Annotated in this window: 68 protein-coding genes, 2 tRNA genes and 1 pseudogene (1 of these 71 running past the window's edge); 63 read left to right on the top strand and 8 right to left on the bottom strand. The window is 35.8% G+C overall.

The genetic code is table 11. The features are described 5' to 3' along the window. From F5ESL0261_RS07645 to lysS, 3 genes are all read left to right on the top strand, one after another. Positions 1-113, top strand: partial view of a histidine phosphatase family protein gene (locus tag F5ESL0261_RS07645; RefSeq protein WP_122052772.1) — the final stretch only. 514 nt of this gene lie to the left of the window's left edge; only the last 113 of its 627 coding nucleotides appear in the window; the start codon falls outside the window, past its left edge; the stop codon is at positions 111-113. Positions 114-225: 112 nt separating this feature from the next. Beyond that, positions 226-1,245 carry a tRNA dihydrouridine synthase DusB gene (gene dusB, locus F5ESL0261_RS07640; protein ID WP_122052771.1) on the top strand — a complete coding sequence of 340 codons (1,020 nt, stop codon included), beginning with the start codon at positions 226-228 and terminating at the stop codon, positions 1,243-1,245. Between the two features lie 17 nt (positions 1,246-1,262). Then, positions 1,263-2,810, top strand: a complete 1,548-nt coding sequence (gene lysS / locus F5ESL0261_RS07635) for a lysine--tRNA ligase (protein WP_122052770.1) — start codon at positions 1,263-1,265, stop codon at positions 2,808-2,810. Between the two features lie 229 nt (positions 2,811-3,039). Here lysS and F5ESL0261_RS07630 read toward each other — a convergent pair whose 3' ends face one another. Next, positions 3,040-3,483 carry an Rrf2 family transcriptional regulator gene (locus tag F5ESL0261_RS07630; RefSeq protein WP_122052769.1) on the bottom strand — a complete coding sequence of 148 codons (444 nt, stop codon included), beginning with the start codon at positions 3,481-3,483 and terminating at the stop codon, positions 3,040-3,042. 143 nt (positions 3,484-3,626) lie between these two features. Between F5ESL0261_RS07630 and F5ESL0261_RS07625 the strand changes: the two genes are divergently transcribed. Genes F5ESL0261_RS07625 through F5ESL0261_RS07605 form a run of 5 tightly spaced genes read left to right on the top strand, consistent with a single transcriptional unit; the run spans position 3,627 to position 7,574 of the window. Then, positions 3,627-4,538: a glycine betaine ABC transporter substrate-binding protein gene (locus tag F5ESL0261_RS07625; protein ID WP_122052768.1), complete on the top strand. Its 912-nt coding sequence runs from the start codon at positions 3,627-3,629 to the stop codon at positions 4,536-4,538. A 46-nt stretch (positions 4,539-4,584) separates the two neighbouring features. After that, a complete protein-coding gene (locus tag F5ESL0261_RS07620; protein WP_122052767.1) occupies positions 4,585-5,229 on the top strand; it encodes an ABC transporter permease in 645 nt (214 codons plus the stop codon). Beyond that, positions 5,210-5,977 carry an ABC transporter ATP-binding protein gene (locus F5ESL0261_RS07615; RefSeq protein WP_122052766.1) on the top strand — a complete coding sequence of 256 codons (768 nt, stop codon included), beginning with the start codon at positions 5,210-5,212 and terminating at the stop codon, positions 5,975-5,977. Before F5ESL0261_RS07620 ends, F5ESL0261_RS07615 begins: the two co-directional genes overlap by 20 nt. Beyond that, the gene (locus tag F5ESL0261_RS07610; RefSeq protein WP_122052765.1) at positions 5,974-6,618 is read left to right on the top strand and encodes an ABC transporter permease; all 645 of its coding nucleotides are present in this window, start codon (positions 5,974-5,976) and stop codon (positions 6,616-6,618) included. Before F5ESL0261_RS07615 ends, F5ESL0261_RS07610 begins: the two co-directional genes overlap by 4 nt. Before the next feature lie 2 nt (positions 6,619-6,620). Next, positions 6,621-7,574: a zinc-binding alcohol dehydrogenase family protein gene (locus F5ESL0261_RS07605; protein WP_122052764.1), complete on the top strand. Its 954-nt coding sequence runs from the start codon at positions 6,621-6,623 to the stop codon at positions 7,572-7,574. A gap of 58 nt (positions 7,575-7,632) precedes the next feature. Here F5ESL0261_RS07605 and F5ESL0261_RS07600 read toward each other — a convergent pair whose 3' ends face one another. Next, positions 7,633-8,583, bottom strand: a complete 951-nt coding sequence (locus F5ESL0261_RS07600; protein ID WP_147446236.1) for a hypothetical protein — start codon at positions 8,581-8,583, stop codon at positions 7,633-7,635. 206 nt (positions 8,584-8,789) lie between these two features. On the opposite strand from F5ESL0261_RS07600, the gene F5ESL0261_RS07595 reads away from it, so the two are divergent. Together F5ESL0261_RS07595 and F5ESL0261_RS07590 are read left to right on the top strand one after the other, a co-directional pair. Beyond that, positions 8,790-9,131, top strand: coding sequence for a hypothetical protein (locus F5ESL0261_RS07595; RefSeq protein WP_122052762.1), 342 nt, complete (start codon positions 8,790-8,792; stop codon positions 9,129-9,131). Beyond that, positions 9,124-9,588 (top strand): tyrosine-type recombinase/integrase, encoded by a 465-nt coding sequence (locus tag F5ESL0261_RS07590; protein WP_233560912.1) that lies wholly within the window; start codon positions 9,124-9,126, stop codon positions 9,586-9,588. The genes F5ESL0261_RS07595 and F5ESL0261_RS07590 overlap by 8 nt, the downstream gene beginning before the upstream one ends. 199 nt (positions 9,589-9,787) lie before the next feature. On the opposite strand, the gene F5ESL0261_RS07585 is transcribed toward F5ESL0261_RS07590, so the two are convergent. After that, complete coding sequence (locus F5ESL0261_RS07585; RefSeq protein ID WP_122052761.1) at positions 9,788-10,609, bottom strand: DUF2785 domain-containing protein; 822 nt, start codon at positions 10,607-10,609, stop codon at positions 9,788-9,790. A 193-nt stretch (positions 10,610-10,802) separates the two neighbouring features. Between F5ESL0261_RS07585 and F5ESL0261_RS07580 the strand changes: the two genes are divergently transcribed. From F5ESL0261_RS07580 to rpoC, 5 genes are all read left to right on the top strand, one after another. Next, positions 10,803-10,874 (top strand) — tRNA-Gly (locus F5ESL0261_RS07580). Positions 10,875-10,918: 44 nt separating this feature from the next. Beyond that, positions 10,919-10,992 (top strand) — tRNA-Pro (locus F5ESL0261_RS07575). A 309-nt stretch (positions 10,993-11,301) separates the two neighbouring features. Further along, positions 11,302-13,794, top strand: coding sequence for an ATP-dependent Clp protease ATP-binding subunit (locus F5ESL0261_RS07570; protein ID WP_122052760.1), 2,493 nt, complete (start codon positions 11,302-11,304; stop codon positions 13,792-13,794). A 210-nt stretch (positions 13,795-14,004) separates the two neighbouring features. Next, positions 14,005-17,643: a DNA-directed RNA polymerase subunit beta gene (gene rpoB, locus F5ESL0261_RS07565; RefSeq protein ID WP_122052759.1), complete on the top strand. Its 3,639-nt coding sequence runs from the start codon at positions 14,005-14,007 to the stop codon at positions 17,641-17,643. A gap of 16 nt (positions 17,644-17,659) precedes the next feature. Next, positions 17,660-21,319, top strand: a complete 3,660-nt coding sequence (gene rpoC, locus F5ESL0261_RS07560) for a DNA-directed RNA polymerase subunit beta' (protein ID WP_109586597.1) — start codon at positions 17,660-17,662, stop codon at positions 21,317-21,319. A 467-nt stretch (positions 21,320-21,786) separates the two neighbouring features. Here rpoC and F5ESL0261_RS07555 read toward each other — a convergent pair whose 3' ends face one another. Then, complete coding sequence (locus F5ESL0261_RS07555) at positions 21,787-23,685, bottom strand: PTS sugar transporter subunit IIA (RefSeq protein WP_122052758.1); 1,899 nt, start codon at positions 23,683-23,685, stop codon at positions 21,787-21,789. Positions 23,686-23,863: 178 nt separating this feature from the next. On the opposite strand from F5ESL0261_RS07555, the gene F5ESL0261_RS07550 reads away from it, so the two are divergent. The 6 genes from F5ESL0261_RS07550 to F5ESL0261_RS07525 all read left to right on the top strand — a co-directional run bounded on the left by F5ESL0261_RS07550 (position 23,864) and on the right by F5ESL0261_RS07525 (position 29,707). After that, positions 23,864-25,522: a PTS transporter subunit EIIC gene (locus F5ESL0261_RS07550; protein ID WP_122052757.1), complete on the top strand. Its 1,659-nt coding sequence runs from the start codon at positions 23,864-23,866 to the stop codon at positions 25,520-25,522. Positions 25,523-25,541: 19 nt separating this feature from the next. Further along, positions 25,542-25,880 carry a PTS lactose/cellobiose transporter subunit IIA gene (locus F5ESL0261_RS07545; RefSeq protein WP_122052756.1) on the top strand — a complete coding sequence of 113 codons (339 nt, stop codon included), beginning with the start codon at positions 25,542-25,544 and terminating at the stop codon, positions 25,878-25,880. Further along, positions 25,873-27,312 carry a glycoside hydrolase family 1 protein gene (locus F5ESL0261_RS07540; RefSeq protein WP_122052755.1) on the top strand — a complete coding sequence of 480 codons (1,440 nt, stop codon included), beginning with the start codon at positions 25,873-25,875 and terminating at the stop codon, positions 27,310-27,312. The genes F5ESL0261_RS07545 and F5ESL0261_RS07540 overlap by 8 nt, the downstream gene beginning before the upstream one ends. Beyond that, positions 27,309-28,505 (top strand): pyridoxal phosphate-dependent aminotransferase, encoded by a 1,197-nt coding sequence (locus F5ESL0261_RS07535; RefSeq protein WP_122052754.1) that lies wholly within the window; start codon positions 27,309-27,311, stop codon positions 28,503-28,505. Before F5ESL0261_RS07540 ends, F5ESL0261_RS07535 begins: the two co-directional genes overlap by 4 nt. Before the next feature lie 3 nt (positions 28,506-28,508). After that, positions 28,509-28,898: a Rid family detoxifying hydrolase gene (locus F5ESL0261_RS07530; RefSeq protein WP_122052753.1), complete on the top strand. Its 390-nt coding sequence runs from the start codon at positions 28,509-28,511 to the stop codon at positions 28,896-28,898. 293 nt (positions 28,899-29,191) lie between these two features. Next, positions 29,192-29,707, top strand: coding sequence for an ECF transporter S component (locus F5ESL0261_RS07525; protein WP_122052752.1), 516 nt, complete (start codon positions 29,192-29,194; stop codon positions 29,705-29,707). A 71-nt stretch (positions 29,708-29,778) separates the two neighbouring features. Here F5ESL0261_RS07525 and F5ESL0261_RS07520 read toward each other — a convergent pair whose 3' ends face one another. Further along, positions 29,779-30,468, bottom strand: coding sequence for an A24 family peptidase (locus tag F5ESL0261_RS07520; RefSeq protein WP_109586595.1), 690 nt, complete (start codon positions 30,466-30,468; stop codon positions 29,779-29,781). A 187-nt stretch (positions 30,469-30,655) separates the two neighbouring features. Here F5ESL0261_RS07520 and rpsL point away from each other — a divergent pair, with 187 nt between their 5' ends. From rpsL to F5ESL0261_RS10135, 42 genes and pseudogenes are all read left to right on the top strand, one after another. After that, positions 30,656-31,063, top strand: a complete 408-nt coding sequence (gene rpsL, locus F5ESL0261_RS07515) for a 30S ribosomal protein S12 (RefSeq protein WP_034980479.1) — start codon at positions 30,656-30,658, stop codon at positions 31,061-31,063. A gap of 14 nt (positions 31,064-31,077) precedes the next feature. Next, entirely contained in the window at positions 31,078-31,548 is a 471-nt protein-coding gene (gene rpsG / locus F5ESL0261_RS07510; RefSeq protein WP_034980476.1) for a 30S ribosomal protein S7, read from the top strand. 24 nt (positions 31,549-31,572) lie between these two features. Next, positions 31,573-33,666, top strand: a complete 2,094-nt coding sequence (gene fusA / locus F5ESL0261_RS07505; protein ID WP_034980473.1) for an elongation factor G — start codon at positions 31,573-31,575, stop codon at positions 33,664-33,666. Between the two features lie 416 nt (positions 33,667-34,082). Continuing rightward, complete coding sequence (gene rpsJ, locus F5ESL0261_RS07500) at positions 34,083-34,391, top strand: 30S ribosomal protein S10 (protein WP_045928455.1); 309 nt, start codon at positions 34,083-34,085, stop codon at positions 34,389-34,391. Between the two features lie 24 nt (positions 34,392-34,415). Then, entirely contained in the window at positions 34,416-35,045 is a 630-nt protein-coding gene (gene rplC / locus F5ESL0261_RS07495; protein ID WP_034980468.1) for a 50S ribosomal protein L3, read from the top strand. Between the two features lie 14 nt (positions 35,046-35,059). Then, positions 35,060-35,692 (top strand): 50S ribosomal protein L4, encoded by a 633-nt coding sequence (gene rplD, locus F5ESL0261_RS07490; protein ID WP_034980465.1) that lies wholly within the window; start codon positions 35,060-35,062, stop codon positions 35,690-35,692. Next, the gene (gene rplW, locus F5ESL0261_RS07485) at positions 35,689-36,000 is read left to right on the top strand and encodes a 50S ribosomal protein L23 (RefSeq protein ID WP_034980462.1); all 312 of its coding nucleotides are present in this window, start codon (positions 35,689-35,691) and stop codon (positions 35,998-36,000) included. Before rplD ends, rplW begins: the two co-directional genes overlap by 4 nt. A 15-nt stretch (positions 36,001-36,015) precedes the next feature. Then, positions 36,016-36,852: a 50S ribosomal protein L2 gene (gene rplB, locus F5ESL0261_RS07480; protein ID WP_045928454.1), complete on the top strand. Its 837-nt coding sequence runs from the start codon at positions 36,016-36,018 to the stop codon at positions 36,850-36,852. A gap of 18 nt (positions 36,853-36,870) precedes the next feature. After that, a complete protein-coding gene (gene rpsS / locus F5ESL0261_RS07475) occupies positions 36,871-37,152 on the top strand; it encodes a 30S ribosomal protein S19 (RefSeq protein ID WP_034980456.1) in 282 nt (93 codons plus the stop codon). A gap of 19 nt (positions 37,153-37,171) precedes the next feature. Next, on the top strand, positions 37,172-37,525 hold the full coding sequence (gene rplV / locus F5ESL0261_RS07470; RefSeq protein WP_122052751.1) for a 50S ribosomal protein L22: 354 nt from the start codon (positions 37,172-37,174) through the stop codon (positions 37,523-37,525). 13 nt (positions 37,526-37,538) lie between these two features. Beyond that, positions 37,539-38,210: a 30S ribosomal protein S3 gene (rpsC, locus tag F5ESL0261_RS07465; protein ID WP_034980450.1), complete on the top strand. Its 672-nt coding sequence runs from the start codon at positions 37,539-37,541 to the stop codon at positions 38,208-38,210. Beyond that, the gene (rplP, locus tag F5ESL0261_RS07460; RefSeq protein WP_045928453.1) at positions 38,210-38,650 is read left to right on the top strand and encodes a 50S ribosomal protein L16; all 441 of its coding nucleotides are present in this window, start codon (positions 38,210-38,212) and stop codon (positions 38,648-38,650) included. Before rpsC ends, rplP begins: the two co-directional genes overlap by 1 nt. Further along, complete coding sequence (gene rpmC, locus F5ESL0261_RS07455) at positions 38,640-38,837, top strand: 50S ribosomal protein L29 (protein ID WP_034980443.1); 198 nt, start codon at positions 38,640-38,642, stop codon at positions 38,835-38,837. Before rplP ends, rpmC begins: the two co-directional genes overlap by 11 nt. A gap of 18 nt (positions 38,838-38,855) precedes the next feature. Further along, positions 38,856-39,122: a 30S ribosomal protein S17 gene (gene rpsQ, locus F5ESL0261_RS07450; protein ID WP_034980439.1), complete on the top strand. Its 267-nt coding sequence runs from the start codon at positions 38,856-38,858 to the stop codon at positions 39,120-39,122. A 32-nt stretch (positions 39,123-39,154) separates the two neighbouring features. Then, positions 39,155-39,523, top strand: coding sequence for a 50S ribosomal protein L14 (gene rplN / locus F5ESL0261_RS07445; protein ID WP_045928452.1), 369 nt, complete (start codon positions 39,155-39,157; stop codon positions 39,521-39,523). Positions 39,524-39,539: 16 nt separating this feature from the next. Beyond that, on the top strand, positions 39,540-39,803 hold the full coding sequence (rplX, locus tag F5ESL0261_RS07440) for a 50S ribosomal protein L24 (protein ID WP_045928451.1): 264 nt from the start codon (positions 39,540-39,542) through the stop codon (positions 39,801-39,803). Positions 39,804-39,817: 14 nt separating this feature from the next. Continuing rightward, on the top strand, positions 39,818-40,360 hold the full coding sequence (rplE, locus tag F5ESL0261_RS07435; RefSeq protein WP_034980431.1) for a 50S ribosomal protein L5: 543 nt from the start codon (positions 39,818-39,820) through the stop codon (positions 40,358-40,360). A 12-nt stretch (positions 40,361-40,372) separates the two neighbouring features. Beyond that, positions 40,373-40,558 (top strand): type Z 30S ribosomal protein S14, encoded by a 186-nt coding sequence (locus F5ESL0261_RS07430; protein ID WP_034980430.1) that lies wholly within the window; start codon positions 40,373-40,375, stop codon positions 40,556-40,558. A gap of 22 nt (positions 40,559-40,580) precedes the next feature. Then, complete coding sequence (gene rpsH, locus F5ESL0261_RS07425) at positions 40,581-40,979, top strand: 30S ribosomal protein S8 (protein ID WP_038523731.1); 399 nt, start codon at positions 40,581-40,583, stop codon at positions 40,977-40,979. Positions 40,980-41,003: 24 nt separating this feature from the next. Continuing rightward, on the top strand, positions 41,004-41,534 hold the full coding sequence (rplF, locus tag F5ESL0261_RS07420) for a 50S ribosomal protein L6 (protein WP_046332452.1): 531 nt from the start codon (positions 41,004-41,006) through the stop codon (positions 41,532-41,534). Between the two features lie 21 nt (positions 41,535-41,555). After that, entirely contained in the window at positions 41,556-41,915 is a 360-nt protein-coding gene (gene rplR / locus F5ESL0261_RS07415; protein ID WP_034980422.1) for a 50S ribosomal protein L18, read from the top strand. A gap of 16 nt (positions 41,916-41,931) precedes the next feature. Then, positions 41,932-42,438, top strand: a complete 507-nt coding sequence (rpsE, locus tag F5ESL0261_RS07410; RefSeq protein ID WP_034980420.1) for a 30S ribosomal protein S5 — start codon at positions 41,932-41,934, stop codon at positions 42,436-42,438. Positions 42,439-42,451: 13 nt separating this feature from the next. Further along, complete coding sequence (gene rpmD / locus F5ESL0261_RS07405) at positions 42,452-42,637, top strand: 50S ribosomal protein L30 (RefSeq protein ID WP_034980417.1); 186 nt, start codon at positions 42,452-42,454, stop codon at positions 42,635-42,637. Positions 42,638-42,660: 23 nt separating this feature from the next. Continuing rightward, complete coding sequence (gene rplO / locus F5ESL0261_RS07400; protein ID WP_034980414.1) at positions 42,661-43,101, top strand: 50S ribosomal protein L15; 441 nt, start codon at positions 42,661-42,663, stop codon at positions 43,099-43,101. Then, positions 43,101-44,396, top strand: coding sequence for a preprotein translocase subunit SecY (gene secY, locus F5ESL0261_RS07395; protein WP_034980412.1), 1,296 nt, complete (start codon positions 43,101-43,103; stop codon positions 44,394-44,396). The genes rplO and secY overlap by 1 nt, the downstream gene beginning before the upstream one ends. Before the next feature lie 10 nt (positions 44,397-44,406). Continuing rightward, positions 44,407-45,063, top strand: a complete 657-nt coding sequence (locus F5ESL0261_RS07390; RefSeq protein ID WP_034980410.1) for an adenylate kinase — start codon at positions 44,407-44,409, stop codon at positions 45,061-45,063. A 65-nt stretch (positions 45,064-45,128) separates the two neighbouring features. Further along, entirely contained in the window at positions 45,129-45,350 is a 222-nt protein-coding gene (gene infA / locus F5ESL0261_RS07385; protein ID WP_034980408.1) for a translation initiation factor IF-1, read from the top strand. A gap of 14 nt (positions 45,351-45,364) precedes the next feature. Beyond that, positions 45,365-45,481: a 50S ribosomal protein L36 gene (gene rpmJ / locus F5ESL0261_RS07380; RefSeq protein ID WP_006729432.1), complete on the top strand. Its 117-nt coding sequence runs from the start codon at positions 45,365-45,367 to the stop codon at positions 45,479-45,481. A 20-nt stretch (positions 45,482-45,501) separates the two neighbouring features. Beyond that, a complete protein-coding gene (gene rpsM / locus F5ESL0261_RS07375) occupies positions 45,502-45,852 on the top strand; it encodes a 30S ribosomal protein S13 (protein WP_122052750.1) in 351 nt (116 codons plus the stop codon). A gap of 22 nt (positions 45,853-45,874) precedes the next feature. Further along, entirely contained in the window at positions 45,875-46,258 is a 384-nt protein-coding gene (gene rpsK / locus F5ESL0261_RS07370) for a 30S ribosomal protein S11 (protein ID WP_034980403.1), read from the top strand. Between the two features lie 45 nt (positions 46,259-46,303). Beyond that, entirely contained in the window at positions 46,304-47,242 is a 939-nt protein-coding gene (locus F5ESL0261_RS07365) for a DNA-directed RNA polymerase subunit alpha (RefSeq protein WP_034980402.1), read from the top strand. 25 nt (positions 47,243-47,267) lie between these two features. After that, positions 47,268-47,651 (top strand): 50S ribosomal protein L17, encoded by a 384-nt coding sequence (gene rplQ, locus F5ESL0261_RS07360; RefSeq protein WP_034980401.1) that lies wholly within the window; start codon positions 47,268-47,270, stop codon positions 47,649-47,651. A gap of 306 nt (positions 47,652-47,957) precedes the next feature. After that, positions 47,958-48,809, top strand: coding sequence for an energy-coupling factor ABC transporter ATP-binding protein (locus tag F5ESL0261_RS07355; protein ID WP_122052749.1), 852 nt, complete (start codon positions 47,958-47,960; stop codon positions 48,807-48,809). Beyond that, complete coding sequence (locus F5ESL0261_RS07350) at positions 48,785-49,630, top strand: energy-coupling factor transporter ATPase (protein WP_122052748.1); 846 nt, start codon at positions 48,785-48,787, stop codon at positions 49,628-49,630. Before F5ESL0261_RS07355 ends, F5ESL0261_RS07350 begins: the two co-directional genes overlap by 25 nt. Positions 49,631-49,634: 4 nt before the next feature. Beyond that, positions 49,635-50,432: an energy-coupling factor transporter transmembrane protein EcfT gene (locus F5ESL0261_RS07345; RefSeq protein ID WP_034980397.1), complete on the top strand. Its 798-nt coding sequence runs from the start codon at positions 49,635-49,637 to the stop codon at positions 50,430-50,432. Then, positions 50,432-51,217 (top strand): tRNA pseudouridine(38-40) synthase TruA, encoded by a 786-nt coding sequence (gene truA, locus F5ESL0261_RS07340; protein WP_122052747.1) that lies wholly within the window; start codon positions 50,432-50,434, stop codon positions 51,215-51,217. Before F5ESL0261_RS07345 ends, truA begins: the two co-directional genes overlap by 1 nt. Positions 51,218-51,323: 106 nt before the next feature. Then, entirely contained in the window at positions 51,324-51,767 is a 444-nt protein-coding gene (gene rplM, locus F5ESL0261_RS07335; protein WP_045928442.1) for a 50S ribosomal protein L13, read from the top strand. Positions 51,768-51,778: 11 nt separating this feature from the next. Next, on the top strand, positions 51,779-52,174 hold the full coding sequence (gene rpsI / locus F5ESL0261_RS07330; protein WP_034980394.1) for a 30S ribosomal protein S9: 396 nt from the start codon (positions 51,779-51,781) through the stop codon (positions 52,172-52,174). Positions 52,175-52,362: 188 nt separating this feature from the next. After that, a complete protein-coding gene (locus F5ESL0261_RS10275; protein WP_255409681.1) occupies positions 52,363-52,530 on the top strand; it encodes an ATP-binding cassette domain-containing protein in 168 nt (55 codons plus the stop codon). Positions 52,531-52,555: 25 nt separating this feature from the next. Beyond that, positions 52,556-53,215 carry an ATP-binding cassette domain-containing protein gene (locus tag F5ESL0261_RS07325; RefSeq protein WP_255409680.1) on the top strand — a complete coding sequence of 220 codons (660 nt, stop codon included), beginning with the start codon at positions 52,556-52,558 and terminating at the stop codon, positions 53,213-53,215. Then, positions 53,196-53,845: pseudogene (locus F5ESL0261_RS10305) on the top strand (ABC-2 transporter permease). The gene F5ESL0261_RS07325 and the pseudogene F5ESL0261_RS10305 overlap by 20 nt, the downstream one beginning before the upstream one ends. 18 nt (positions 53,846-53,863) lie before the next feature. Next, positions 53,864-54,028 (top strand): hypothetical protein, encoded by a 165-nt coding sequence (locus tag F5ESL0261_RS10135; RefSeq protein ID WP_158595208.1) that lies wholly within the window; start codon positions 53,864-53,866, stop codon positions 54,026-54,028. A gap of 509 nt (positions 54,029-54,537) precedes the next feature. On the opposite strand, the gene F5ESL0261_RS07315 is transcribed toward F5ESL0261_RS10135, so the two are convergent. The 3 genes from F5ESL0261_RS07315 to F5ESL0261_RS07305 all read right to left on the bottom strand — a co-directional run. Then, on the bottom strand, positions 54,538-55,413 hold the full coding sequence (locus tag F5ESL0261_RS07315; protein WP_233560913.1) for an IS3 family transposase: 876 nt from the start codon (positions 55,411-55,413) through the stop codon (positions 54,538-54,540). Further along, positions 55,401-55,934 (bottom strand): helix-turn-helix domain-containing protein, encoded by a 534-nt coding sequence (locus tag F5ESL0261_RS07310; protein WP_122052745.1) that lies wholly within the window; start codon positions 55,932-55,934, stop codon positions 55,401-55,403. The genes F5ESL0261_RS07315 and F5ESL0261_RS07310 overlap by 13 nt, the downstream gene beginning before the upstream one ends. Positions 55,935-55,999: 65 nt before the next feature. Then, on the bottom strand, positions 56,000-56,093 hold a 94-nt coding region (locus F5ESL0261_RS07305; RefSeq protein ID WP_147444110.1), incomplete at its 5' end, for an IS3 family transposase.

The raw sequence follows: 56,093 nt of genomic DNA, 5'->3' as shown, positions 1-56,093 counted from the left end.
GTGAAATACAAAATGCTGGTGTAATTAACATTTCAGTTGATGAAGCTAGCCAAAAACCGTTTTTGCGTTATTATAATAGAGTTGCACCTGGAAAATTTTTTATCGAAAAGTAATTAAAGATTGATATAGATATCAAGGTTAACTTTTTGTTACGAAAAGTACCATGAATTTTGCTTATAGAATCCTTTTTGTTAAGATATTATGGTGTTTTGAAAGGGTGATTTAGTGGATAACAGTTGGAAAATTCGTGATATAACTATTCCCAATCGTGTTGTGGTGGCGCCAATGGCTGGAGTGTCAAATTCTGCCTTTAGAATGATTTGTAAGGAATTTGGGGCTGGTTTAGTTGTTTGTGAAATGATTTCAGATCATGGCATTATTTATCGTAATAAGAAAACTATGTCAATGATGAAGGTTAACCCGCAAGAACATCCTATGAGTATTCAAATATTTGGTGGTACTGAAGATACTTTACTTGAAGCAGCACAATATATTGACCAACATACTGCTGCTGATATTATTGATATTAATATGGGATGTCCGGTTCCTAAAGTAACGAAAACAGATGCGGGATCTAAATGGTTGCTTGATTCTAATAAAATTTACCAAATGGTACATAAAGTTGTCCAAAATGTGCAAAAACCAGTTTCTGTCAAAATGCGCATTGGCTGGGATCGCAAGCATATTTTTGCAGTAGAAAATGCTTTAGCTGCTCAGGAAGCCGGTGCCAGCATGATCGCAATGCATGGCAGAACCCGTAAGCAAATGTACATGGGAGAAGCTGATTGGGAAACGTTACACGATGTAGCTCGAGTGCTTGACATTCCTTTTGTGGCTAACGGTGATATAACGACGCCGGAATTAGCTAAAAAAGCTTTGGATGAGATTGGATCAACTGCAGTTATGATAGGTCGGGCAGCCTTGGGCAATCCCTGGATAGTTAAAAATATGGTGCACTATTTAGAAACCGGTGAGAAACTCAAACCGCAGACTGTCCGTGAAAAGGTTGCTACAGCTAAACACCAATTAAAAGGTTTAGTTGAATTAAAAGGGGAAAAGATTGCAGTTCCTGAATTTCGCCAGCAAGCAGCCTACTATTTAAAGGGAGTTCCCCGTTCTGCACGTACTCGTGCTAAAATAAATGAGGTTTGGACGGCACAAGAAGTTTATGATTTGCTTGACAATTTCGTTGATGATTATGAAAAAAGGCAAAAACAAAGGGCTGTCAGAAGTGAAGTTAATTAATAATGGAGGAAATGTAATTGGCTAAAAATGAAATGAATGACCAATTAATCGTTCGACGCCAAAAATTAGACGAATTAAGAGAAAATGGCATCGAACCTTTTGGAATGAGAAAGTTTGATCGGCAAGACTTAGCGCGGTCTTTGAATGAAAAATATTCTCAAGATGATAAAGATGAGCTAAATAAAGAATTGCCTAAGACCAAAATTGCTGGCAGAATGCTGGCTAAAAGGGGTAAAGGTAAAGTCGGTTTTGCCGATCTCTATGATCGGACAGGCAAAATACAGATTTATGTTCGTAAGGACATTGTCGGTGAAGACAATTATAAGATCTTTAAGAAGTCCGATATTGGTGATTTCTTAGGCATTGACGGTGAAGTTATGAAAACTGATACCGGTGAGTTAACGATTCGCGCAACTCATGTTACCTTTTTGTCCAAAGCTTTACGGCCATTGCCTGAAAAATATCATGGTTTAAAAGACGTTGAACAAATATATCGTCAACGTTATCTTGATTTAATTACTAACCGTGAAAGTTACGAGCGTTTTGTAAATCGGACTAAAATTATCCAAGCTATCCGTGATTATTTGAACAGTATGGACTTTTTGGAAGTTGAAACTCCCGTTCTGCACAATATTCCAGGTGGTGCCGAAGCACGGCCATTTATTACTCATCACAACGCTTTAGATATTGACTTGTACATGAGAATTGCTTTGGAATTACCTTTAAAGCGTCTGATTGTCGGTGATATGGAAAGAGTTTACGAAATTGGTCGGGTATTCAGAAATGAAGGCCTTGATACTCACCATAACCCTGAATTTACTGAACTTGAGACTTACTGTGCTTACTGGGATTTCCATGATGTTATGGATGAAGCAGAAGGAATCATTCGTGCAGCTGCCAAAGTTGTATCAGAAGATGGTAAAGTTACTTATCAGGGTACAAACATTGATTTAGGCAAACCTTTCCGTCGCGTTCATATGGTAGATATGATTAAAGAGAAGACTGGCGTTGATTTTTGGCAAAAGATGAGCGTTGAAGAAGCTACTAAGATTGCTGAAGACCACGATATTAAGGTTGAAAGCTTCTGGAAAGTGGGTCATATCATCAATGCTTTCTTTGAGAAGTATTGTGAAGAAACAATTGTTGACCCAACATTTGTTTATGGTCATCCAGTTGAAATTTCACCATTGGCTAAGAAAAATGCCCATGATCCACGCTTCACTGATCGTTTTGAAATCTACATCATGGGCGAAGAATATGGTAATGCCTTTTCTGAATTAAATGATCCAGATGACCAGCGTGAACGTTTTGAAGCGCAAATGGCAGAACGTGAAGCCGGAAACGATGAAGCTGATATGATTGATGAAGATTATCTGCGTGCTATGGAATATGGCATGCCGCCAACAGGTGGTTTGGGCATCGGAATCGATAGATTGGTAATGCTTTTGACAGATGCACCTGCTATTAGGGATGTGTTACTTTTCCCAACAATGCGTCCAGAGAGAATTGAAGATATTGAGCGCGAAGTCGAAGAAGATTTAAAAAAGAAGAATAAAGAAGATTAATATAGGCCTTCTCGAGTATTTTTAAATTAGCTTATTTTGTCTTCAACGTAATGTCGTGTACACCAAAAGTACACCAATTAAAAATAGTTTGGTAAAAAGCTGACAAAAAATACTGCTTATGAGCTGTATTTAAAAAAGACTGATTTCATAGTTTTAACTGAAATCGGTCTTTTTATTTTTAAGTTGTAGATAATAAAAGAGCATGCGAAAACATGCTCTTTTATTAATTTTAAAGTGTAAACTGTTTTTCTTTATTTCTTACCAAAATTGTATTAATTATGTCTTGAAGACTAGTACTTTCTAGTTTAGCCTTTGCAGCAATTTCAGCCTCATTGTAGTATTTCTCTAGGGTAAATTGAATATTACCACCAACTATACACTCAGGATTTGTTTCGTAATCAATTGTAAACAAATGATGACTTTTTTCTATTGCTAAAAATATGTCTAAAAGTGAAATATCTTTAGGCGGTCTTGCCAGCTCAGGATTTGGCGAACCATGTATAGTTTCTATTAAATTTCCCTTACGTAACTGGCTCATTAAATTTCGGACCATTACTGGAGAGATTTCTACACTTCTAGCAATATTATCACTAGAAAGTTGGATTTTCCCCTTATAAATATATATGAAAGATAGAATATGTATTGCGTCACTAAATTTCGTTGATATCTTCATTTTATCCCTTCTTTTGTAATTTTAAAATTTACATCTAGCAAAAAAACTTAAACATGATTTCCTTGACTGTAATAATTGCTACATTTAGTATTATAAATATATCAAAATAAATGTAAATACAATAATTACATATAGGAGGAAATATGAATAATAAAAGAAAATGGTCTTTAGTTGCAATTATTTTTGTTTTTATTGCAGTAATTGCTGGTTTGGTTTGGCCGAAAGGAAATAAAAGTGATAGTGTCGAGAGTAAAGAGGCAATAACAATAGGATCCAAAAATTTTACTGAAAGTAAAATTGTAATGCAGATTTGGGCAGATGCTTTGAAAAAAGAAGGCTATAATGTCCAAACTAAGCCAAATATTTCAAGCTCGGTTGTTTATAAAGCTATAAAGTCCGGTCAAGTTGACCTCTATCCAGAATATACTGGGACAATTGCTTTAGCATACTTAAAAGCACATATTGTTGGGAAAACTCAAAAACAGATTGCTAAAATTGCAAAAGATGGAGTAGCTAAAGAAAATTTAACTACGTTGAATTTTGCTCCTGGCTCTGATGCTCAAGGCATCGCAATTAAAGCATCTGTGGCAAAAAAATATGGTATTAAAACGATTTCTGATTTACAGAAGAAAGCAAAGGATATTCGTTTTGCTTCTCAAGGAGAATTTGACAAGCGTGAGGATGGAATCCCTGGCCTCGAAAAAGTTTATGGCAAATTCAATTTTAAGAGCGAAAAGATCTATGATCCTAGTTTAAAATACAAAGTTCTAGAACGTGGTGATAGTGACATAACACCGGCTTCAACTACTGAGGGTCAACTTGCTACTAAAGACTTTTTTGCATTGAAAGATGATAAGAATTTCTGGCCTGCATATAACTTAGTCCCATTAGTTAGAGATCAATCTCTTAAAACTAGCCCAGGTATTAAGAAGGTCTTAAATAAGATTGATGCAAAGCTCACCACTAAAGAGTTGACTCTATTAAATAAAAAAGTGGATGTTGATGGCAAGAGTTATCAAGCAGTTGCTGAAGAATGGATAAAAAACAACTATTAGTAAAAAGCTCAGCTTTATAGCTGGGCTTTTTAAAAAAGAGGTTTCTATGCTTAATCAAATTATTCAATATTTTCAAACAAGTCCAGCAGAGTACTTTAATGATGTAGGCCAGCACTTGTTTTTAAGCCTTACATCATTGACTATTGCGTTGATTGTTGCGTTACCTTTGGGATATTTAGGATCAAAAAGCAAAATAATTGCTGATTTTTGTCAGACTTTTGCTCAACTTTTAAGAATTATTCCTAGTTTAGCAATGCTGTTTATATTAATTCCTCTTATTGGAACAGGAGTTAAACCAGCTATAATCGCATTAGTTGTTTTGGCCTTTCCATCTTTAATCGTGAATACGATTTTAGGTTTTAATGAAGTTCCTCATGATTTGGTAGAAATTGGTTTATCTTTAGGAATGACAAACATAGAATTACTAAAACAAATTTCGTTACCATTAGCTTTTCCGTATATTTTGAATGGAATAAAACTTGCATTGATTGAAGTGATTTCCAGTGCTACCTTGGCTACTTATATCGGTGCAGGTGGTCTGGGACAATTAATTATGACTGGATTGGGCTTGTATAAAATGCAATATGTTGTAATTGGTGGAGTGAGTGTGGCAGTACTATCCTTGCTAGCAATGGTTATTTTAGATTATGTCATTAGAAAGGTGAAAGTAAATGACCAAGGAAATTATTAAGTTTGAGCATGTAAGTAAAAAGTTTGGTAAAAGTTTGGTTATTTCGGATCTTTCTTTTGTAATTAATCGAGGAGAATTTATTACAGTTTTAGGATCTTCTGGATCAGGGAAGACGACAACTTTAAAGATGATAAATGGACTGGAAAAGGCGACTAGCGGAAATATTACTGTTGGAGATAAGAACTTAGAAAAAAGTAATCTGGTGGATGTTCGTCGTCATATTGGTTATGTAGTACAATCAATTGGACTTTTTCCACATATGACAATTGCACACAATATTGCCGTAACACCTAATTTACTTGGTTGGGATCAAGAAAAAATAAAAGAAACGGTTTCTCGATTATTGAATATTGTAGATCTGAATATAGAAGATTACGGAAATCGGTATCCAGCTCAGTTATCAGGTGGACAACAACAACGTGTAGGAGTCGCAAGAGCACTATCTGCTAATCCCCCTGTACTTCTTTTTGATGAACCGTTCTCAGCATTAGATGCAATCACTAGACAAAAGCTACAAGAAGAAGTGAAAAAATTACATAAAAACCTTGGAAATAAAACTTTTTTCTTTGTTACTCATGATATTAACGAGGCTTTCTATTTAGGCGATAGGATAATGATCATGAATCGTGGCAAAATTGAACAATTTGATACACCAATGACAGTAATTAAATACCCAAAAACAAAATATGTGAGTGATTTAATCAATACTGTTCGTGAAAAGCAGGCTTTATGGGAGAAACTAAAATGATCCAATATTGGCAAACAAATTCAGGTCAAATGATTAATTTGATATTTCAGCATGCGAAAATGGTTTTATGTGCAATTCTAATTGCATTGACAGTGGCAATTGGTTTGATTGTATTATTTTTAAGCAAAAACAATTGGTTAAGTATTTTAACTTATACTTTTTCCTTAATTTACTCTGTACCAAGTTATGCATTCTTTGCATTACTAATCCCAATTACTGGCTTAGGCATGAAAAGTGCAGTGATCGTATTAGCGTTCTACAGTGAATATATTTTGCTTAGGACATTTATTACGGGTATTCGCGAGATTGATTCAGCTTATTTAGAAATAGCTAAGGGATTGGGAATGACTGATCAACAAATATTTATAAAGGTGCAGTTGCCATTAGCTTTACCAGCTATTTTTTCAGGCTTACAAATAGCGTTAGCTTCAACCATGGCAATTGCTACAATTGCATCTACAATCAGTGCTGGTGGTTTAGGAGATCTGCTGTTTGAGGGCTTACAAACTGGAAGAGTTGTCCCAATTTTATGGGGAACAATATTGACGATTGCTTTAACTCTGTTATGCATTATTTTCTTGAAATTTATTAAAAATATTATGGTTGATAATTGGTATGATGTGAAAAGAGGTGTCAATTAATAATGAAAGCAGTAGTTATCCACCATGCAGGTGGTCCAGAGCAACTTAAACTTGAAGTGGTGCCGACGCCAAAAGTAAAGAAAAATTGGTCACTAGTAAAGATTAAAGGATTTGGAATCAATCATTCTGAGATTTTTACTAGAAATGGTTTATCTCCATCTGTTAAATTTCCCAGAATTTTAGGAATTGAATGTGTGGGCATTATTAGTCAAACGACCGATCCTAAAAGATTACCCGTTGGACAAAAAGTTGTATCAATAATGGGAGAAATGGGACGTAACTTTGATGGCTCATATGCAGAATATGTATTAATACCTAATGACCAAATTTATCCAATAAAAACAAATCTTGCTTGGTCAACATTGGCTGCGATTCCTGAAACTTATTATACAGCTTATGGTTCATTACTTAATTTACATATTAAGAGTGGACAAATGCTGTTAGTACGTGGTGGCTCAAGTGGAGTAGGAGTTGCTTTCACAAAACTTGCGAAAGCACTTTTCACGGAAATCACTGTTGTTGGCTCAACTAGACAACTAAAAAAAACTGATCAATTAATAGACATCGGATATGATGATGTTATTCAAGATCAAGCTGGGACACTTATGACTGGTGATAGTTATGACCGTGTCCTAGAACTGATAGGACCTACCACTATAAAAGATACATTTAAACATGTTAATGAAACTGGAATTGTTTGCAGTACGGGAGAGCTGGGCGGTCAATGGTATTTATCTAATTTTGACCCAATAATGGATATTGCAGCTAATGGATATTTAACTAGTTTTTACTCTGGCAATGTTGATGTACAAAAACTAAATAATTTATTACAACTTATTGAAAAAAGAAATATTGATGTTAAGCCATCTAAAATTTTTTCTTTAGACAAGTTGCCTCAAGCTCATGAATTTCTAGAGAGTACAGAGAGTGTGGGCAAAGTTGTTGTTTTAAATTAAAATATTGATTATTACACAGCCTTTTGCAATTTTAAAAAAGGTCGATAGAGACGTGATTTTAAAACCGAAATACCTTCATATACGTAGTCGAACTTAAAGATTCCCCTAGAATATCAAATAAGTCTTCAAGCATATTAAAAGATGCATTAAGAACAGCTCTTTTTTCATTTTTTGTGTAGCTCAAGTTATTAATACGATGAGCAGCATCTGAATATAAGTTTGCTGGTATAAATTGCACAGGATATTGCCCATATAGCATGGGATTTCCTAGTGAACTGTTTGATATTTTAGCATATTTAAATGTTATAAAAAAATCACTTTTGTAATCTATAATATCATAAATAAGGTGATCTAATATTTTTTCATTGTTTGCTAATAAGAGACTAACAAATTTAGTATCTGCTTCAATTTGCTGGTTTAAAAATAGTTCGTTCAAGGTTAGTATCAAATCAGACTTTGATAACTCTTCCCATAGTAAATAGCCATATATTGCATTAAATGGGCTAAATGTTGCTTCAAACCCTTTTAGAAGATTAACAAAATGCCAAATAAATCCAGCTACGGCTCGCCAATCTATACTAGAAGATTCGATAAGCATTTCTTTAATCATATCTCGCGTATAGATATTTTTTTCTTGTCTAAATAAATCACTCTTTTGTTGAATTTCTTTTAAATTGTCTATTACAACATCGTAACACTTTTCTAGATGTTCAATTACTTCATTACCATCTGAAAATATTGTTTTTATGTATGGAATGTCAAGTAACTGTATTATTGCGTTCCGTTGAAATACATTTTTAGGGCGAGTACTATGCCGTTTGGCGATAAAGCTGTTGAAAGATGAAGATGGGATGTCTTTTCCATAATCATCCACTTTTAGCTGTATCCGATCTTGTGGATTGCTTATTAAATCATTAATTTGCTTAATCATCTCGACGTTAGTGAGATGATTTTTTTCTTTATATTCATTTAATAGCATTGGTAGCTTATTTGGAATATCAATTTTCATTTTAAAAGTCCTTTCATGTTCATAGTTCTTTTTCAAATCCATTTTTTCCTGAAAAATTCGGATTATATTTATTTACAGAAAAGATGGATTATGAATCATGAAGATAAATGATACGTATCAATCTTCAACCAAAGAATACTGTAAAGAAGACGACAGCCCAATAGTTAAACTTGGGATGGCAGATCTTATGAATTAAAGGAAAAATTATGAATTTAAAAGTTAATTTAAAATCAGATAGTGTTTTAAGTGGTAAATCCGTTATTGTGACAAATATTCAACAACGTAAGATCAGCTCACAATATGATAATAAGCAGGATGTAAAAGATTATCCGTATGCTTTAGGTCTAGCTGTTACAGCAGATACTGAACATGTAAATGAGGGTAGAACATTTACTATTAAGCTGAAAAAGGTAGATGGATTGAAGCAAGGTATGATGTTTACTTTTGACAAAGCACAAGCAAAGCTAGTAAATGGTAAAACTAGTCTTTGGTCTTCTCAAGTTGGCTTTGTTCAAGTTTCTATCAAAGGAGATTATATCGATGCATAACGATTTACATGTTCAGTATCTGCTGGAACAAAACCAATGGTTAGAAGATATAGGACTAAAGTCTGTTGATACCATTGATGGATTTCAAGATTTTATATTTGTTAATCGTTTTGGTCATGTTCAACACCAAGGCACTTTAAACAAGGCAATCAAGCGTATTGTTAGAGATGCTAATTTTGATGCTTTAGAAAAAAATCCTTCTATTAACGAAGATGAATTATTGCCTAATTTTAGTTGTCACGTTTTAAGACACACTTTTACAACTAGATTGATCGAATCGGGCATGAATGTAAAAGTTATCCAAGCAGCACTAGGTCACTCTGATATTCAAACAACACTCAACATTTATGCTGATGTGACTAAAGATTTAAAACAAAAACAGTTTAGTAAATTTGAAGATTTTATTATAAGTAGTACACCAAATACACCAAAAGTACACCATTTTGTAGATAATTGATGTAGATTTATGACTAAATATGAAGTGTGTGATTTTTAAGTATAGCTTAATGATGGGATTGGAAAGCTTATGCACAATCTAAAGATAATTCCCAACAATGCGTCCAGAGAGAATTGAAGATATTGAGCGCGAAGTCGAAGAAGATTTAAAGAAAAAGAGTAATTAAAAATAAGACCATTAATTTGGTCTTATTTTTTGTTTAAATTGAAAATCCCATGTATTTGTTATAGTCAACGATTTTTTCAAGTAACTTATCTTGAATAGGCTTATTACCAGAAAAATAAAAATACCAGTTTTGTAGTAACTTAAACCAAGAACTTAGTCGAAACCAACTAACACGCTCGTCTTGATCAAGTTGATCATAGATTCGCTTGTTAAAGCAACTCACAAAAGCATTAAAATCACTAGCTGGTATTTTGCCAAAATAAACACCTTGGAAAAGGGCAAAAGCTATTCGTTGCTCTTCATCATCAATAAAGGGTCCTTGCATATTTTGAAAGACCGTTTCAATTATAGCAAAAATATCAGCACTATTATTTGCCATAAAATCTGGATGACTTAAAGTGGAGCCTAGAAAGTCGCTGCCATGAGCAACGCTATGAGCCCAACTTTTGTTTTTAACATAACCGCGAAAGTCTTTTTCTTTTTTTAAATAGCAAATACTCCAAATAAAAATAGTATTTCGTTCAGTTGTATCTAAAATAGAATGCTTTTTATCGTCCTCTAAAATTAGGGAACCCAGTAATGCACTTAATGTTCTGATAAAAACTAAATCGTTGTCTGGCTGTTCGATGCCCTTAAACAGACTTTTTGAATTAATAAAATTTGTAACTATCTTTGCTTTCTGTTCTGAAGTAAATGAATTTTCAAAAAAACCACGAGCAAAGGGCGTATAAACAACATCATCACGAAGATGTGGATCAATATTTCCGATATTTTGCAACATATAGTCGATTTGACTATCTTTAAAAGTGATTTTTCCAGAATCTAAATTAACCAGTTTTTCCAGTTCTTTTTGCAATTTTGGAGCCTCTTTTCTACACTAATGATTCTAAAATTTAATATTGTGTATAACAGAATAGTATCACTTATCGGAAATTATGTTTTAGAAATTTTCACAAGGTTAGTTTTCCTGTTAGAATGCATATTTCAGCGATTTTTTTAATAAAAAAGGTTGCAAATTTAGATTGGTTTGCTATAATAATATTTGTCTTGCGGAAGTAGTTCAGTGGTAGAACATCACCTTGCCATGGTGGGGGTCGCGGGTTCGAATCCCGTCTTCCGCTCTCAAGAAAAAGACTCACCGCTTTTGGTGAGTTTTTTTAATAAACGGGAAATAGCTCAGCTTGGTAGAGCGCTACGTTCGGGACGTAGAGGTCGCAGGTTCGAATCCTGTTTTCCCGATTATCCTTATCTCATACTTGTAATTTTAAATTTGCAAGTATGAGATTTTTTTCATATTTTATAAGGCAAGACCAAATATTTCTTAGCAATTTTAATTAACAATCATTTTTAAAACCAAATAATCTAATTATGTTGCCTATCTTTAGTAACAATGTAACTATATAAGAATGTTAATTCGCATGATGTGTCTGTCTTTGATATAATGATTTCAAAGTTTTTTGACAGTGAAGACTGTTTCAAACAGAATATTTTACAAATTGTCAAAAAGGTTTATAGTGTATACACGTCATTTTTAAAGGTGGTGCAATGATGAAAAAATCTTATACAGCCAGTGCAAATCAAGTATTAGAAATTGCACGTGAACAAGCACAAAATTTTCATCATCGTTTAATTGGTACTGAACACGTACTACTTGCGATGGTAATTGAATCTGATGGTGAAGCCGGCAAGAATTTGCGGGCCTGGGGTGCAACACCGAAAGCGATTCGTGAAGAAATTGAACGTTATACAGGCTATGGTTCAGCTGGCAAAACCAGTTATATGCAAATGTCACCGCGACTTAGCATGGTTTTGGCATACGCCGGCACTTTGGCAGAACGTGAAGGTTCCTCTAAAATTAGAACCTGCCACATTCTATTAGGTATGGTGCTCAATGAACAAATATTGGCGTCTGTAATACTGCGCAATTTAAATATTGATCTTGATGGTCTGCGTAATGACATTTTACACAGTTTAGGCGAAGACGAACAAGACATGGGTGAAGGCGATCAATCTGATGACAATAATTGGTCCAGTTTTAACGGCTCTGAAGAAAGCACTAGTAGAAATTCAAGTACACCAACTCTTGATCAGGTTTCGGTCAATTTAAACGAGCGCGCTGAAAATGGTGAAATAGATCCTGTTATTGGTCGAGATCGTGAAGTAGCACGAGTTATTGAAATTTTATCTCGGCGTAATAAAAATAATCCGGTTTTAATTGGGGAACCGGGTGTAGGCAAGACGGCCGTGGCAGAAGCCATTGCAAGCGCCATTGTTGCGAAAAAAGTACCGCACGATTTATTAAAGAAGCAAGTGGTTTCACTTGATTTAGGTGGACTAGTTGCTGGCACTAAATATCGTGGTGAATTTGAAGACCGGATGAAGAAAATCATCAAGGAAATTACTGAGAATGGCAACATTATTCTCTTTGTTGATGAAATGCATACTCTCATCGGAGCTGGTGGCGCTGAAGGCTCAATTGATGCTGCGAATATTTTAAAGCCATCTTTGGCTCGAGGCGATATCCAAATGATTGGTGCCACAACTTTTGATGAATATCAAAAATATGTTGAAAAGGATCAAGCATTAGCACGTCGTTTTCAAATTGTACGTTTAAATGAGCCTACTCGTACTGAAACGCTGGCAATTTTAAATGGATTGAAAGAAAAATATGAGAAATTTCATCACGTGAAGATATCACAGTCTGCATTAGAGAATGCTGTTGATCTTTCAAGTCGTTATATTTCTAATCGTTATTTACCAGATAAAGCAATTGATCTAATTGATGAGGCTAGTGCTGCCGTTAAAATTAAATCAGGAAAGGGCTCAAATAACCAATTGTTGCAAATTAATGACCAAATTGAAAAGGTTATTAGTGAAAAAAATCGTGCTGCCGTTAATCAAAACTTTGCAAAGGCTGCTCAACTCCAGGAAAGACAAAATAGTTTACAAAGAAGGCAGGACGAACTATCAGCCAAATTCGATTCGGCAACTAACAAGGATGCCATAGTGCAACCAGAAGATGTTGCGAAGGTTGTTTCGAATTGGACAGGTGTTCCGGTTACCCAGATGAATCGTGATGAAACCAAGCACTTAGCCAACCTGGAAAAAGACTTGCATAAGAGGATTATTGGTCAGGAAAAAGCTGTTTCTGCTGTCAGCCGGGCAGTTCGCCGTAGTCGCAGCGGCATTAAAGATGAAAATCGACCAATTGGTTCCTTCTTGTTTTTAGGACCGACAGGTGTTGGTAAAACTGAATTAGCAAAAGCAATTGCCGCAGCTATATTTGGTTCTGAAAACAATTTAATTAGAATTGATATGTCAGAATATATGGATCAAATTGCTAACAGCAAACTAATTGGTTCTGCTCCGGGATATGTAGGTTATGATGAAGGCGGTCAGTTGACTGAGCAAGTTCGTCGTCATCCATATTCTGTAATACTATTTGATGAAGTAGAAAAGGCGCATCCAGATGTATTTAATTTGCTGTTACAAGTTTTGGAAGATGGTTTTTTAACTGATTCCAAAGGACGTAAAATAGACTTTAAAAATACTATTATTATTATGACTTCTAATTTAGGATCCCGTTCACTATTTGAAACTAAGGCTGTAGGATTTAATGCTGATAATACTAGTCAAGTAAAATTACGTCAGGATCGGGTACGCGAAGCACTAAAGCAATTCTTTAGACCTGAGTTTTTGAATAGAATAGACGAAATAGTCATTTTTGATGAACTCAATCAAAAACAGTTACGTCAAATTGTAACTCTATTAACTCGTAAACTAATAGATCGCTTGCATAAACAAGGAGTTCAGCTCAAAATTTCTCGTGCAGCACTCGATAAAATTGCAAAAGATGGTTATAATCCTGAAATGGGTGCAAGACCGCTGCGACGTGCAATTCAAAAGGATATTGAGGATGAAATTGCCACAATGTTAATCAAGGGTGATCTTATTAGTGGCGATATTCTTAAAATTGGTTGTAGTCATAATCATTTAAAATTTGATATTGATAAAGAAAATAACTTAGTAGGAGCGAAGTAAATTAATTGACACACTTGTAATAGTTTGTTATAGTAATGCGTGATTAAAAGGCTGATTTTCAGGATTTTGCTGATCTATTGTCCAGCAAAATAATAAAGGACAAAAACGACTTTTGTTGTTTTTGTCTTTTTTATGCATAAAATTCCGGCTTTTTGAATTTGTAATCAAAATGTAATATTAGCTTTCTCTGACAGAAAGGGTGTTTTCTCCTTGTTAAACGGACACGTAGTGAATTTTGGCAAACATCGGACAAGACGTAGCTTTTCCCGCATTAAAGAAGTGCTGGACCTGCCTAATTTGACAGATGTTCAAACCGAATCATACCAATGGTTTTTGGATGAAGGTATTAAAGACGTTTTTGACGATATTATGCCAATTAGTGACTTTTCAGGTAAGCTTTCCCTGGAATATTTGGGCTATAAACTGCAAAAGCCAAAATATACTGTTGACGAAGCACGTGACCATGATGCAACTTATGCTGCTCCGATGCACGTGACTTTAAAATTAACTAATCAAAAAACCGGTGAAATCAAAACTCAGGATGTTTTCTTCGGTGATTTACCTTTAATGACTGAATCCGGTTCATTTATTATTAATGGTGCTGAAAGAGTTATCGTTTCTCAGCTGGTTAGATCTCCAAGCGTCTATTATTCTGGTGATTATGATAAAAATGGGCGTCAAATCTTTGGTACTACCGTAATTCCTAACCGTGGCGCCTGGCTTGAATATGAAACTGATGCTAAAAATGTATCTTATGTTCGTGTTGACCGTACTCGTAAACTGCCTCTGACAGTTTTAGTCAGAGCTCTTGGAATTGGTTCAGATGATGAAATTTTAGATGTTTTTGGTCAAAGTGATACATTACAATTTACTTTGGATAAGGATGTCCATAAAAACCCCGCTGATTCTAGAGTAGCAGAAGCATTAAAAGATATTTATGAACGTCTTCGCCCTGGTGAACCAAAAACAACTGATTCCTCAAGATCACTGCTTTATGCACGTTTCTTTGACCCACGTCGTTACGATTTAGCGCCTGTTGGTCGTTACAAAGTTAACAAAAAATTATCTTTAAAGAGTCGCTTATATGGTCAAACTTTGGCAGAAACGCTAGCAGATCCGGATACTGGTGAAATTATTGCTAAAAAGGGTACTGTTGTGACCCATGAAGTAATGGAGACACTTGAAAAGTATCTTGATCGTGATGACTTTAAGATGGTTACTTACCAGCCATCTCAAGAAGGCGTGTTACCTGATCCAATTAACGTACAGGAAATTAAAGTTTACTCCAAAGTAAATCCAGAACGCGTTGTCAAATTGATTTCTAATGGTCATATTGATAAGAAAGTTAAATATCTGACACCTGCTGACGTTCTGGCATCAATTAATTATTTCTTCCTATTACAAGATGAAATTGGTACAACCGATGATATTGATCACCTTGGTAACCGTCGTATTCGTCGTGTAGGCGAATTATTGCAGAATCAATTTAGAATTGGTTTGGCTCGTATGGAACGTGTTGTAAGAGAAAGAATGTCAATTCAGGATCCTTCAACCGTCACACCACAACAATTGATTAATATTAGGCCGATTGTTGCCAGCATCAAAGAGTTCTTTGGTTCATCACAATTGTCACAATTTATGGATCAGCATAACCCATTAGGAGAATTAACGCATAAGCGTCGTATGTCAGCTTTAGGGCCTGGTGGTTTAACTCGTGATCGTGCAGGATACGAAGTGCGTGATGTTCACTATACCCAATATGGTCGTTTATGTCCTATTGAAACTCCTGAAGGTCCAAACATTGGTTTGATTAACTCACTGGCTACATATGCGGTGATTAACAAATACGGTTTTATTGAGACACCATACCGTCGTGTTTCTTGGAAGACACACAAAGTTACTAACAAGATTGATTATCTTACAGCTGATGTTGAAGATAACTATATTATTGCTGGTGCTAATACTCCACTTAATCCAGACGGTTCATTTAAAGATGATCTTGTTTTAGCACGTCATAAAGAAGATAACGTCGAAGTCAGTCCAGATAAAATTGACTACATGGACGTTATTCCTAAGCAGGTTGTTTCGGTTGCTTCTGCATGTATTCCGTTTTTGGAAAACGATGACTCTAACCGTGCTTTGATGGGAGCTAACCAGCAAAGACAAGCTGCACCTTTGATTAATCCTCACAGTTCACTTGTGGGTACTGGTATGGAATATCGTGCGGCTCATGATTCTGGAGCTGCTGTTTTGGCAAAAGCTGCTGGTACCGTTGAATACGTTGATGCCAACACAATCAGAGTTAGACGTGATGACGGCACATTAGATAAATATACACTTGAAAAATATCGTCGTTCAAATAACTCGAAATCATACAACCAGACTCCAAACGTTAACTTGGGTGATAAAGTTGTAGAAGGTGAAGTTATTGCCAATGGTCCGACAATGGATCATGGTGAGCTGGCTCTTGGTCAAAACCCCGTTATCGCATTTATGACATGGAACATGTATAACTATGAAGATGCCATCATGCTTTCTGAACGGCTTGTTAAGGATGACGTTTATACTTCAATTAGTATTGAAGATTATGAATCAGAAGCTCGAGACACTAAGCTTGGCCCTGAAGAAATCACTCGTGAATTGCCAAATGTTGGTGAAGATGCACTTAAAGATCTTGATGGTCAAGGTATTGTCCGTGTAGGTGCCGAAGTACATGACGGAGATATTTTGGTTGGTAAAGTTACACCTAAAGGTGTTACTGAATTATCAGCAGAAGAGAGACTTCTTCATGCTATCTTTGGTGAAAAAGCACGCGAAGTTCGTGATACATCACTGCGTGTTCCTCACGGTGGTGGCGGTATTGTCCGCGATGTCAAAGTTTATACTAGAGAAAATGGTGATGAACTATCTCCTGGTGTTAATACATTAGTCCGTGTATATATTGCGCAAAAGAGAAAGATTCAAGTCGGGGATAAGATGTCTGGTCGTCACGGTAACAAAGGTACTGTTGCTGCAGTTGTTCCCGAAGAGGATATGCCATACTTGCCAGATGGTACTCCAGTAGACATTTGTTTGAACCCAATGGGTGTTCCTTCACGTATGAATATTGGTCAGCTTTTGGAATTGCACCTTGGTCGTGCTGCAGCTAATTTAGGTATTCATGTGGCAACACCAGTATTTGATGGTGCCAGCGAAGACGATGTTTGGGACACTGTTCATAAGGCTGGTATCGATAAAGATGGTAAAACTGTTCTTTATGATGGCCGCACAGGTGAGCCATTCCATAACCGTGTTTCTGTTGGTATCATGCATTATCTGAAATTAACTCACATGGTTGATGATAAGATTCATGCACGGTCAATTGGGCCTTACTCATTGGTTACTCAACAACCTCTTGGAGGTAAAGCACAATTTGGTGGTCAGCGTTTCGGTGAAATGGAAGTTTGGGCACTCGAAGCATACGGTGCAGCTTATACTTTGCAGGAAATATTGACATACAAATCAGACGATGTTGTTGGTCGTGTTAAAGCATATGAGGCAATTGTTAAAGGAGAAAGAATTCCTAAACCTGGTGTCCCAGAATCATTCCGCGTTCTTGTTAAAGAACTGCAATCACTAGGACTGGATATACGTGTTCTTGATATGAATCATAAAGAAATTGAATTGCGTGATATGGATGATGATTCAAATGAGCATTTGAACATAGACACATTGTCCAAGATGGCGGAAGAGCAACAACGGAAGAAGTTAGCCGAAGAAACCGCTGATTCCGAAGATGATGAAACGGAGACAGAGCAATCTAATGTACCTGTAGATCAATCAGACGATGATAATAAGATTTCTCAATAAGTAGGAGGTTAAACTTTTGATCGATGTAAATAAATTTGAAAGCATGCAAATTGGTCTTGCCTCTCCGAATAAAATTCGTAGCTGGTCATATGGTGAAGTCAAAAAGCCAGAAACTATTAATTACCGTACTTTAAAGCCAGAAAAAGACGGTTTGTTCGATGAAAGAATTTTTGGACCGACTAAAGATTGGTCATGTGCATGTGGTAAATATAAGGGTGTGAGATACCGTGGCATCGTTTGTGATCGCTGTGGTGTTGAAGTTACCTCCTCTAAAGTTAGAAGGGAGCGAATGGGTCATATTGAATTGGCTGCCCCAGTTACTCATATTTGGTACTTTAAAGGTATTCCATCAAGAATGGGACTTATTTTGGATATTTCTCCCAGACTTCTCGAAGAAGTTATCTATTTTGCGGCTTATATTGTAATTGATCCAGGCGACACTGACCTTGAATTTAAACAACTTTTGACGGAAGCTGAGTACCGTGAACAAAAGGCAAAATATGGCAATCGTTTTACCGCAAAAATGGGTGCAGAAGCAATTCGTGATTTACTACGTAAGGTTGATTTGAATAAAGAAGTTACTGATTTAAAGAAAGAATTAGAAACTGCAACAGGTCAAAAACGGACTAGAGCAATCAGACGTCTTGATATTCTTGACGCCTTTAAAGATTCTGGTAACAAGCCTGAATGGATGGTTATTGATGCTGTTCCGGTTATACCACCAGATTTAAGACCAATGGTCCAACTAGAAGGTGGTCGGTTTGCAACTTCTGATTTAAATGACTTATACCGTCGTGTTATCAACCGTAACAACAGGTTAAAGAGATTACTTGACTTAAATGCTCCTAATATTATTGTGCAAAATGAAAAGCGGATGTTGCAAGAAGCCGTTGATGCATTAATTGATAATGGTCGTCGTGGTCGTTCTGTGGTTGGACCAGGTAATCGTCCACTTAAATCTTTATCACACATGCTTAAGGGTAAGCAGGGACGTTTCCGTCAAAACTTATTAGGTAAGCGTGTTGACTATTCAGGTCGTTCAGTTATTGATGTTTCACCAAAGCTTAAGTTCTATCAATGTGGTGTTCCTCGCCCGATGGCTCTAGAATTGTTCAAACCATTTGTAATGCACGAATTAGTTAAACGCAAGATTGCTACAAATATTAAGAGTGCTAAGCGTAAAATTGATCGTGAAGATGATGATGTCTGGGATGTACTTGAAGACGTGATTAAGGAAAGAACGGTATTATTAAACCGGGCTCCTACTTTACACCGTTTGAGTATCCAAGCTTTTGAACCTGTTTTAGTGCCAGGCAAATCAATTCGTCTGCACCCTCTTGCCTGTGAGGCTTACAATGCCGACTTTGATGGTGATCAGATGGCTATCCACGTGCCACTATCTGACGAAGCTGTTGCTGAATCACGGATGTTAATGCTGGCTGCTCACCATATTTTGGCTCCTAAGGACGGTAAGCCAATTGTTACTCCATCTCAAGATATAGTTTTGGGTAATTATTGGTTAACTCAAGCTGAAAAGGGCCGTGAAGGTGAAGGAATGATTTTCAACTCACCTGATGAAGCAACCGTTGCATATAATAATGGTGACATTCATTATCACACCATTATTGGGATGTCAGCTGATTCGATGCCAGAAAAGGCATGGCCAAAAGGATATGAACATGGTATTTTTGTCACTACTTATGGTCGAATCATTTTCAATCAGATTTTCCCAGATGACTATTTCTATGTTAATGAGCCAACTGAAGAAAATTTAAATAACCCACTTGCTTCCAAGTATTTCTTGGAACCGGGCGAAGATATCCATGAAAAAATTGATAGTGTTGCAAGTGATTTGATTTCTACACCGTTTAAGAAATCATTCCTGTCTGATTCAATTGCTACAATTTATAAATATTATAAGGTTCAAAGAACATCTGAATATCTTGATGACTTAAAGACTTTAGGTTATACCAGTTCAACTACTTCTGGTATTACAATCGGCATGACCGATGTTCCTGAAATCCAAGATAAAGATGAAAAGGTTGCTAAAGCCCATAAACAAGTAGATATTGTGTCTAAACAGTTTAGACGTGGTTTAATCACTGAAGATGAGAGACACGACCGGGTAATTAGCATTTGGAATGATTGTAAAGATCAAGTTCAAGATGAAATTGCCCAGATTTATGACCCACGTAATCCTATTACTATCATGGCCGATTCAGGAGCTCGTGGTAACATTTCCAACTTTACACAGCTTGCCGGTATGCGTGGATTGATGGCTACACCAAACGGTGGGTTGTTCGAAATTCCAGTTACTTCTAACTTTAAGGAAGGTTTGTCAGTTCTAGAATTATTCATGTCTACTCATGGTGCTCGTAAGGGAATGACCGATACCGCCTTGAAGACTGCTCAGTCTGGCTACTTGACTCGTCGTCTAGTAGATGTTGCACAGGATGTTATTATTCGTGATGATGACTGTGGGACTGACCGTGGCATTAATGTTCATGCAATTATGGAGGGTGACGAATTAATTGAACCGCTCTATGATCGTTTACTTGGCCGCTTTACTGCCGAAACAGTGAAGGATCCAAAGACTGGTGCTACAATTGTTGGTCGCAATGTCATGATGGATGAAAACTTAGCACATCAGATTTGTGATGCTGGTGTAACTAACGTGAAGATCCGTTCGATCTTAACTTGTGATACACCACATGGTGTTTGTCGCAAGTGTTACGGTATGAACCTTGCCACTGGAGAAGAAGTCGAAGTTGGTGAAGCAGTTGGTACAGTTGCTGCTCAATCTATCGGTGAACCTGGTACTCAGCTTACTTTACGTACTTTCCACAATGGTGGTGTTGCAGGTGCTGAAGATATTACGCAAGGTCTTCCTCGTGTGCAGGAATTGTTTGAAGCTCGTAATCCTAAGGGTCGTGCGATAATTTCTGAAGTAGATGGAGTAATTGATTCAATTCAGGAAAATCCTGCTGAACATACTCGTGAAATTACTGTTAAGGGTAGGATCGATACTAGAAGTTACAGCGTGCCTTATACTGCTTCGGTAGCTGTTGCTGAGGGTGACGAAGTTCATCGCGGTGACAAGTTGACTCTTGGATCTATTGATCCGAAAGAATTAATTCAGGTTACTGATACATTAACTACTGAAGAGTATATTTTGGTCGAAGTCCAAAAAGCATACAGGATGCAAGGTGTTGATATTTCAGATAAGCACGTTGAAGTATTAACTAGACAAATGTTGCAAAAAGTTCGTGTGCTCGATCCTGGAGAAACTGATCTTTTACCTGGTGAGGTAATGGATATCAATCAGTTTAAGGAACGTAACAAGGCTGTGATTATTTCTGGTGGTATTCCTGCAACTGCACAAAGTGTAATTTTAGGTATTACTAAAGCCGCTCTTGAAACCAACAGTTTCTTGTCAGCTGCTTCCTTCCAGGAAACAACTCGTGTTCTAACTGATGCTTCTATCAGAGGAAAGAATGATCCGCTACTTGGATTAAAAGAAAATGTTATTATTGGTAAGATAATTCCAGCTGGTACTGGTCTTCCGATTTATCGTGATATGGAACCTGAGTCAGATGTAAAGAAACCTAAATCTGTTTATTCAATTGCTGATATTGAAAAAAAGATGAAGGAAGCAGACCAAGCTAAGGAATCATAATCTAATCTAATTTAATTAAAAAACTGTTCTGTTAGAAATTACTAGCGGGACAGTTTTTTTGTCTGAAATTATTACCTTAAAATCTTACCGAATAAAATATATGATATTATCCATAAAATAGTGCCAACAATAAAAAAAACCAGATATTTTCGCTGAATCTAGTATTGTTTTATTTAGAAATCAGTCGCTTGATATTAAACAAGGATATATGGTAACCAGCATAATTAGAATATGAACTACAGATTGTCTTGTTAATGAACAACTTTTGGCGCTGTAATCATCAATATATTGTAATTTCATAATCACAGGAAGGTATTCATAATTATAAAAAGTAAACCGTCAAGTGTTGTTGCAGATAAAATATAGTGCATCTTTATCCTCAATTAAATTTAAATAAGAAATTATATCGTGGCTCAATTTGTAATATTAGTTTAATTTTAATTTAGAAGATACAAATCTTCTACCTTTTAGTTATATTGGAGCAAGTTTTTCAATAAATTAATAAAATCAATATAATTTTTAGTACTTTTCATCTTCTTTATATTTTCAATATCAGAAAATATATTTATTATCTTTTCGAAAAACATTCTAAATCCTTTTTTCTCACTTGCTGAGTTAATTCCAAAAAGACAAATTATGTTTATTTTTTTATCACCCCAGCTCATTTTATGATCATTAATAACAATTGAAAAAAAGGATTTTTTAGCTTCGCAATTTAAAGCATGTGGAATTGCTAATTCATTAAAAAAAGCAGTTGAGCTTGACCTCTCTCGTTCTAAAACACTTTTTTTAAAATCTTGATTTGAATAACCCAATTTCTCTGTTTCATTGCAAAGATAAGTAATAGCTTCTATTTCGTTATTAAAATAAAGATTCTTTTTAAATAATTCCGGTTTAAGTAATTCAAGTAAAAAGCTTTTCAACATAGCCGCTTCTTTTGTTTCTTTAATAGAAGATATCATTGCACGTAGACCATTTATATTTTTATAAGAGAGTATAGGACTAATAATAAAAATTGGTATAGAAGTTGACTGATACAACGTAAAATCTTTTGAAGTTGTAATTATCAAATCAATATCAGTAGAGATTGGTTGATTTGAATCAAGTCGTCTAATATCACTAATAATCAAAGAGTCGGAAAATAAATTGTTTAATTTATACTTCAATCTGTTTTTGACATCATAATACTCTTTATAATAGATTAAACATTTTATTTTAAAATTGTTTTGTTGACTCATTGCTAAGTAGGAACCAATATGGAAAGCAATATAATCAATTTCAGTTGAATCTATGTTTTTTTCCCAGACTTTTTCAAGTTGAGATGCAATATAAATTGAAACATCATAGATTAATGGATAGTTTTCATTAATATCGTCTTCTAGTGGACTTTTTATATGGATATTATCTATAGTTCTTTCATATAAGTTTTCAATATGAAAACTAAATTTATTAATAAAATCATCGTTAATTAGATTTAAAGCATAAATTTGCTCAACTTTTATAAGGATATTAGTAACTAGTTGCCTGCAATCTTGGTTATTACTTTTTTCTTTTAAGGGTAAATTATTTTGTATTATATTATCTAAATATGTTAACTCAATTTGACTTATTTTAATTTTATATTCTTCTTGTAGTTTTTCACCGATCAATTTAACAATTTGTGGAATATGATTCGAAGAATAATTTTTGCTTTTTATTATGTTTTTTGATTTTATTCTAGTAATCATAATATAAATGTGAATTACTATAAATTGTAAAGTGTAATCATTTATATATATATCTTCTTCAACTAAAATTCTTTCTATTATATTTGATAACTTCCTTATGCTTATTTCACTATTTGCAAATGCATTCGTATTTAATTGAGAATCTGGACCAAAATTGGCCCAATTTTTTTGCTCCACAAGTTCACTTAACATTGTTCTCTTATTTATTTCAGATCCTTTTAGATAAAGAAAATCCTTATGCTGATTAACTGTTAAATGATAACGCTTAAAAACTGACTTTACAGAGATCAAATCATTATTAAAGGTAGCTTCAGATATAAATAATTTATTTAAAAAATTTAAAAAGTTAATATTTCCATGAATTAAAAGCTCGCAAATAAGTAGTTTTCTTCTTTCACTTGGTGTTAGGTTAAAATTTTTACTTTTCTTGTTAAGACTTTCTTTGTAGTTTTTGTAATCTAGTTTATATCCCTTATTACTAGAAAGAACAATTGGATCAATATTTCTTTTATTTAAAGTAGAAATATATTTGCGAATACTTCTTGTAGAAATGCCAATGCTGTTAGAAATTTTTTTTGCAGAGACCCATCCGTTATTCTTTGTCAAGTAACTTAATATTTCTTGTTCTCTTTTATTCATTTAATTTTCTCCTACTTTGCACAGTAGTAAATTCAGCATTACGATTATGAAATTATTATACAGTACACAGAAAGCGCTTTAACCATAGAATATGTTCCTAACTTGCGGAACAATATGTCACTTTTTTAATATTTGAACTATGCAAGAATTGTATTTGAATAGAAAGGATGTGTCGATAATGAAAAAAATTTTATTAACATGTGGAGCAGGTGCCTCAAGTGGTTTCATGGCTCAAAGCATGAGAAAAGCAGCATTAAAGCATGGCTATAAACTTGATATTATGGCAAAAAGTGATGCTGAAATATCTGAATATCTTGATGGAGCAAGTATTCTTCTAATAGGTCCTCATTTGAAATATGCACTAGATAAATTTGAAAAAATGGCTAAGCCTTTTGGAGTTCCTGTTCAAGTTATAAGTCAAGAAATTTATGGAGAATTGAATGGAGAAGCTTTATTAAATCTGGTTATAAAAGAACTGAATTGGACAAAAAGTGATTTGATAGATTCGTCAACTTCCCAAAAAAGCAGCGTTAAACCAGAGATCCCAGATGTAATAACTAATGAAGACGAAAAAAATTCTGAAGTTAAAGAAAAAGGCTTTATGGGATGGATGAAAAATTCTTTTGCTCCAAAAATGAATTCTTTAACTAAAAATGTTTGGGTATCATCGGTCCAAGAATCAATTATGGCCTTGCTACCTTTTATTATGGTGGGTTCGCTATCAAATTTGGTAAATGTTTTCAAAAATTGGTTTCATTGGATTCCTGATATTTCGTTAATAAATTCATTTACATTTGGGTTACTTTCAATATTTATTGCATTCCTTATTCCTTACAAAGTAATGACTAAGTTAAAGATCCCAAAATTATTAATTCCAAGTAGTTTAACTAGCTTATCTTTATATTTAATGCTTGTAATGCCAACATTTGAAGCTACAAATATCAAGTTTGTAACTGAAAAATTAGGAGCAGGAGGTATGTTGGTATCACTGGTGGTAAGCTTGTTTGTTAGCTATTTTATGTATAAATTTGCTAATTTTTCATTTTTTAAGCAAGATACAGCAATGCCAGATATTGTAGTTGACTGGTTAAATAGTATGCTGCCGATATTTATTCTTTTACTGTTTGGTTTAATTTGCTATGTTAATCATTTTGATATTTACAAAGTTATAACCGCAGTATTTTATCCAATTACAAAAATGGGACAAACATTACCAGGCATTGTAATATGCTCATTCTTAGTTTGTTTCTTATTTTCGTTTGGTATCAGTTGGGTAATGTATCCAATAATGTGGCCGATTTGGATGCAAGGTATAGCAGCAAATGCCCAATTAGCAGCAAATGGACAGGTTCCTACTAATTTAAACATTATGGAATTCTTTCATGGCTTTTTGTATTTAGGTGGACAAGGAGCAACATTGATGCTTGTCTTGATGTTTTGCTTTTCTCATAGTAAAAAACTAAAGGCGATAGGCAGACTTACCATTGTACCAAGCATTTTTAATATTAATGAACCTGTAATGTTTGGCGCTCCAGTAGTATGGAATCCTATTTTAATGGTTCCTTATTGGATGTGCGGAATAATTTTACCTATTGTAGGATATTGTGGTTTTAAATTTGGATTAGTGAACGTACCAACATCTCCATTCCAAGTTTGGTATATGCCAGCTGGATTGTATGGATATTTTGCTACGAATGATGCACGAGCTTTCATCTTAACGGGTATTATTTTGATTGTTAGCTTTATAATATACTTTCCGTTTTTTAAAGTTTATGAGTCTCAAGAAGTAAAAAAAGAAAAAAGCGAAATGAAGTTAAAAATGGCTAAAAAGGCATAATTTAGAAAGAGAGAATTAAATGGCAGATAGTTTAGAAGAAATTGCCAAAGCAGCAATGCAAATTATTTTACATGCTGGAGATGCAAGAAATTATATGCATCAATCCTTTTCGGCATTAGCTAAGGGAAATAAATTGGAATCTGATCAATATATGGATAAAGCGAATAAGGAAATAGTCGAGGCACATAAAATACAAACGGGTATATTACAAAAAGAAAGTTCTGGAGAAATATTACCTAATTCTTATTTATTTGGACATGCTCAGGATACTCTGATGACTGTCCAGTCCGAAATAGATATGATTCAAATGCTAATAAAAACCATTGTTTTTAAAGAAAGAAAGGGAAAAAATGAATAACAAATTATCAGATAACTTTTTATGGGGAGGAGCATTGGCTGCACATCAATGCGAAGGAGCTTGGAATGTTGATGGGAAGGGAATCAGTGTTTCTGATGTCTTAGCAGTTTCAAGTCACAATAAAGATAGGAAAATTTATAGAAAACCTCAGAATGACGTCTATTTTCCAAGTCACAAAGCTATAGATTTTTATCATACATATAAAAGCGACCTGAAGCTTTTTAAAGAGATGGGTTTCAAAGCATTAAGAGTTTCAATAGCATGGACTCGAATATATCCTAATGGCGATGAAGATACCCCCAATGAAAAAGGTTTACAATTTTATGATAATTTGTTTGATGAAATGAACAAACTAGAAATTGTACCTGTTGTTACGCTAAATCATAATGATATGCCACTTAATCTGGTAAAAAAATATGGAGGCTGGCAAAATCGAAAATTAATTAAATTTTTTGTGCATTATGCAAAAACTGTTTTTAGTCGATATAAAGGAAAAGTTAAGTATTGGATGACGTTTAATGAAATAAATCATTTAAGTAAAGTAAATTATGAAATTTTACCATATTTATCAGGTGGTATATATGTTAACCAAATTGAAAAGAAAAATCTAAAGCAGGTTGTTTATACTTCTTTGCACCACCAATTCTTGGCTAGTGCATTAGCCGTTATTTCTGCTCATGAAATTGATTCAAGTAATATGGTTGGAAACATGACGGCATTTATCATGCAATATTCAGCAACCTCTAACCCTAAAGATTATCTTTTCCTTATGCAAAATGAATATAAAAACTACTTTTGTACAGATGTTCAGGCACGTGGCTATTATCCAAACTATGCTAAAAAGTATTTTGAGAGAAATAACATTAATATTCCTATCAAGAAAGGAGATTTAGACATTTTAAGAAAGGGGACTGTTGACTATATTTCTTTTAGTTATTATATGAGTGAAACTTTAACTACAGACAAAAGTTTACCTAAAAATAAAGCGGCGAAAGGTATCTTGAATGGTGTTGATAATCCCTACTTAAAAAAGTCTGAGTGGGGATGGACTGTAGATCCTATTGGCTTACGATTAGTTATGAATCATATTTATGATAGATATCAAAAACCTATTTTTATAGTTGAAAACGGACTGGGAGCAGAAGATAAAGTAGTTAATGGCAAAATTCATGACAATTATCGAATCGATTATTTGAAAAAGCATATTGAAAGTATGAAGGAAGCTATCATTCTTGATGGTGTTGATTGCCTAGGGTATTTATCATGGGGTCCGATAGATATTGTAAGTGCAAGTACGGGTGAGATGAAAAAGAGATATGGATATATTTTTGTTGATTACAACGATCAAGGGGAAGGAACCGGAAAAAGGATTAAAAAAGATTCCTTTGAATGGTATAAAAAAGTAATTGAAAGTAAAGGAGTCATTTTATGAGTGGAGAGACAGACTTGTTTAAAAACAAAAATGTGAATTTTAATATTTTAAAAAAAAGAGCATATAATCTTAGATGGGCTGAAGTTCCAGATGGAGTTATACCTTTAACAGCAGCAGATATTGATTTTCCTGTTTCTGAAGAAATTACCAAAGCTCTAATTGACTACATAAAACCAGGATATTTTTCATATACACCTACTTTAGGATTTCCAGAATTTCGCAGAGAAATTGCTAAATATTTACAAGAACGGAGAGAAAATATAGTTAGTGATAACGTATTGCCAGTTGATAGCGTTGCACGCGGTATGTATATTGTTGCGAAGGCAATACTAAAGCCTGGTGACGAAGCAATTGTGTTTGATCCGGTGGATTTTCTTTTCAAAAATTCAGTAAGTTCGGCTGGCGCTAAGCCAGTTTATTTTCCAACTAAAATTATAGATGGGAAAATAGATTTTACTAATTTGGAAAAATACATTACTCCAAAAACTAAAATGCTTTGCTTATGTAACCCTGATAATCCTCTTGGACTAGTTTATGGTGATGAAGAACTATCTATTATTAGTTCAATATGCAATAAATATAATTTGTATATTATGAACGATGAAATATGGTCAGATATTGTATATGGAGAGAGACCTTTTAAAAGCATTTTGTCTGTTGATGATGACTTAAGCAAAAGAATCGTATCTGTTAACGGATTTTCTAAGTCATATGGATTAGCTGGACTAAGGATAGGATATATTTATACTCAAGACCACCAATTATTTGAGAAAATAGTTGATGCTTCAGATGTAAAAACTACAGCGGGAGGAATAAGTTCATTATCACAGGTTGCTGGAATAGCAGCACTTTCTAAAGCCGGAAAGTGGAAAAAAGAGTTTATACAGTTTTTGAAATATAATCGTGACTATTGTTATAAACGTTTATCCAAAATGAAAGGTATCTCCACTATCAAACCAGAAGCGACCTATGTATTTTGGATTAACATTAAGGAATTGAAGGTAACAAGTCAACAGTTTGTTGACTTTATGAAAACAAAAGAAAAGGTTGCACTTGTTCCCGGATCTGAAGAAAAATTTGGACCTGGTGCTGAAGGATATGTCAGGCTGTGTTTTGCAACCAGTCATGAGATACTTGCAGAAGGTTTGAATAGGATTGAAAAAGGGTTGAAGATTTTAAATAAGGAAAAATGAAAAATGAATTTAATTAAAAAAATAAATGTTAAAAATGCTCCTGGAGCTATTGGTCCATATTCTCAGGGGACAATATTAGAACCATTTATTTTCATTTCTGGACAAATTCCAATTGATCCTAAGAGTGCTATAATTTCTGAAAAAGATATTATTGGTCAAACTAAGCAAGTTATAGAAAATATAGATGCTATATTAAAAGGTATAGGATTAACCAGTAAAAATGTTATAAAAACTAATTGTTATTTGTCTAATATGGAAAATTTTGACAAATTTAATGGGGAGTATGCTAAATATTTTCAAACTAAGCCGGCGCGCTCCTGCGTCTGCGTTAAAGCTTTACCAAAAGGTGCTTTAATAGAAATTGAAGTAACTGCAGTTAAAGACATAAATTGATAATAATTTTAAGCAGAAAAAAATCCTAAAACTCCTAAAGTTAATGTGGTATGTTTAAAGTCAAAATTAATTGTTATGAAAGAGCGTATCATTAGTCTTACAAAAAATAATATGTTTTAAAATTTATCATTGCTTATTTTAATATGATTTAAAAATAATTAAAATTTAATTAGATAAAATAGTTAAATTAGTGTAAGATATGTTCATGTAGCTAGAGTAAGCTGGAATTTTCTTTCAAGATAAATTTTTTGTTAAGAATGATTTTAATATTTTGTTTAAGAGAGAATTATACTATGACAAATCAAACTGATTTTTCTTTAAAGAGACTTGTATTATTAGCATTACTAACAGCGATTAATGTCGTGGTTAGTCGAATTTTTATTATTCCTATGCCCCTGACTCATGGAAATATTAATTTATGTGATGCGATTATTTATATAGTGGCGCTTTTATTCGGTCCATTGGCCGGGGGTATAGTTGGAGGACTTTCTGGATTTTTACTTGATCTTCTTGGTGGATATGGGCAGTTTATGTTATTTTCTCTTGTTGTCCATGGTTTAGAAGGTTTTTTTGTTGGTTTAGTCTTTAAATACTGGAATTTTAAAAACCAATTAGTCAAAGGTGCTATCGCCGGAGCTATAGGAGTATTCTTTATGGTAGGTGGCTATTTTATCACTAATACAGTTCTTTATACTTGGGCTGCAGGACTTGCCAGTCTTTTTACTAATACAATTCAAGGAGTAGTCGGAGTTGTTATAGCCATAGTACTGCTGCCTAGTTTTCAAAACCTGATGGCAAGATATAACTAATACTTACGTGAAAAAATTATTTTTACTAGTTTATTAAAGCTGCTATCTCATTTTATATGGATTCCAGCTTTTTATTTGCACAAAAGTTGAATGATTAATCCAATATAAATAAAAGGAATAAATGCAACAGGCTCCTTTTTGCTCATTTTACTGCCCAAAAAAACAATAAGCAGAGCTATTGAAGCAGTTAAAAAAGTTAAATTGGCGAATTTGGAGTTAAAGTAGAAAGATAAGATTAGATAGACTATTAAGTCTCCACTACCACATTTTTTTCTAACTGTCTCAAAAAGAAAAAACAAAAAAATAGGTAAAAATTCTATGAGATCAGTAGTGCTAATTCTATAAAAATTATTCATTATATGTTGAAGCGAAATAACAAGTGCAGGCAGTACCAGTGTAATATCGAATTCCTGAACCTGATAATCGCTGATAGCAGCTAGTAGAAGACTAAACAAAACAATCGCCGTACAAATATCATGTATGCTGCTAAAATCAATTTTATAAAAAGCGAAACCGCCTAAAAATTCTGTTAAAAAATATTCACAGGGGATGTGAATTTTACAATAACGGCAACGACCTTTAAGTATTAAATAGGAAATTAAAGGTATTTCATCTAACAAGCACAGCTGTTGATTACAATTAGTGCATTTTGAGCGACTGAAGATAAAGTCTTCTTTGCCGAGTCTTTCGATAATTACACATGCATGAGAAGCTAGACATGTACCAATCAAAAAATTGCTGATTCCAAAAATCCATTTCATATTGTTTACCTCGCTTAAATCAAATACGCAAAAAATATCATCTGCTTTTCAATTAGTAAAAATAATTTGCTTTTTTGCGACAAGCGAGTACAATAGTCAATGTGTATTTTGATGATTATCTGGGACTTAAAAAAGAAACTCCTGGATGTGTGAACAAAATAATGAATTTTTTTAGGAGGAAAATTTAATGCCAACCATTAACCAATTGGTAAGAAAAGGCCGTCATACTAAGACGACTAAATCAAAGTCACCAGCTTTAAGCTATGGCTACAACAGTATGAAGAAAGAATTAGTAGCTAACCCAGCGCCCCAAATGCGTGGAGTTGCAACTCGTGTCGGCACTATGACACCAAAGAAGCCAAACTCAGCTTTGCGGAAGTATGCTCGTGTTCGTCTTTCTAACCTGATTGAAGTAACTGCTTATATTCCAGGTGAAGGCCATAATTTACAGGAACACTCTGTTGTGTTAATTCGTGGTGGTCGTGTAAAGGACCTTCCTGGTGTTCGTTACCATATTATTCGTGGTGCTCTTGATACTGCTGGTGTTGAAGGCAGAAAGCAAGGACGTTCCAAATACGGTGCCAAGAAAGATTAAGGAGGAGTTAAATAATGCCTAGAAAAGGACATGTAGCTAAAAGAGATATTTTAGCGGATCCAGTATATAATTCAAAGCTTGTAACTAAGTTGATCAACCACTTAATGATCGATGGTAAAAGAGCTAAGGCTTCATCCATTCTTTATGATGCTTTTGACATTGTTAAAGAAAAGACCGGCAAAGAGCCACTTGATGTTTTTGAAGAAGCTATGAATAATATTATGCCTGTTTTGGAAGTTAGAGCTCGCCGTATTGGTGGTTCAAACTATCAGATTCCAGTTGAAGTTCGTCCTGAAAGAAGAACTACTTTAGGTTTAAGATGGTTAGTTTCTTACGCTCGTTTACGTAATGAACATACTATGGATGAACGCTTGGCTAACGAAATTATTGATGCTTCAAACAATACTGGCTCAGCTGTTAAAAAGCGTGAAGATGTTCACCGTATGGCTGAAGCTAACCGTGCATTTGCACACTATCGTTTCTAATTTTTTAGGGAAAGGAAAAAATCTATGGCTAATAAGCGTGAATTTCCATTAGAAAAAACACGTAACATTGGTATTATGGCCCATATTGATGCGGGTAAGACTACCACAACAGAGCGTATTCTTTATTACACTGGTAAGATCCATAAAATTGGTGAAACCCATGAGGGTGATTCACAAATGGACTGGATGGATGAAGAAAAAGAACGTGGTATCACTATTACTTCTGCAGCTACTACTGCACAATGGAAAGATTACAGAATTAACATTATCGATACCCCTGGACACGTTGACTTCACTATCGAAGTTGAACGTTCCTTGCGTGTTCTTGATGGTGCCGTAACTGTTCTTGACGCTCAAGCTGGTGTGGAACCTCAAACTGAAAATGTTTGGCGCCAGGCTGAAACTTACGGTGTTCCTCGAATTGTTTTTGTAAACAAAATGGATAAGATTGGAGCAGACTTTGACAAATCTGTTAAGTCTTTGCACGAACGTTTAAATGCCAATGCTCTAGCTGTGCAAATGCCAATTGGTTCTGCCGAAAGCTTTGAAGGTGTTATTGACTTACTTGACATGGTAGCTGATGTTTATGATGAAGATAAGCTTGGATCCAAATGGGATACTATTCCTGTTCCTGATGAATACAAAGAAGAAGCTGAAAAACGTCGCTCCGAATTAATTGAACAAGTAGCTGATGTTGATGATGACATCATGGAAAAATACCTTAATGGTGATGAGATTTCCGTTGATGAATTAAAAGCTGCTATTCGTAAAGCTACATTGGACTTGAAGATTTTCCCTGTATTTGCAGGCTCAGCTTTTAAGAACAAGGGTGTACAGATGATGCTTGATGGTGTTGTTGATTACTTACCATCTCCGTTAGATGTTAAGCCTTATGTTGCTCATGATCCAAAAACTGGTGAAGAAGTTGAATTAGTTGCTGGAGATGAAAAGCCATTTTCCGCTTTGGCGTTTAAGATTGCTACTGATCCATTTGTTGGTCGTTTGACTTATATTCGTGTTTACACTGGTTCACTTGAATCAGGTTCATATGTTTTGAATGCTTCTAAGAATAGTCGTGAACGTGTTGGTCGTTTGTTGCAAATGCATGCTAACTCACGAAGTGAAATTTCTGAAGTATTCTCCGGTGATATTGCTGGTGCTATCGGTTTAAAGAATACTACTACCGGTGATTCATTAACTGATCCTGATCACCCATTAATTTTGGAAAGTTTGGAAGTTCCAGATCCGGTTATTCAAGTTTCAATTGAGCCAGAATCAAAAGCTGACCGTGACAAACTTGATGTTGCTTTGCAAAAATTAACTGAAGAGGATCCAACCTTTAGAGCAGAAACAAACGCTGAAACAGGTCAAACTTTGATTTCCGGAATGGGTGAATTACACCTGCAAATCATGGTTGAACGTATGAAGCGTGAATTCCACGTTGAAGCTAAGATTGGTGAACCACAAGTTGCTTACCGTGAAACCTTCACTAAGCCTGCTAAAGCACAAGGTAAATTTGTGCGTCAATCAGGTGGTAAAGGTCAATATGGTGACGTTTGGATTGAATTTACACCAAATGAAAGAGGAAAAGGTTACGAATTTGAAGACGCCATTGTTGGTGGTGTTGTTCCTCGTGAATTTATCCCTGCTGTTGATGCTGGTTTGCAAGAATCTATGAAGAACGGCATCTTGGCAGGTTACCCACTGATTGATGTAAAAGCTAAACTTTATGACGGTAGTTACCACGAAGTCGACTCTTCTGAAGCTGCCTTCAAAGTTGCTGCATCATTGGCATTGAGAAATGCTGCACCTAAGGCTGGTGCAGTTATCCTTGAACCTATTATGAAGGTTCAAGTTATCACACCTGAAGATTACTTAGGTGACGTAATGGGTTCAATTACTGCTCGTCGTGGTACAATGGATAACATGCAAGATCGTGCCGGCGCTAAAGTATTGAATTCAATGGTTCCTCTGGCAGAAATGTTTGGTTATGCTACCACCTTACGTTCTTCAACTCAAGGCCGTGGTACATTTACGATGGTCTTTGATCATTACTCACCAACTCCTAAGTCTATTCAAGAGGATATCATCAAAAAACGTGGCGGTAACGCTGAATAATTTTCAATAATTAATAATATAAAAACAAGTTATTAACTATAAAAATCGAGCTATTGGTAAAGCCAGTGGCTCTTTTTTTATCAAAAATTTCGTTTCTGAATAAATTATTTGAGAATTTTTCTGTTTGTAGTAGACTTCTTAAACATAAAATTAAGGATTTTATTTAAAAAAGTATAAAAATTGTATTTTTCTATTCTAAAAGATGAAAAAAGTTCCTTTAATCCTTGATAATTAAGCTTAAAACGGTTATACTATTTTTTGTGTGTCTAGGGCATAGTCTGCCTTAAAGCACATTTTGTTGTAAAGCATTGATACAAAAGGTTGCGGCACACCAGGTTGCATTGCCACAGAGGTTGTGTCGGTAATTTTTGTGGAAGCTAGTCATCTTTTAAAGAAGACGTTGAGGAGGTAATTTAATGGCAAGTCAATCAATTCGTATCAGACTTAAGTCATACGAACATGGTATTCTCGATGAATCAGCTGCTAAAATTGTAGCTACTGCAAAGAGAACTGGAGCTGAAATTTCAGGTCCAGTTCCATTGCCAACAGAAAGGGTATTGTTCACTGTTTTGCGTTCACCACACAAGAACAAGGACTCACGTGAACAATTTGAAATTCGTACGCATAAGCGTTTAATCGATATTTTAAATCCAACACCTAAAACTGTTGACTCTTTAATGAAGCTTGATTTACCAAGTGGTGTTGACATCGAAATTAAACTTTAATTTTAAAAAGAAAGAGGTGTAATCATGACCAAAGGAATCTTAGGAAGAAAAGTTGGTATGACCCAAATCTTCACTAAAGATGGTATCCTCGTGCCTGTAACAGTTGTTGAAGCAACGCCTAACGTAGTTATGCAAGTTAAGACAGTTGAATCAGACGGCTACGAAGCAGTTCAATTAGGATATCAAGATAAGCGTGAAGTTTTGAGCAACAAACCAGAAAAAGGTCATGCTGCAAAAGCAAAGACTTCGCCTAAGCGCTTCATACGTGAAATCCGCGGAGTTGAGCTTAAGGACTATGAAGTCGGCTCAGAAGTTACTGTGGACACATTTAAGGAAGGTGACGTAGTTGACGTCACTGGTACTACAAGAGGTCATGGATACCAAGGTAACATTAAACGTTGGGGCCAATCACGTGGACCAGAAACTCACGGTTCAAGGTACCATAGAATTCCTGGTTCAATGGGTTCAATCATTAACCGTGTGCCTAAAGGCAAACGTCTGCCAGGTCACATGGGAATGAAGAAAGTTACCATTGAAAACTTAGTAATTGAAAAAGTTGTAGCAGATAAGAATGTTTTGTTAATTAAAGGCAACGTTCCTGGCGCTAAGAATTCATTGCTTACTGTTAGATCTGCTGTAAAAAATAATAAATAGGAAGGAGGACTAGAATGGCTAATTTAAAAGTTATTGATCAAAAAGGCAAAGATGCTGGTGAAGTTACTTTAAATGATGAAGTATTTGGTATTAAACCAAATGAAAGCGTAGTTTTTGACGCAATTATCAGACAAAGAGCTGGCAGACGTCAAGGAACCTCGAAGGTTAAAAATAGATCTGCTGTTCGCGGTGGTGGTAAGAAGCCTTGGAAACAAAAGGGTACTGGACGTGCTCGTCAAGGGTCTATCCGTTCACCACAATGGCGCGGTGGTGGTGTTGTTTTTGGACCAACTCCACGTTCTTATGCATACTCAATGCCAAGAAAGCAACGGCGCTTGGCTATCAAGTCTGTTCTTTCCCAAAAATTGATTGATAAAGATTTGATTGTTTTAGATCAATTGACTATGTCAGCTCCTAAAACAAAAGAATTTAAGTCAATCTTGGACGACTTAAAGGTTGAAGGTAAAGTTTTAGTTGTTTCTGAAGATAAAAATATTCAATACTCAGCTAGGAATTTGCCAAACGTTAAGGTTATCACTGCAAATGGCTTGAATGTAGAAGATGTTGTCAACTATGACAAATTAATCTTGACAAAAGAAGCTATTGAAAAGATAGAAAAGAATGTTGAGGGGGCTTCGACGAAATGAGTGCACACGATATCATTTTAAGACCTGTCATTACTGAAAAGTCAACGAACTTAATGGATGATAAGAAATACACTTTCAACGTGCTTTTAACTGCAACCAAGACTCAAGTTCGTGATGCTGTTGAAGAAATTTTTGATGTTAAGGTCAAAAAAGTTAATATCATGAATGTTCGTGGTAAGGATAAGCGTGTTGGTCGTTATTCAGGTAAAACTGCTCGGACACGTAAAGCAATTGTCACCTTAACTGAAGATTCAAATGACATCAAAATTTTCAAAGACGATAACGATAATAAAGAAGAAAATAAGTAATAGGAGGTCAGTCAATTGGCTATTAAAATTTATAAGCCAACCACAAATGGTCGCCGTAATATGACTACTTCTGACTTTGCTGAAATTACTAAGAGCAAGCCAGAGCGTACTTTACTTGAGTCACAATCACATACTGCAGGTCGTAACTCTTATGGTCATATTACTAGCAGACACCGTGGTGGTGGACATAAGCAAAAGTACCGTATCATCGATTTTAAACGCAATAAAGATAACGCTAAAGCTGTAGTTAAAGCAATCGAATACGATCCAAACAGAACTGCTAACATTGCGCTTCTTCACTATACTGATGGTATTAAGGCTTATATCTTAGCACCTAAAGGTTTAACAGTTGGTGATGTGGTTGAATCTGGCGCTAATGCAGATATTAAGCCAGGAAACGCTTTGCCATTAAAGAATATTCCAACTGGTACATCAATTCACAATATTGAATTAAGTCCTGGTAAAGGTGGTCAGCTTGTTAGAAGTGCTGGAGCCAGTGCTCAAGTTTTGGGTAATGATGGTAAGTACACTTTAGTTAAATTACAGAGTGGTGAAGTTCGTAAAATTTTATCAGTTTGTCGTGCAACTATTGGTGTTGTTGGTAATGAACAACATTCGTTAATTCAATTAGGTAAAGCTGGCCGTAGTCGCTGGTTAGGCAGACGTCCGCAATCTCGTGGTTCTGTAATGAACCCTAACGATCACCCACATGGTGGTGGTGAAGGTAAAGCTCCTGTAGGTCGTCCACAACCAATGACTCCATGGGGCAAGAAAGCTCGTGGTATCAAGACTAGAAATAGTAAGAGAGCCAGTGAGAAGCTAATTGTTCGTCACCGTAAAGGTAGCAAATAATAGAAGGAGGGTAATTTAATGAGCCGTAGTATTAAAAAAGGGCCTTTTGCTGATGCATCCTTATTAAAGAAAGTTGATGCACAAGCAGATACAGATAAAAAACAGGTTATTAAAACTTGGTCACGTCGTTCAACTATTTTTCCTTCTTTTGTTGGTTTGACTATAGCTGTTTACGATGGTAGAAAGCATGTTCCAGTATATATTACTGAGGATATGGTTGGTCATAAGTTAGGTGAATTTGTTCCAACGAGAACTTTTCGTGGACATAAGACATCTGACGACAAGGCTACTGCAAAATAAAGAAAGGAGAAACACTTAAATGGCAGAACAAGTTAGTTCAGCTAGGGCGGAAGCAAGAACAGTTCGTATTGCTCCAAGAAAAGCACGTTTAGTTGTTGATTTGATTCGTGGCAAAGACGTTGCTGAAGCATTGGCAATCTTGCGATTCACACCTAGAGCTGCTTCCCCAATCGTTGAAAAAGTTTTACGCTCAGCAATTGCAAATGCAGAACACAATTACGATCTTGAAAGTGCCAATCTTTATGTATCTGAAGCATACGTAAATGAAGGAGCAACTTTAAAGAGATTTAGACCACGTGCCAAAGGTATGGCTTCTCCTATTAATAAGAGAACTAGTCATGTAGTTGTAGTAGTGTCAGAAAAGAACGATTAAGGGAGGTATATTAATGGGTCAGAAAATTAACCCAAATGGTTTTCGTCTCGGCGTAATTCGTGACTGGGAATCTAAATGGTATGCTGACAGAGGATACAAAGAAACCTTAAATGAAGACCTTCGCATCAGAAAATTCATTGATAAGAAGTTAAAGAATGCCTCTGTTTCTACTGTTGAAATTGAACGTGCAGCTAATAGGATCAACGTATCAATCAATACTTCTAAACCAGGTATGGTAATTGGTAAAGGTGGTTCTGAAGTTGAAGCATTGAGAAAAGAATTAAATGCTTTGACTAAGAAACAAGTCCACGTTAATATTGTTGAAATCAAGAAACCTGATCTTGATGCCAAATTAGTAGCTGAAAGTATCGCTAGTCAACTTGAAGCTCGTATCGCTTTTAGACGTGCTACTCGTCAAGCTACTCAAAGAACTATGCGTGCCGGTGCCAAGGGAATCAGAGTACAAACATCTGGCCGTTTGAACGGCGCTGACATGGCAAGAAGAGAATGGCACACAGAAGGTCGTGTTCCATTACAAACTTTAAGAGCAGATATTGATTATGCTTGGGTAAATGCCTACACTACATATGGTGAAATTGGTGTTCAAGTATGGATTAACCGGGGTGAAATCTTACCTTCTAAAAGTAAGAAGCCCGAAAAAGCTGCGAAGGGAGGAAACAAATAATGCCTCTAGTACCAAAAAGGGTAAAACACCGTCGTGAGTTTCGTGGTAAGATGCGTGGTGCTGCTAAGGGTGGTAAAACCATTGCTTTTGGTGAATATGGTTTACAAGCCCTTGAATCGCACTGGATTACTACACAACAAATCGAAGCTGCTCGTGTTGCGATGACTCGTTACATGAAACGTGGTGGTAAGGTTTGGATTAGAATTTTCCCTCAAAAGTCATACACTGCTAAAGGTGTTGGTGTACGTATGGGTTCTGGTAAAGGTGCACCTGCAGGCTGGGTAGCTGTAGTCAAGAGAGAAAAGATTATGTTTGAAATCGGTGGCGTTAATGAAGCAACAGCTCGTGAAGCACTAAGACTTGCTGCAACGAAGCTACCAATTAAATGTAAATTTGTGACTAAAAGTTCGGAAGTAGGTGGCAATTCTAATGAAGGCTAAAGATATCAGAGCATTAACCACTGATCAAATGTTAGATAAGGAAAAGCAATATAAAGAAGAACTCTTTAATTTGCGTTTTCAACAAGCAACGGGTCAATTAGAAAATACCGCTCGCCTAGGCAAAGTTCGTAAAAATATTGCTAGAATTAAAACAATTCTTAGCGAAAAAGCATTGGAAAAAGATTAGTGGAAGGGAGTTATTAACTTGAGCGAATCAATCGAAAGAAATCATCGTCACGTATATCAAGGCCAAGTAATTTCTGATAAGAATGACAAGACTATCACAGTAGTTGTTGATACTTATAAGAACCACCCTGTTTACAAAAAGCGTATTAGATATTCAAAGAAATATTACGCACAAGATGATAAAAATGAAGCTAAAGTTGGCGATACTGTTCGTATCATGGAAACTCGTCCATTATCTCGTACAAAGCGCTTTCGTTTAGTTAAAATTGTTAAAAAATCTGTTTAATTTTGCGGATTTAGTGAGGGGAGGATTATATAGTGATTCAAAATGAATCCCGTTTGAAGGTTGCTGATAACTCAGGTGCCAGAGAACTTTTAGTTATTAGAGTCTTAGGTGGATCAAGACGTAAGACTGGTAACATTGGTGATATTGTTGTTGCAACTGTTAAACAAGCAACACCAGGTGGCGTTGTCAAAAAAGGTGACGTTGTCAAGGCTGTCATTGTTAGAACAAAATCAGGCGCACGTCGTGAAGATGGATCATACATCAAATTTGATGAAAATGCTGGTGTAGTTATCAATGCAGATAAGAGTCCACGCGGTACTCGTATCTTTGGGCCTGTTGCACGTGAGCTACGTGAGCACGACTTTATGAAAATCGTCTCTCTTGCTCCTGAAGTCATATAATAAGTGAGGTGCACTGATGTTTGTTAAAACTGGTGACAAAGTAAAAGTTATTACCGGAAAAGACAAAGGTAAAGAAGGTATTGTTTTATCTGTTAACGTTAAGAAAAACCGTGTAGTTGTTAAAGGCGTTAATAAGATCAAGAAGCATCAAAAACCTTCTCAGACTAATGCTAATGGTGGTGTTGTTGAATCTGAGGGTTCAATCCATGCATCAAATGTTAAGGTCATTGCTAAGTCAGAAGGCAAAACCAATGACAAAAAAGAAGAAACTAAGAAGTAGAAGGGAGGACACAAATGGCAAATTATTTAGCTCAAGAATATAAAGAAAAAATTGTTCCTGCATTGCAAGAAAAGTTTGATTACAGCTCAGTTATGCAAGTGCCAAAGATTGAAAAAATAGTTTTGAACATGGGTGTTGGAGACGCTGTTTCTAATGCTAAAAACTTAGATGAAGCTGTAGAGGAATTGACTTTAATCTCAGGTCAAAAGCCACTGGTTACTAAAGCCAAAAAGTCAATTGCTAACTTCCGCTTGCGTGAAGGTATGTCTATTGGTGCTAAGGTAACTCTTAGAGGCGATAGAATGTACGATTTCTTATATAAGTTAATCAGTGTTTCACTTCCTCGTGTTCGCGACTTCCGCGGTGTATCAAGCCGTTCGTTTGATGGTCGTGGTAACTACACTTTAGGTATTAAGGAACAATTGATTTTCCCAGAAATTGACTTTGATAAAGTTAATAGAACTAGGGGTTTAGATGTTGTTATCGTTACTACTGCCAATACAGACGAAGAAGCTCGTGAGCTTCTAGGTCAGTTTGGTATGCCGTTTGCAAAATAATGGAGGACATTAATGGCTAAGACATCACAAAAAATTAGAAATCATCGTCCTGCTAAATTTTCTTCACGTGAATATACTCGTTGCGAGAGATGTGGTCGTCCACGCTCCGTTTATCGTAAGTTTGGCTTATGCCGTATTTGCTTGAAAGATTTAGCTCACAAAGGTCAAATCCCAGGCCTCAAAAAGGCTAGTTGGTAATACGGATTGGAGGATAGCATAAATGGTCATGACAGATCCGATCGCAGACTACTTGACTAGAATTAGAAATGCCAATATGGCAAAACATAATTCTGTTGAAATTCCTGCATCAAACATTAAAAAATCTATTTCAGAAATCTTGAAACGCGAAGGCTTCATCCGTGATTACGAAGTTACCGATGATAATAAACAGGGTATGATTAAGATTTTCTTGAAATATGGTCCTGACGGCGAACGTGTCATTTCAGGCTTAAAGAGAATTTCTAAGCCGGGTCTTAGAAATTATGTTAGTGCCGAAAACCTACCTAAAGTACTTAATGGTTTGGGTATAGCCATCGTATCTACTTCTGCAGGTGTGATTACTGACAAAGAAGCAAGACAAAAAGATGTTGGTGGCGAAGTTATCGCTTACGTTTGGTAATTCTGACAGAAAGGAGAGCAATCAATGAGCCGTATCGGTTTAAAAACAATTGAAGTCCCAGATAGTGTCACTGTTACCAAAAATGGTGACAATATCACTGTTAAAGGACCTAAGGGTGAATTGACTAGATATTTTGATCCAAAAATTACCTTTAAACAAGAAGATGGCAAGATCAACTTTTCACGTTCAAATGAAAATGATAAAGCACTTCATGGAACTGAAAGAGCTAATCTAGCTTCTATGGTTGAAGGTGTAGTTGATGGTTACAAGAAAACTTTAAAATTAATTGGTGTTGGTTATCGTGCCACTGCACAAGGTAACAAATTAACTTTAAATGTCGGTTATTCTCACCCAGTTGTAATGACTGCACCAGAAGGTGTTTCAGTAAAAGCTACTTCAGCAACTGATATTGAAGTAGAAGGAATTTCTAAGCAAAATGTAGGACAATTTGCTGCTGAAATTCGCGATGTACGTCCGCCAGAGCCTTATAAGGGTAAAGGTATTCGTTATACTAATGAATACGTACGTCGTAAGGAAGGTAAGACAGGTAAATAGTAAAAATTTTGAGGTGAAATTGTGATTTCGAAACCAGATAAGAACAAATTGCGCTTAAAGCGTCATAAACGTATTCGTAGCAAAATTTCTGGTACTGCTGAGCGCCCACGCTTAAGCGTTTTCCGTTCAAACAAAAACATCTACGCTCAATTAATTGATGACGTAGCGGGTGTAACGCTAGCAAGTGCCTCAACTTTAGATGATTCTGTATCAAAGGATCAAACTAAAGTAGAACAAGCTCAAGCTGTTGGTAAAGGTATTGCCGAAGCAGCCAAAGCTAAAAACATTACTAGCGTAGTGTTTGATAGAAGTGGTTATTTATACCACGGCCGTATTTCAGCATTGGCAGACGCCGCTCGTGAAAACGGATTAGAGTTCTAGGAAAGGAGATAAATACATGGCAAACCGCAACGATTCTCGCAATAATCGCAGAAATAAAGACGACATTGAAGATCAGTTAGTAGCAATTAATCGTGTCACCAAGGTTGTCAAAGGTGGTCAACGAATGAGATTTGCTGCTCTGGTAATTGTTGGCGACAAAAAAGGTCGTGTAGGCTTTGGTACTGGTAAAGCTCAAGAAGTTCCAGAAGCAATCCGTAAGGCCGTTGAAGCTGGTAAAAAGAATATGATCAAGGTTCCTAAGGTTGGTACTACTATTCCTCATGAAGTAATCGGTCATTATGGCTCAGGCAGTATTATGATCAAACCTGCTCCAGCTGGTTCAGGTGTTGCTGCTGGTGGTGCCGTTCGTATCGTTATGGATATGGCCGGTATTGCGGATGTTACTTCTAAATCACTTGGTTCTAATACTCCTATTAATGTTGTTCGTGCGACAATAGATGGATTGAAGAAACTTAGAACAAGTGAAGATGTTGAAAAGCTTCGTCACGCTGAACTAGATTAGGGAGACTGGATAAATGACTGAATTAAAAGTTACTTTAATTAGAAGTGCTGCACACCGTCTGCCTGACCAAAGAAAAGTTGTGAAAGCTCTTGGTTTAGGTAGGATTAATAGTACAGCTACTTTACCAGACAATGCTGCAACTCGTGGGGCATTAATGAAAATCGCCCACCTGATTTCAGTTGAAGAAATTAATAAATAGTTAATTGAGGAGGTGCCAAATTAATGAAGCTTCATGAATTACATGCTGCTGAGGGGTCACGCAATACAAGAAAACGTGTTGGTCGTGGTACTTCAAGTGGTTTTGGAAAAACTTCTGGACGTGGCCAAAAGGGACAATTGTCTCGTCAAGGCGGTCATACCCGTCTAGGTTTTGAAGGTGGTCAAATGCCATTATTCAGAACCATGCCAAAACGTGGATTTAAGAACGTTAACCGCAAAGAGTATGCAATCATTAACTTAGATGACTTGAACAAGTATGAGGAGGGCAGCGAAGTTACTGTTGCCAATCTCAAGGAAAAAGGTTTGGTAAAGAAAGAATTATCAGGCGTTAAATTGCTTGCTGAAGGTGAGTTAAAAGTTAAGTTAAACGTAAAGATTAACAAAGTTTCCGCCGCTGCTAAAAAAGCAGTAGAGGCTGCTGGCGGATCTGTTGAGGTGATCTAATGTTTTCGACCTTGAAGAACGCCTTTAAGGATAAAGAAATAAGAAATAAAATTTATTTTACACTCTTTATTCTTTTGATATACCGAATTGGAGCGAATATTACTGTTCCAGGTGTCAACGCAAAAGCGATTACTCAAGTTGCACAAACTGGTTTAGTTCCAATGCTGGATACAGTTTCTGGTGGTGGACTAGATAATTATTCAATTTTCTCATTAGGTGTTTCCCCTTATATAACCGCACAAATTGTTATTCAATTGTTGCAGATGGATATTGTACCTACGTTGGTAGAGTGGGGTAAACAAGGTGAGGTTGGACGTCGCAAAACTAATCAAGTAACCAGATGGCTTGCTTTATTTGTTGCTTTTATTCAAAGTTTGGGAATTACACTTGGTTTTAACGCATTAACTCAAATGGGTTTAGTTAAAAATCAGACTCCTCAAACATACATTGAAATTGCAATAATTATGACAGCAGGAACGATGCTTTTGACTTGGCTTGGTGATGAAATTACTGATAAAGGTTTAGGCAACGGAGTTTCAGTAATTATTTTTGCTGGTATTATAGCTCGGTTACCCCGTGGCTTGTGGCAACTTTATAAAGATGGAGTTATCAATAATAATGCTAGTGATCGTTGGCAAGGGATTTTGTTCTTCATCGCGATTATCATTGCAATACTTATCGTAACCCAATTAGTTACATGGGTAGAACAGGCAGATCGCCGGATTCCAATACAATACACAAGACGGGCAACTATTAGTGGCTCTGAAAGTTTTTTGCCATTAAAGGTTAACGTTTCTGGCGTTATTCCAGTCATTTTTGCTAGTTCATTTATTATTACACCGGCAACAATTTTGATGGCCTTTCAGAAATCTCAGGGTGACCAACAATGGTATAAAATAATGACCAACATATTTAGTATGCAAACTACACCGGGAGTCATAATCTATACAGTTTTAATCATCTTGTTTACGTTCTTCTATGCTTTTGTTCAGGTTAATCCTGAGAAGCTGGCTAAGAATTTGCAAAAACAAGGTGCGTACATTCCGAGTGTTTGGCCCGGCAAAGATACACAAGATTACGTATCAAAGGTCTTAATTAGATTATCAACTGTAGGTTCTGTATTTTTAGGACTTGTAGCATTACTGCCACAACTTGCTACTAATTTTTGGGATTTACCAAGTTCAATTGGATTAGGCGGTACCAGTCTTTTAATCGTTATTGGTGTCGTCTTGGAACTATCTCGTCAAATTAACGGATTGTTAATGAAGAGAGAATACGTTGGATTCATCAGATAGGAACGGATAAATGATTAATATATTTCTTTTAGGTTTGCCTGGTGCTGGCAAAGGTACGGTATCAGAACAAATTGTCGACAAATACCATCTAACTCATATTTCAACTGGGGATATGTTTAGAGAAGCAATGGCTAATGAGACTAAAGTTGGTCTTGAAGCCAAAAGTTACATTGATAAAGGTAATTTGGTACCAGATGAAGTTACTGCCAAGTTAGTTGAAGAACGTTTAGGCCAGCCCGATATTAATGAAGGGTATATTTTAGATGGTTTTCCTCGGACAATTGTTCAAGCGGAACTTTTCGAAGATATTGCTAAGCGCATGAATAAGCAATTAACAAATGTAATTTCACTCGAAGTTAAAGAAGAAACTTTGATAAAACGTTTATCAGCACGTTTTATGTGTAAAAACTGTGGTGCAACATATAATAAAATTACAAAGATGCCTAAAGTTAAGGATATTTGTGATCGTTGTGGTGGGCATGAATTTTACCAACGTGAAGATGACAAACCTGAAGTAGTAAAAAATCGTTTAGAAGTAAACGAAAAGATGAACACACCGCTGAAAGACTTTTACGAGAAAAAAGGTTTGTTAGCTGTTGTAAATGGTGAACAGACGCCTGAAGAAGTTTTTAAGAACGTTGATGCGGTTTTAAGTAAAAAGCAATAATTTGTATATTTACTTTTCCGTGTTATAATTTCAAAGTATGACTGTTTAAATGCGGAGGAACGGCTTTGGCAAAAGATGATGTCATAGAAGTGAAGGGTAAGGTTGTTGATACCCTGCCTAATGCTATGTTTAAAGTTGAATTGGAAAATGGAGCTGTGATTTTAGCACATGTTTCCGGTAAGATTAGGATGCATTATATTCGAATTTTGCCTGGAGACCGTGTTACTGTTGAACTTTCTCCTTATGATTTAACTAAAGGTAGAATAACTTATCGATTTATAAAGTAATAACGGAGGGAAACATGAAGGTTAGACCATCTGTTAAACCAATGTGTGAACATTGTAAGATAATTAAAAGAAATGGTCGTGTAATGGTTATTTGCTCTGCAAATCCAAAGCACAAGCAACGTCAAGGTTAAGATAATAGGAGGTGCAATTTATGGCACGTATTGCTGGTGTTGACTTACCAAGAGATAAAAGAATAGTTGTTGCATTAACATATATTTATGGAATTGGTGAACCAACAGCACAAAAGATTTGTGCGGATGCTGGTGTTTCTGAAGACATACGTTCAAAAGATTTGACTCCAGATGACCAAGAGAAGCTTCGTGCAGAAGTTGATAAATACCGTGTTGAAGGTGACTTACGTAGAGAAGTAAGCATGAACATCAAGCGGTTAATTGATATTGGTTCTTACCGTGGTATTCGTCACCGTAGAGGACTTCCGGTTCGCGGTCAAAATACCAAGAATAATTCCCGTACACGCAAGGGTAGCAAGAAAAATAAATAAAAATTTTTAAGGAGGTTTATTGATGCCTAAAACAGCACGTAAACGCCGTGTGAAGAAGCACGTTGAAAAAGGCGTTGCTCATATTCATTCTACGTTTAACAATACTTTAGTCATGATTACTGACGTTCAAGGCAATGCAATTGCTTGGTCTTCAGCTGGTGCATTAGGCTTTAAAGGTAGTCGTAAGTCTACACCATTTGCAGCACAAATGGCAGCCGAAGCAGCAGCCAAGAGTGCAATGGATCAAGGCATGAAACATGTAGAAGTTTCTGTTAAAGGTCCTGGTGCTGGCCGTGAATCTGCTATTAGATCGCTACAAGCGACTGGACTTGAAATCACCGCTATTCGCGATGTTACTCCAGTTCCTCACAATGGTTCTAGACCACCAAAACGTCGTCGTGTTTAATTTTGTTCTTATTGAAGGACATTGCGTTTTGAAAGGGGCCTAGTAATGATTGAATTTGAAAAACCAAATATTACCGTTGTGGACCAAGAAAAGTCTTATGGTAAATTTGTTATTGAACCACTTGAACGAGGCTTTGGTACTACTTTAGGTAACTCATTACGTAGAGTTTTACTGACATCTATCCCAGGTACAGGACTTGTTTACGTTCAAATAGATGATGTCTTACACGAATTCTCAACCGTTCCGGGCGTAAGAGAAGATGTCGCTAAGATAATCCTGAACCTTAAGAAACTTGAATTAAAGTCTTTTTCAGATGAACAAAAGATTATTGAAATTGACGTAGAGGGTCCGGCTACTGTAACCGCCGATGATCTTAAAGCTGACGCAGATATTCAAATCCTGAATCCTGATCAATATATTTGTACAATTGCTGATGGTGGCCACTTGCATATGCAAATTGCTGTTAAAAATGGTCGCGGCTATGTTGCAGCAAGTGACAACAAGAGCGAGGATATGCCAATTGGGGTTATTCCTGTTGATTCTTTATTTTCTCCAATAAAGAAGGTCAATTACCAAGTTGAATCAACTCGTGTTGGTAAAAGAGACGATTTTGACAAGCTCACTTTAGAGATTTGGACAGATGGTTCAATCAAGCCTAACGATGCCCTCAGTTTCGCAGCAAAAATATTAGTTGCACACTTTAAAGTGTTTGAAACTGCTGATGCAAATACTAAATTCAATGATGTAATGGTTGAAAAAGAGGACGATACAGCTGAAAAGAAGCTTGAAATGACAATTGAAGAGCTTGATCTTTCTGTTCGTTCATACAATTGTCTTAAACGTGCCGGTATTAATACACTGCAAGAACTAACTGACAAAACAGAAGCAGATATGATGCGTGTACGTAACTTAGGACGTAAATCGTTGGAAGAAGTTAAAAATAAATTAGCTGACTTGGGACTATCATTGCGTCAAGAAGATTAATTTAAAAAATAAAGGAGGTAAACTGATGGCATACCGTAAATTGGGTCGCGACAGTGCACATAGAAAAGCAATGCTGAGAGAAATGACTACTCAATTAATCATGAAGGAACGCATTACTACTACTGAAGCTCGTGCTAAAGAAGTTCGCAAAACCGCCGAAAAGATGATTACTTTAGGCAAACGTGGAGATTTGGCTGCAAGAAGAAGAGCAGCTGCCTTTGTTCGTGATGAGGTTGCAGATATTCATGAAGAAAAAGATGCAGTTGTTGTTAAATCAGCTTTGCAAAAGCTTTTTAGCGATATTGCACCGCGTTACAAAGATAGAAATGGTGGATACACCAGAATTATGAAGCTTGCTACAGCTCGTAAGGGTGATGCAGCTCCAATGGTTATTTTAGAATTAGTTTAATTCAAATAATCCAAACTTAATAGCTATTAAGAATTATCCGTGAGAGTGAGAATAAGCGTTAAGATGATGACGAAAGTTTAGTCTAGCTTAGATAATTATATTATCCCTCCTCATGGGTGATTTTTTTTGCTCTTTTAATTTTGTTTAAGCACAAAACAGGAAGATATTTTTAAAATTGAATTCAGAACGGGTTAAAGCATATTAAATAGTGAAACTGATAATTTTGATGTGCAAAGGTGCCAATCAGTATTCAGAATTGTTGATATTTTTGGTACAATTGAATCAGACTTTTAGGACGGTGAGAGTATGGCAAATGATAATATTATTAAAATAAAAAATGTAAGTTTTTCGTATCCAGAGTCAGACACTCCCGCTATAGACAATATTAGTTTCAATGTGAGACGGGGTTCATGGACTTCAATTATTGGTCATAATGGTAGTGGTAAATCAACAATTATCCGCCTAATTAATGGCTTGCTGGTACCTGATGAAAGCGGAAGCCCTTTAATCGAAGTAGATGGAATAAAACTAACGGACGATACAGTTTGGGAAGTTCGCAATAGAGTAGGCATTGTCTTTCAAAATCCTGATAATCAGTTCGTGGGAGCAACGGTGGCTGATGATGTTGCATTTGGTTTAGAAAATCGTGGCATTCCTCATTCAGAAATGGTTAAAATAGTTCCGGAAGCAATTAAAGCCGTCGGAATGAGTGAATATGCCAACTCTGAGCCTGCAAATTTATCCGGTGGTCAAAAGCAAAGAGTGGCTATTGCTGGTATATTAGCTATTAAACCCAAAATAATTGTGTTAGACGAAGCTACTTCAATGCTTGATCCTGAAGGAAGAAATCAAATATTATCAATTGTTCAAGATATGAAGGATAAGTATGACTTGACTGTAATTTCTATTACTCATGATATTGATGAAGCTAATATGGCTGATCAAGTTTTAGTAATGAATGATGGTAAATTAATTACACAAGGAAGTACTAAAACAGTTTTTAGTCAGGTTAGTCTTCTTAAAAGCATAGGGTTAGATGTGCCCTTCTTTGAGCAAATTAAAGAAAAATTGCAGCAAGATGCAATAAAATTACCTGATAACTTAGATTCAGAAAAAGAGTTGATTAATTATCTATGTCAATTAAATTCAAAAATGTAAGCTACATTTATTCTCCCGAAACTCCACTTGCAAAAAAAGGGTTAGATAATGTTTCTTTTGAGTTAAAAGATGGTTCTTTTAATGCAATAATTGGGCATACTGGGAGTGGGAAGTCGACTCTTATGCAGCATTTTAATGCTCTTATTAAGCCTGCAGCAGGAAAAATAGAAATAGCTGGTACAACTATAACGCCAGAAACTACCAATAAAAATTTAAAAGATTTAAGAAGACATGTAAGTCTGGTTTTTCAGTTTCCCGAAACGCAGTTGTTTGAAACTACAGTTTTGGATGATATTGCCTTTGGCCCTAAAAATTTTGGTTATGCCAATGAAAAAGCTCTTGCAAGTGCCAGGTTTTGGCTAAAAAAAGTTGGTTTACCTGAAGAGATTGGTAAACGATCACCTTTTGAGTTATCTGGTGGGCAAATGAGGAGAGTAGCAATAGCAGGAGTAATGGCATATGAACCAGATATTCTTTGTTTGGATGAGCCAGCAGCTGGTCTTGATCCAGAAGCGCGTAAACAAATGATGGCACTTTTTTCTGATTACCAAAAAGACGGGCATACGGTAATTTTAGTTACCCATAATATGGATGATGTGGCTAAATATGCTGACAATGTTTTAGTTATGGAACAAGGTAAACTTATTAAGCAAGACACACCTACAGAAATTTTTAAAAATCGTAAGTGGTTGCAAGAGCATCACCTTGAAGAACCTAAAGCTTCTTTGCTTGCAGCTAAATTAACTAATTATAAATTTACAAAAATGCCATTAAATATAAATAGTTTAGTAAAAGAAATAGAAGATAATTTGAAGGGGTGATTGCGTGAGTAAAATCTTAATTGGTCGTTATGTAGCTGGTGATTCGATAGTCTATAGAATGGACCCTCGAGGGAAATTACTCGCAACTATTCTCTTTATTTTATTTGTCTTTTTGGCTAATAATCCAATTTCATATCTTATAGTAACTATCTTTAGTTTAGCTGCAGTTGCTGCTACAAAGCTAAAGCCTAAAATCTTTTGGGATGGAGTAAAGCCATTAATTTGGCTGATTTTGTTCACTTCTTTTTTACAACTATTTTTTACTGTTGGGGGAACTGTATACTGGCGCTGGACAATCTTTGCCTTATCAAGTTACGGCATTACTAATGCAATTTTTATATTTATTCGTTTTACTGTAATTATTTTAATCTCCACAGTAATGACGGTTACAACTAAGCCACTTGAAATTGCTGATGCGATCGAATGGCTATTAAAACCGCTTAAATTGATTCGTATTCCAGTAGATAAGATAGCACTTGTAATGTCAATAGCACTTCGCTTTGTGCCCACTCTATTTGATGAAACTTTTAAAATAATGAATGCTCAGCGCTCACGTGGTGCAGATTTTAATAACGGCGGATTAGTTACTAGAGCAAAGGCAATCACACCACTTTTAGTGCCACTGTTTATTAATTCTTTGGAAACGGCAATTGATTTATCAACTGCGATGGAGTCTCGCGGATATCGCGGTGATAAGGGAAGAACAAAATTTAGAGTATTAAAATGGTCTAATGTAGACTTTATAAATTTGTTTTATTTTGTTTTATTATTAGGACTTCTATTAGTATTTAGGACACATTGATGACAACAAGATATAAAATGACAGTCGCTTATGACGGGCATCTATTTCACGGATTTCAGTATCAGACACACCAAAGAACTGTGCAAGGTACAATTGAAACAGCATTATATAAAATGACAAAAGGCAAAACCGTGATTGTCGAAGGTTCAGGCCGTACAGATGCTGGTGTTCATGCACTAGGTCAAGTAATTCATTTTGATTATCCAGGTAAACAAATTCCACCTGAAAGAATGATTTGTGCATTGAATTCAATGATGCCACTAGATATTATATTTAAAAATTGCGCAGTAGTCGATGAAAAATTTCATGTTAGATATAGTGCAAAAGGTAAGTGGTACCGGTACTGTGTTAGTCTGGATAGGTTTGTTGACCCTTTTAAACGTTTCTATACAGGACACTATCCTTATCCAGTTGATATAGAAAAAATGAAAAAAGCAGCTGCTGATTTGCTGGGTACTCATGATTTCACTAGTTTTGCTGCTAGTGGTGGCCAAATAAAAAACAAAGTGCGTACGATGTATTACGTAAATATACAAAAAGATCAAAGAAATAATGAAATTATCTTTGATTTTATTTGTTCAGGATTTCTTTATAACATGGTTCGTATTTTAGTAGCTATGTTATTAGAGATTGGCAGAGGTAAACGTCCTGTAAATGATATTCCCCGGGTAATATCTGCTAAGGATCGAGAACAGGTGAGAGAAACTGCTCCAGCAAGTGGACTATTTTTGTATCATGTTTTTTATGAAAATATACCGGAAAAGTACAGGCTTGATAGGGATTAATATTGACTTTTTAATTAAAAAGACTTATTATATTTAAGTATGTTTGTCCACGATAGGCCCCGGAATCTTATTGTTTTCAAACAACGTATAAACGGAGGGAATTAAATTGCGTACTACACAATTAGCGAAACCTAATGAAATTGAACGTAAGTGGTATGTTATTGACGCAACAGATGTATCTTTAGGTCGTCTGTCAACTGCAGTAGCAACTATTTTAAGAGGTAAGAACAAGCCTCAATATACACCAAACGTTGACACTGGTGATAACGTCATTATTATTAATGCCGCTAAACTAAAGTTAACGGGTAAGAAAGCTACTGACAAGATTTATTACCATCACTCTGATTACCGTGGTGGTATAAAAGCCACTCCAGCTGGAGACTTGCTGGCTAATAATCCAGTTAGATTAGTTGAATTGTCAGTTAAGGGTATGCTTCCTAAAAATACTCTCGGTCATCAAGAGTTTATGAAGATGCATGTTTATGCTGGTGCTGATCACAAGCATGAAGCACAAAAGCCTGAAGAATTAGACATTAACAAATTAATCTAGGAGGTTAAATAATGGCACAACAAGTTGCATATGCAGGTACCGGTCGGCGCAAGAATTCTGTTGCGCGTGTTCGTTTAGTACCAGGTAGCGGCAAGATTACTGCTAATAACAAAGATATTGATCAATACATTCCATTTCCTAACTTAGTTAAGGATTTGAAACAACCATTGACTTTGACTGAAACTGAAAATCAATACGACGTTAAGGTTAACGTAAATGGTGGTGGTTTCTCTGGGCAAGCCGGAGCTATTCGTTTAGGAATTGCACGCGCTCTTCTAGAAGTTGACCCTGATTTTCGTGGTCCTTTAAAGAAAGCGGGATTCTTGACTCGTGATCCAAGGATGGTTGAACGTAAGAAACCAGGTCTTAAGAAAGCTCGTAAAGCTTCACAATTTAGTAAACGTTAATCAGTACGATTATATCAGCGTTTGAAAGCACTTCATGGTTTATACCATGAGGTGTTTTTTTTATAATTTTTTTGCAAAATTCACACCATTACTTTAAAAAGCAATATGCGCTACTGACTTTGATAAACTTAATTTGAAGTAGTTTAATGGTTGTATATATGATGTTGCAATCATGGTGAGGTATAAATATGGACACAAAACCAGTAATAGATGTGCTAAATTTAAGTAAGCGATATGAAAATTTTCAGCTACAAATTAATAATTTAAAAATAAATGAAGGTAGTATTGTTGGTTTAATTGGTAAAAATGGGTCAGGTAAGTCAACTTTTTTGAACTTACTATCAAATAAAAAGTGAAACAAGCAGTGTAAAAATTTTTGGTTTGGATTATGCTAAAGATGAATACCAGATAAAACTTAACTTAGGTGTAATTTTGGAGCAAAATTATTTTCCAAACTCATTTTCTGTTCAACAAATTGAGAAAATGCTAGAAAAAATTTATCCCAGGTGGGATAAAAAACTCTATCACAATTTAATTGATGAGTTTGATTTGCCTACCAATAAGCCTATTAGTAATTTTTCAAGAGGGATGCTTGCTAAATTAAATTTTGCTGCCACTCTTTCTCATCATCCTAGACTCTTAATTGCTGATGAAGCAACTAGTGGGCTTGACCCCATTGTAAGGAGAGAAATCTTATCTATGTTAAAAGAATATGTCAATAATAATCAAATGACGGTATTATTGTCTTCACATATCTTAAGTGATTTAGAACAAGTTGCTAACTATTTTATTTTTATGGAAAATGGCAATATTTTATTAAAGGGTAGTAAAGGTGAGTTGCTTAATCATTATGCAATTAAAACAGAGATAACAGACCTTCCATTGAAGAACATCAAATATAAACTATACCAAGATAACATGGTTCAATATCTAGTTGAAGTATCACAAGAAAGTGTTGATTATATAGATTATGCTTCATTAGAGGAAATATTCCTATTTTTAGTAAAAGGAGTAAAGATAGATGAGAGGACTTCTTTATAAGGATTTTCAACTTATACTAAATAAGCTAAGTGTGAAAAGTAGATTGCTAATCATATTAGTACTACTTTTGGTGATAATTTTTGGTAGGGAGTCTGGAACGATTTTTCTCTCAATAATGGGACCGATTAGTTTAGCATCAATGCCAACTGGTCTATTGATTGCTGACCAAGAAAGTGGATGGAACAGATTTGTAGGTGTTTTTCCTATTCCCAAAAGAAATATAGTTTTAGCCAGATATATTTTTTGTATTTCTTTAATTGTATTTATTACTTTATAACTTTAATTTTAAGCATTGCCACTGCTCTAATTTTCCAACAATTTAGCCTGCAAATTCATATAATGATATCGATAGTTGGCTTATTGATTGGTATCATGTATGTAGTACTCTTACTCCCAGCAGTTTACGCTTCAGGCACGTTTGGAATCACAATTGTAAATATACTGGTTTTAGTCCTTATCATGGGAGGGGTTTATATTTTGCAGAAAACAACTTTGGGTCTGTTGTTCATCACTTGGATAAGTAACACTAATGCTTTCGTGCTAATAGTTACAAGCTGTTTCTTAATAGCAGTAATATCAATCGTTTCAATGATAATTTCAACAAAAGTATATTCCAATACATTTGAGTAGTTAGGAGTTTGAACTATTATGACTAAAAAATCATATCATCAAATAGCTGTTGCTTTAGCAATAGTTTCAATTGTACTCGCAGTCGGGATACTGATCTGGGGAGAAAGAGGGACTGCTTTTCTTGCAATTATCCCCGCCTTAATTGCTGATTTAATAGAACGTAAGGGAAAGAAAGCAAAATAAGTAAGCGTAAATCTATTGTTTGTTGAAAATATGCTTTTTGTTCTTAACTTTTGAATATTAGAAAGACATTAGCTGAGTATAAAAGTGCCTTTCTAATTTATGTTCTATTGGAATAATTAATTGGGAATATTCTACAAAAGTTTACCAAAGTAAGTTATTGAGTAGTGTGAACTTTTAGTATTTATCAACTCAATTCATATATTTTAGAAGTGAAACTCATATCATTCATTTGAAGTTAGTTGAAACTTATTGAAGCACTAGTTTCAGAAAAGCGAGAAGACACCTGATATTAAAGTCTTTTGAAATATAGTTAAACCAGATCTTAAGAAGGTTCGTAACGCTTCACGATTTTGTAAGTGCTACTTACTTATTCTTAGTGTATTGCATTATTTATTATAATAATTATCAAAGGTAGGATTATGACAAAAATTGAATTAACACGTTTTCGTATTAAAAAAGGTAAAGAATTAAGAGCACAGGAAGTTAACCCCTAGAATTGGACGTTAACATTAATTCATGTTTGCTAAGGCCGTATTCCGATATTCAATCGGGGTGCGGCCTTTTAGCGTGTGCCTGATTCTAGCTTGATTGTAGTATTTAATCCATTTTTCCATGGCCTCCTGCAGCGCTTTCTTAGTAGGATAGGTATAGGTGTAGTAGTCTAGCTCAACCTTCATGATGTGAAAGAGACTCTCGCAGGCCGCATTGTCGCGGCAGGTCGCCCGTCGCGACATGCTTTGAAAAACGTGGTGCTGTTTTAGGGTCTGACAATATGCTTTGGACTGGTATTGAATGCCCTGATCGCTGTGAATCGTCATGCGGTAAGGCAGTTTGGGCCGGATCGCCAAAACCTGCTTGAGTCCATCTAGAACATATTTGGTCTGCGGCCGCTGACTGATGGTGTAGCTGATGATTTCACCGCTGTAAAGATCTTTAAAGGGCGAGAAATATAACCGTTGGCTCATGCTCTTATTGCCATAGCGAAACTCGCTGATATCGGTGACTACCTTTTGGTAGGGCCGATCGGTCTTAAACTTCTGGTGGAAGCGGTTCTTCGCCTTCTTGCCTTGCGGACCTTTTGATGAATCGTACTTGCCTGCACGCAAGTTGTATTTGCGGGCCAGCAGCTTGTGCTCCTTCATCAATCGGTAAATGCGTTTATGGTTCACCTGCAGACCGTACTTGATTTTTAGCGTGTCAGTCATGGGCAGGTAGCCGAAGCTGGGATTATGCCTTTTAACCACTTTAATCAGCGACAGTAAAGCCAGATCGCTGTATTTTTTCCGCCTGCTGCGCGGGTGATACTCGTAGGTGCTCTTGGCTAAAAAGCTATAGTGCAATAGTTCTTGCAGTTGATAGTTGTGCTCATGCCTTAGTTCTTGGATGATGGTCCGTTCTTCTTGCGTTGAGCGTCTTTGCGCCGAGCTAAGGCTTCGACTTTTTTTAGGTAGTCGTTCTCAATGTGGAGCTGACGGTTTTCTAAGCGCAGCCACTCTAATTCAGATAACTCGCTGCTGGTATACTTAACTGGTTTTTTAGACGATTTGTTCATTGGTGGTCGGCCTCGTTTGGTAAAGAGCGCATCAAGCCCGCCTTCGTCAAAACGTTTTTGCCAAATACAAATTAAGCTGGGTGTGGCAATTTTGAAGTGAATGGCGGTATTTTGATAGGTCTCGTCATGTTCTTTTCTCCAGTTTAAGACTTGGAGCTTGAATTGACCACGATAATTTTGCGAGGTGTGCCGAATTTCTAGGCCCTTAACGCCAAAGTGCTGGTATTGCGCAGCCCAGGTATCAATTAGTTGATGTGATCCGGTGCCAATCATTTGCGCCACAGAACGGCTGCTGTAGCCTTCTTTGAGCAAGTTAAGCGCCTGTAATTTTTGTTTGACGGTAAATTTAACCATAGTAAAACCCTCCAGTTGGATTTTTGTCCAATTGAAGTGCAACTAAAAAGTTAGACATTTTAATATTACGCAAGACTCAATGCACGATTTCGATATTTGATCGGGGTCGTGTATTTTAGTTTGTTTGATCTTCTAATATGATTGAACCAGTAAACGTAA

The organism is Lactobacillus sp. ESL0261 (assembly GCF_003693025.1).
GTDB classification, from domain to species: Bacteria; Bacillota; Bacilli; order Lactobacillales; family Lactobacillaceae; genus Lactobacillus; species Lactobacillus kullabergensis.
This window is presented reverse-complemented; position numbering and strand designations above follow the sequence as displayed.

What these genes read in the sequence shown, in the direction of transcription:
- F5ESL0261_RS07630 (WP_122052769.1), bottom strand. Translation starts at nt 3,483, where the DNA reads ATGAAGATATCAACGAAATTTAGTGACGCAATACATATTCTATCTTTC.
- F5ESL0261_RS07625 (WP_122052768.1), top strand. Translation starts at nt 3,627, where the DNA reads ATGAATAATAAAAGAAAATGGTCTTTAGTTGCAATTATTTTTGTTTTT.
- F5ESL0261_RS07620 (WP_122052767.1), top strand. Translation starts at nt 4,585, where the DNA reads ATGCTTAATCAAATTATTCAATATTTTCAAACAAGTCCAGCAGAGTAC.
- F5ESL0261_RS07615 (WP_122052766.1), top strand. Translation starts at nt 5,210, where the DNA reads ATGACCAAGGAAATTATTAAGTTTGAGCATGTAAGTAAAAAGTTTGGT.
- F5ESL0261_RS07610 (WP_122052765.1), top strand. Translation starts at nt 5,974, where the DNA reads ATGATCCAATATTGGCAAACAAATTCAGGTCAAATGATTAATTTGATA.
- F5ESL0261_RS07605 (WP_122052764.1), top strand. Translation starts at nt 6,621, where the DNA reads ATGAAAGCAGTAGTTATCCACCATGCAGGTGGTCCAGAGCAACTTAAA.
- F5ESL0261_RS07600 (WP_147446236.1), bottom strand. Translation starts at nt 8,583, where the DNA reads ATGAAAATTGATATTCCAAATAAGCTACCAATGCTATTAAATGAATAT.
- F5ESL0261_RS07595 (WP_122052762.1), top strand. Translation starts at nt 8,790, where the DNA reads ATGAATTTAAAAGTTAATTTAAAATCAGATAGTGTTTTAAGTGGTAAA.
- F5ESL0261_RS07590 (WP_233560912.1), top strand. Translation starts at nt 9,124, where the DNA reads ATGCATAACGATTTACATGTTCAGTATCTGCTGGAACAAAACCAATGG.
- F5ESL0261_RS07570 (WP_122052760.1), top strand. Translation starts at nt 11,302, where the DNA reads ATGAAAAAATCTTATACAGCCAGTGCAAATCAAGTATTAGAAATTGCA.
- F5ESL0261_RS07555 (WP_122052758.1), bottom strand. Translation starts at nt 23,685, where the DNA reads ATGAATAAAAGAGAACAAGAAATATTAAGTTACTTGACAAAGAATAAC.
- F5ESL0261_RS07550 (WP_122052757.1), top strand. Translation starts at nt 23,864, where the DNA reads ATGAAAAAAATTTTATTAACATGTGGAGCAGGTGCCTCAAGTGGTTTC.
- F5ESL0261_RS07545 (WP_122052756.1), top strand. Translation starts at nt 25,542, where the DNA reads ATGGCAGATAGTTTAGAAGAAATTGCCAAAGCAGCAATGCAAATTATT.
- F5ESL0261_RS07540 (WP_122052755.1), top strand. Translation starts at nt 25,873, where the DNA reads ATGAATAACAAATTATCAGATAACTTTTTATGGGGAGGAGCATTGGCT.
- F5ESL0261_RS07535 (WP_122052754.1), top strand. Translation starts at nt 27,309, where the DNA reads ATGAGTGGAGAGACAGACTTGTTTAAAAACAAAAATGTGAATTTTAAT.
- F5ESL0261_RS07530 (WP_122052753.1), top strand. Translation starts at nt 28,509, where the DNA reads ATGAATTTAATTAAAAAAATAAATGTTAAAAATGCTCCTGGAGCTATT.
- F5ESL0261_RS07525 (WP_122052752.1), top strand. Translation starts at nt 29,192, where the DNA reads ATGACAAATCAAACTGATTTTTCTTTAAAGAGACTTGTATTATTAGCA.
- F5ESL0261_RS07520 (WP_109586595.1), bottom strand. Translation starts at nt 30,468, where the DNA reads ATGAAATGGATTTTTGGAATCAGCAATTTTTTGATTGGTACATGTCTA.
- rpsL (WP_034980479.1), top strand. Translation starts at nt 30,656, where the DNA reads ATGCCAACCATTAACCAATTGGTAAGAAAAGGCCGTCATACTAAGACG.
- rpsG (WP_034980476.1), top strand. Translation starts at nt 31,078, where the DNA reads ATGCCTAGAAAAGGACATGTAGCTAAAAGAGATATTTTAGCGGATCCA.
- fusA (WP_034980473.1), top strand. Translation starts at nt 31,573, where the DNA reads ATGGCTAATAAGCGTGAATTTCCATTAGAAAAAACACGTAACATTGGT.
- rpsJ (WP_045928455.1), top strand. Translation starts at nt 34,083, where the DNA reads ATGGCAAGTCAATCAATTCGTATCAGACTTAAGTCATACGAACATGGT.
- rplC (WP_034980468.1), top strand. Translation starts at nt 34,416, where the DNA reads ATGACCAAAGGAATCTTAGGAAGAAAAGTTGGTATGACCCAAATCTTC.
- rplD (WP_034980465.1), top strand. Translation starts at nt 35,060, where the DNA reads ATGGCTAATTTAAAAGTTATTGATCAAAAAGGCAAAGATGCTGGTGAA.
- rplW (WP_034980462.1), top strand. Translation starts at nt 35,689, where the DNA reads ATGAGTGCACACGATATCATTTTAAGACCTGTCATTACTGAAAAGTCA.
- rpsS (WP_034980456.1), top strand. Translation starts at nt 36,871, where the DNA reads ATGAGCCGTAGTATTAAAAAAGGGCCTTTTGCTGATGCATCCTTATTA.
- rplV (WP_122052751.1), top strand. Translation starts at nt 37,172, where the DNA reads ATGGCAGAACAAGTTAGTTCAGCTAGGGCGGAAGCAAGAACAGTTCGT.
- rpsC (WP_034980450.1), top strand. Translation starts at nt 37,539, where the DNA reads ATGGGTCAGAAAATTAACCCAAATGGTTTTCGTCTCGGCGTAATTCGT.
- rplP (WP_045928453.1), top strand. Translation starts at nt 38,210, where the DNA reads ATGCCTCTAGTACCAAAAAGGGTAAAACACCGTCGTGAGTTTCGTGGT.
- rpmC (WP_034980443.1), top strand. Translation starts at nt 38,640, where the DNA reads ATGAAGGCTAAAGATATCAGAGCATTAACCACTGATCAAATGTTAGAT.
- rplX (WP_045928451.1), top strand. Translation starts at nt 39,540, where the DNA reads ATGTTTGTTAAAACTGGTGACAAAGTAAAAGTTATTACCGGAAAAGAC.
- rplE (WP_034980431.1), top strand. Translation starts at nt 39,818, where the DNA reads ATGGCAAATTATTTAGCTCAAGAATATAAAGAAAAAATTGTTCCTGCA.
- F5ESL0261_RS07430 (WP_034980430.1), top strand. Translation starts at nt 40,373, where the DNA reads ATGGCTAAGACATCACAAAAAATTAGAAATCATCGTCCTGCTAAATTT.
- rpsH (WP_038523731.1), top strand. Translation starts at nt 40,581, where the DNA reads ATGGTCATGACAGATCCGATCGCAGACTACTTGACTAGAATTAGAAAT.
- rplF (WP_046332452.1), top strand. Translation starts at nt 41,004, where the DNA reads ATGAGCCGTATCGGTTTAAAAACAATTGAAGTCCCAGATAGTGTCACT.
- rpsE (WP_034980420.1), top strand. Translation starts at nt 41,932, where the DNA reads ATGGCAAACCGCAACGATTCTCGCAATAATCGCAGAAATAAAGACGAC.
- rpmD (WP_034980417.1), top strand. Translation starts at nt 42,452, where the DNA reads ATGACTGAATTAAAAGTTACTTTAATTAGAAGTGCTGCACACCGTCTG.
- rplO (WP_034980414.1), top strand. Translation starts at nt 42,661, where the DNA reads ATGAAGCTTCATGAATTACATGCTGCTGAGGGGTCACGCAATACAAGA.
- secY (WP_034980412.1), top strand. Translation starts at nt 43,101, where the DNA reads ATGTTTTCGACCTTGAAGAACGCCTTTAAGGATAAAGAAATAAGAAAT.
- F5ESL0261_RS07390 (WP_034980410.1), top strand. Translation starts at nt 44,407, where the DNA reads ATGATTAATATATTTCTTTTAGGTTTGCCTGGTGCTGGCAAAGGTACG.
- rpmJ (WP_006729432.1), top strand. Translation starts at nt 45,365, where the DNA reads ATGAAGGTTAGACCATCTGTTAAACCAATGTGTGAACATTGTAAGATA.
- rpsM (WP_122052750.1), top strand. Translation starts at nt 45,502, where the DNA reads ATGGCACGTATTGCTGGTGTTGACTTACCAAGAGATAAAAGAATAGTT.
- rpsK (WP_034980403.1), top strand. Translation starts at nt 45,875, where the DNA reads ATGCCTAAAACAGCACGTAAACGCCGTGTGAAGAAGCACGTTGAAAAA.
- F5ESL0261_RS07365 (WP_034980402.1), top strand. Translation starts at nt 46,304, where the DNA reads ATGATTGAATTTGAAAAACCAAATATTACCGTTGTGGACCAAGAAAAG.
- rplQ (WP_034980401.1), top strand. Translation starts at nt 47,268, where the DNA reads ATGGCATACCGTAAATTGGGTCGCGACAGTGCACATAGAAAAGCAATG.
- F5ESL0261_RS07355 (WP_122052749.1), top strand. Translation starts at nt 47,958, where the DNA reads ATGGCAAATGATAATATTATTAAAATAAAAAATGTAAGTTTTTCGTAT.
- F5ESL0261_RS07350 (WP_122052748.1), top strand. Translation starts at nt 48,785, where the DNA reads ATGTCAATTAAATTCAAAAATGTAAGCTACATTTATTCTCCCGAAACT.
- truA (WP_122052747.1), top strand. Translation starts at nt 50,432, where the DNA reads ATGACAACAAGATATAAAATGACAGTCGCTTATGACGGGCATCTATTT.
- rpsI (WP_034980394.1), top strand. Translation starts at nt 51,779, where the DNA reads ATGGCACAACAAGTTGCATATGCAGGTACCGGTCGGCGCAAGAATTCT.
- F5ESL0261_RS10275 (WP_255409681.1), top strand. Translation starts at nt 52,363, where the DNA reads ATGGACACAAAACCAGTAATAGATGTGCTAAATTTAAGTAAGCGATAT.
- F5ESL0261_RS10135 (WP_158595208.1), top strand. Translation starts at nt 53,864, where the DNA reads ATGACTAAAAAATCATATCATCAAATAGCTGTTGCTTTAGCAATAGTT.
- F5ESL0261_RS07310 (WP_122052745.1), bottom strand. Translation starts at nt 55,934, where the DNA reads ATGGTTAAATTTACCGTCAAACAAAAATTACAGGCGCTTAACTTGCTC.